Source organism: Coprococcus sp. HCN-4056 (assembly GCF_037892645.1).
GTDB classification, from domain to species: domain Bacteria; phylum Bacillota; class Clostridia; order Lachnospirales; family Lachnospiraceae; genus Coprococcus; species Coprococcus ammoniilyticus.
On the sequence record NZ_JBBKBL010000002.1, the window covers coordinates 519042 to 562738 of the forward strand.

The 43697-nt window shown below is 37.0% G+C and carries 69 protein-coding genes, 1 tRNA gene and 1 pseudogene (1 of these 71 only partly in view); 5 read left to right on the forward strand and 66 right to left on the reverse strand.

Annotated features, from left to right (window positions below; translation table 11 throughout):
* The 5 genes from WKT03_RS04845 to WKT03_RS04865 form a co-directional block, all read right to left on the reverse strand.
* Positions 1-96, reverse strand: partial view of a helix-turn-helix domain-containing protein gene (locus tag WKT03_RS04845; protein WP_340391002.1) — the beginning only. The gene continues 2907 nt to the left of window position 1, outside the view; only the first 96 of its 3003 coding nucleotides appear in the window; its start codon is at positions 94-96; its stop codon lies off the left edge, out of view.
* A gap of 1 nt (position 97) precedes the next feature.
* Positions 98-655: a hypothetical protein gene (locus WKT03_RS04850; protein ID WP_340391003.1), complete on the reverse strand. Its 558-nt coding sequence runs from the start codon at positions 653-655 to the stop codon at positions 98-100.
* Positions 627-917 carry a hypothetical protein gene (locus WKT03_RS04855; protein WP_340391004.1) on the reverse strand — a complete coding sequence of 97 codons (291 nt, stop codon included), beginning with the start codon at positions 915-917 and terminating at the stop codon, positions 627-629. Before WKT03_RS04855 ends, WKT03_RS04850 begins: the two co-directional genes overlap by 29 nt.
* Positions 918-1101: 184 nt before the next feature.
* Positions 1102-1344, reverse strand: coding sequence for a hypothetical protein (locus WKT03_RS04860; protein ID WP_340391005.1), 243 nt, complete (start codon positions 1342-1344; stop codon positions 1102-1104).
* A gap of 100 nt (positions 1345-1444) precedes the next feature.
* On the reverse strand, positions 1445-1702 hold the full coding sequence (locus WKT03_RS04865) for a hypothetical protein (RefSeq protein WP_340391006.1): 258 nt from the start codon (positions 1700-1702) through the stop codon (positions 1445-1447).
* Between the two features lie 177 nt (positions 1703-1879).
* Between WKT03_RS04865 and WKT03_RS04870 the strand changes: the two genes are divergently transcribed.
* Positions 1880-2290, forward strand: a complete 411-nt coding sequence (locus WKT03_RS04870; protein WP_340391007.1) for a hypothetical protein — start codon at positions 1880-1882, stop codon at positions 2288-2290.
* Between the two features lie 332 nt (positions 2291-2622).
* Here WKT03_RS04870 and WKT03_RS04875 read toward each other — a convergent pair whose 3' ends face one another.
* The 53 genes and pseudogenes from WKT03_RS04875 to WKT03_RS05135 all read right to left on the reverse strand — a co-directional run bounded on the left by WKT03_RS04875 (position 2623) and on the right by WKT03_RS05135 (position 29909).
* Positions 2623-3123, reverse strand: coding sequence for a hypothetical protein (locus WKT03_RS04875; protein ID WP_340391008.1), 501 nt, complete (start codon positions 3121-3123; stop codon positions 2623-2625).
* 40 nt (positions 3124-3163) lie between these two features.
* On the reverse strand, positions 3164-3481 hold the full coding sequence (locus WKT03_RS04880; RefSeq protein ID WP_340391009.1) for a hypothetical protein: 318 nt from the start codon (positions 3479-3481) through the stop codon (positions 3164-3166).
* 3 nt (positions 3482-3484) lie between these two features.
* Entirely contained in the window at positions 3485-3706 is a 222-nt protein-coding gene (locus WKT03_RS04885; RefSeq protein ID WP_340391010.1) for a hypothetical protein, read from the reverse strand.
* A gap of 1 nt (position 3707) precedes the next feature.
* A complete protein-coding gene (locus WKT03_RS04890; RefSeq protein WP_340391011.1) occupies positions 3708-4133 on the reverse strand; it encodes a hypothetical protein in 426 nt (141 codons plus the stop codon).
* Between the two features lie 266 nt (positions 4134-4399).
* Positions 4400-4798 (reverse strand): annotated as a pseudogene (locus WKT03_RS12635) (hypothetical protein); the annotation flags it as partial.
* A 781-nt stretch (positions 4799-5579) separates the two neighbouring features.
* A complete protein-coding gene (locus WKT03_RS04900) occupies positions 5580-5801 on the reverse strand; it encodes a hypothetical protein (protein ID WP_340391013.1) in 222 nt (73 codons plus the stop codon).
* Positions 5802-6435: 634 nt separating this feature from the next.
* A complete protein-coding gene (locus WKT03_RS04905; RefSeq protein ID WP_340391014.1) occupies positions 6436-6711 on the reverse strand; it encodes a hypothetical protein in 276 nt (91 codons plus the stop codon).
* A gap of 23 nt (positions 6712-6734) precedes the next feature.
* Positions 6735-6974 carry a hypothetical protein gene (locus WKT03_RS04910; RefSeq protein ID WP_340391015.1) on the reverse strand — a complete coding sequence of 80 codons (240 nt, stop codon included), beginning with the start codon at positions 6972-6974 and terminating at the stop codon, positions 6735-6737.
* A 133-nt stretch (positions 6975-7107) separates the two neighbouring features.
* Entirely contained in the window at positions 7108-7281 is a 174-nt protein-coding gene (locus WKT03_RS04915) for a hypothetical protein (protein ID WP_340391016.1), read from the reverse strand.
* Positions 7282-7317: 36 nt separating this feature from the next.
* Positions 7318-7476: a hypothetical protein gene (locus WKT03_RS04920; protein WP_340391017.1), complete on the reverse strand. Its 159-nt coding sequence runs from the start codon at positions 7474-7476 to the stop codon at positions 7318-7320.
* Positions 7463-8149 (reverse strand): hypothetical protein, encoded by a 687-nt coding sequence (locus WKT03_RS04925; protein ID WP_340391018.1) that lies wholly within the window; start codon positions 8147-8149, stop codon positions 7463-7465. Before WKT03_RS04925 ends, WKT03_RS04920 begins: the two co-directional genes overlap by 14 nt.
* Before the next feature lie 65 nt (positions 8150-8214).
* Positions 8215-8391, reverse strand: a complete 177-nt coding sequence (locus tag WKT03_RS04930) for a hypothetical protein (protein WP_340391019.1) — start codon at positions 8389-8391, stop codon at positions 8215-8217.
* A 68-nt stretch (positions 8392-8459) separates the two neighbouring features.
* Positions 8460-8771, reverse strand: coding sequence for a hypothetical protein (locus WKT03_RS04935; RefSeq protein WP_340391020.1), 312 nt, complete (start codon positions 8769-8771; stop codon positions 8460-8462).
* Entirely contained in the window at positions 8768-9052 is a 285-nt protein-coding gene (locus WKT03_RS04940) for a hypothetical protein (RefSeq protein ID WP_340391021.1), read from the reverse strand. Before WKT03_RS04940 ends, WKT03_RS04935 begins: the two co-directional genes overlap by 4 nt.
* A complete protein-coding gene (locus tag WKT03_RS04945) occupies positions 9049-9351 on the reverse strand; it encodes a hypothetical protein (protein WP_340391022.1) in 303 nt (100 codons plus the stop codon). Before WKT03_RS04945 ends, WKT03_RS04940 begins: the two co-directional genes overlap by 4 nt.
* Before the next feature lie 14 nt (positions 9352-9365).
* Entirely contained in the window at positions 9366-9692 is a 327-nt protein-coding gene (locus WKT03_RS04950; RefSeq protein WP_340391023.1) for a hypothetical protein, read from the reverse strand.
* A complete protein-coding gene (locus WKT03_RS04955; RefSeq protein WP_340391024.1) occupies positions 9689-9922 on the reverse strand; it encodes a hypothetical protein in 234 nt (77 codons plus the stop codon). The genes WKT03_RS04950 and WKT03_RS04955 overlap by 4 nt, the downstream gene beginning before the upstream one ends.
* Before the next feature lie 40 nt (positions 9923-9962).
* A complete protein-coding gene (locus WKT03_RS04960) occupies positions 9963-10244 on the reverse strand; it encodes a hypothetical protein (RefSeq protein ID WP_340391025.1) in 282 nt (93 codons plus the stop codon).
* 82 nt (positions 10245-10326) lie between these two features.
* Positions 10327-10539, reverse strand: coding sequence for a hypothetical protein (locus WKT03_RS04965; RefSeq protein WP_340391026.1), 213 nt, complete (start codon positions 10537-10539; stop codon positions 10327-10329).
* Between the two features lie 10 nt (positions 10540-10549).
* Entirely contained in the window at positions 10550-10780 is a 231-nt protein-coding gene (locus WKT03_RS04970; protein ID WP_340391027.1) for a hypothetical protein, read from the reverse strand.
* A gap of 9 nt (positions 10781-10789) precedes the next feature.
* Complete coding sequence (locus tag WKT03_RS04975; RefSeq protein WP_340391028.1) at positions 10790-10966, reverse strand: NrdR family transcriptional regulator; 177 nt, start codon at positions 10964-10966, stop codon at positions 10790-10792.
* A 218-nt stretch (positions 10967-11184) separates the two neighbouring features.
* Positions 11185-11433: a hypothetical protein gene (locus WKT03_RS04980; RefSeq protein WP_340391029.1), complete on the reverse strand. Its 249-nt coding sequence runs from the start codon at positions 11431-11433 to the stop codon at positions 11185-11187.
* 20 nt (positions 11434-11453) lie between these two features.
* The gene (locus tag WKT03_RS04985) at positions 11454-11777 is read right to left on the reverse strand and encodes a hypothetical protein (RefSeq protein WP_340391030.1); all 324 of its coding nucleotides are present in this window, start codon (positions 11775-11777) and stop codon (positions 11454-11456) included.
* Between the two features lie 15 nt (positions 11778-11792).
* On the reverse strand, positions 11793-13058 hold the full coding sequence (locus WKT03_RS04990; protein ID WP_340391031.1) for a hypothetical protein: 1266 nt from the start codon (positions 13056-13058) through the stop codon (positions 11793-11795).
* Positions 13055-13405, reverse strand: coding sequence for a hypothetical protein (locus WKT03_RS04995; RefSeq protein ID WP_340391032.1), 351 nt, complete (start codon positions 13403-13405; stop codon positions 13055-13057). Before WKT03_RS04995 ends, WKT03_RS04990 begins: the two co-directional genes overlap by 4 nt.
* Positions 13406-13611: 206 nt before the next feature.
* Complete coding sequence (locus WKT03_RS05000) at positions 13612-13929, reverse strand: hypothetical protein (RefSeq protein ID WP_340391033.1); 318 nt, start codon at positions 13927-13929, stop codon at positions 13612-13614.
* Positions 13913-14506 (reverse strand): hypothetical protein, encoded by a 594-nt coding sequence (locus tag WKT03_RS05005; protein ID WP_340391034.1) that lies wholly within the window; start codon positions 14504-14506, stop codon positions 13913-13915. Before WKT03_RS05005 ends, WKT03_RS05000 begins: the two co-directional genes overlap by 17 nt.
* 28 nt (positions 14507-14534) lie before the next feature.
* Positions 14535-15059, reverse strand: coding sequence for a hypothetical protein (locus WKT03_RS05010; RefSeq protein WP_340391035.1), 525 nt, complete (start codon positions 15057-15059; stop codon positions 14535-14537).
* A 92-nt stretch (positions 15060-15151) separates the two neighbouring features.
* Complete coding sequence (locus WKT03_RS05015; RefSeq protein ID WP_340391036.1) at positions 15152-19357, reverse strand: DUF5906 domain-containing protein; 4206 nt, start codon at positions 19355-19357, stop codon at positions 15152-15154.
* Positions 19358-19371: 14 nt separating this feature from the next.
* Positions 19372-19911, reverse strand: a complete 540-nt coding sequence (locus WKT03_RS05020; protein WP_340391037.1) for a hypothetical protein — start codon at positions 19909-19911, stop codon at positions 19372-19374.
* A 9-nt stretch (positions 19912-19920) separates the two neighbouring features.
* The gene (locus WKT03_RS05025; protein ID WP_340391038.1) at positions 19921-20586 is read right to left on the reverse strand and encodes a helix-turn-helix transcriptional regulator; all 666 of its coding nucleotides are present in this window, start codon (positions 20584-20586) and stop codon (positions 19921-19923) included.
* A 118-nt stretch (positions 20587-20704) separates the two neighbouring features.
* Positions 20705-21640 (reverse strand): DUF6353 family protein, encoded by a 936-nt coding sequence (locus tag WKT03_RS05030; protein WP_340391039.1) that lies wholly within the window; start codon positions 21638-21640, stop codon positions 20705-20707.
* A 12-nt stretch (positions 21641-21652) separates the two neighbouring features.
* Positions 21653-22012, reverse strand: coding sequence for a hypothetical protein (locus WKT03_RS05035; protein ID WP_340391040.1), 360 nt, complete (start codon positions 22010-22012; stop codon positions 21653-21655).
* Positions 22013-22021: 9 nt separating this feature from the next.
* The gene (locus WKT03_RS05040) at positions 22022-22651 is read right to left on the reverse strand and encodes a hypothetical protein (protein ID WP_340391041.1); all 630 of its coding nucleotides are present in this window, start codon (positions 22649-22651) and stop codon (positions 22022-22024) included.
* A 2-nt stretch (positions 22652-22653) separates the two neighbouring features.
* The gene (locus tag WKT03_RS05045; protein WP_340391042.1) at positions 22654-22857 is read right to left on the reverse strand and encodes a hypothetical protein; all 204 of its coding nucleotides are present in this window, start codon (positions 22855-22857) and stop codon (positions 22654-22656) included.
* Positions 22858-22861: 4 nt separating this feature from the next.
* Complete coding sequence (locus tag WKT03_RS05050; RefSeq protein ID WP_340391043.1) at positions 22862-23473, reverse strand: hypothetical protein; 612 nt, start codon at positions 23471-23473, stop codon at positions 22862-22864.
* Between the two features lie 75 nt (positions 23474-23548).
* Positions 23549-23845, reverse strand: coding sequence for a hypothetical protein (locus WKT03_RS05055; RefSeq protein WP_340391044.1), 297 nt, complete (start codon positions 23843-23845; stop codon positions 23549-23551).
* A gap of 67 nt (positions 23846-23912) precedes the next feature.
* Positions 23913-24692, reverse strand: coding sequence for a DUF6353 family protein (locus tag WKT03_RS05060; protein ID WP_340391045.1), 780 nt, complete (start codon positions 24690-24692; stop codon positions 23913-23915).
* Positions 24693-24730: 38 nt separating this feature from the next.
* A complete protein-coding gene (locus WKT03_RS05065) occupies positions 24731-24892 on the reverse strand; it encodes a hypothetical protein (protein WP_340391046.1) in 162 nt (53 codons plus the stop codon).
* Between the two features lie 47 nt (positions 24893-24939).
* Positions 24940-25695, reverse strand: coding sequence for a DUF6353 family protein (locus WKT03_RS05070; RefSeq protein WP_340391047.1), 756 nt, complete (start codon positions 25693-25695; stop codon positions 24940-24942).
* Positions 25696-25762: 67 nt separating this feature from the next.
* On the reverse strand, positions 25763-25930 hold the full coding sequence (locus WKT03_RS05075) for a hypothetical protein (protein ID WP_340391048.1): 168 nt from the start codon (positions 25928-25930) through the stop codon (positions 25763-25765).
* 71 nt (positions 25931-26001) lie between these two features.
* Positions 26002-26199, reverse strand: a complete 198-nt coding sequence (locus WKT03_RS05080; protein ID WP_340391049.1) for a hypothetical protein — start codon at positions 26197-26199, stop codon at positions 26002-26004.
* 81 nt (positions 26200-26280) lie between these two features.
* A complete protein-coding gene (locus WKT03_RS05085; protein ID WP_340391050.1) occupies positions 26281-26529 on the reverse strand; it encodes a hypothetical protein in 249 nt (82 codons plus the stop codon).
* Between the two features lie 57 nt (positions 26530-26586).
* Positions 26587-26949, reverse strand: coding sequence for a hypothetical protein (locus WKT03_RS05090; protein ID WP_340391051.1), 363 nt, complete (start codon positions 26947-26949; stop codon positions 26587-26589).
* On the reverse strand, positions 26946-27107 hold the full coding sequence (locus tag WKT03_RS05095; protein ID WP_340391052.1) for a hypothetical protein: 162 nt from the start codon (positions 27105-27107) through the stop codon (positions 26946-26948). The genes WKT03_RS05090 and WKT03_RS05095 overlap by 4 nt, the downstream gene beginning before the upstream one ends.
* A 78-nt stretch (positions 27108-27185) precedes the next feature.
* Positions 27186-27623, reverse strand: coding sequence for a hypothetical protein (locus WKT03_RS05100; RefSeq protein ID WP_340391053.1), 438 nt, complete (start codon positions 27621-27623; stop codon positions 27186-27188).
* 48 nt (positions 27624-27671) lie between these two features.
* Positions 27672-27887, reverse strand: a complete 216-nt coding sequence (locus WKT03_RS05105) for a hypothetical protein (protein ID WP_340391054.1) — start codon at positions 27885-27887, stop codon at positions 27672-27674.
* 66 nt (positions 27888-27953) lie between these two features.
* Positions 27954-28024, reverse strand: a tRNA-OTHER gene (locus WKT03_RS05110).
* Between the two features lie 313 nt (positions 28025-28337).
* A complete protein-coding gene (locus WKT03_RS05115) occupies positions 28338-28493 on the reverse strand; it encodes a hypothetical protein (protein ID WP_340391055.1) in 156 nt (51 codons plus the stop codon).
* A gap of 142 nt (positions 28494-28635) precedes the next feature.
* Positions 28636-28791 (reverse strand): hypothetical protein, encoded by a 156-nt coding sequence (locus WKT03_RS05120; RefSeq protein ID WP_340391056.1) that lies wholly within the window; start codon positions 28789-28791, stop codon positions 28636-28638.
* A 51-nt stretch (positions 28792-28842) separates the two neighbouring features.
* On the reverse strand, positions 28843-29256 hold the full coding sequence (locus tag WKT03_RS05125) for a hypothetical protein (protein WP_340391057.1): 414 nt from the start codon (positions 29254-29256) through the stop codon (positions 28843-28845).
* Positions 29253-29507, reverse strand: coding sequence for a hypothetical protein (locus tag WKT03_RS05130; protein ID WP_340391058.1), 255 nt, complete (start codon positions 29505-29507; stop codon positions 29253-29255). The genes WKT03_RS05125 and WKT03_RS05130 overlap by 4 nt, the downstream gene beginning before the upstream one ends.
* An 84-nt stretch (positions 29508-29591) precedes the next feature.
* Positions 29592-29909, reverse strand: coding sequence for a DUF6431 domain-containing protein (locus WKT03_RS05135; RefSeq protein WP_340391059.1), 318 nt, complete (start codon positions 29907-29909; stop codon positions 29592-29594).
* A 128-nt stretch (positions 29910-30037) separates the two neighbouring features.
* On the opposite strand from WKT03_RS05135, the gene WKT03_RS05140 reads away from it, so the two are divergent.
* Positions 30038-31273 carry a tyrosine-type recombinase/integrase gene (locus WKT03_RS05140; protein ID WP_340391060.1) on the forward strand — a complete coding sequence of 412 codons (1236 nt, stop codon included), beginning with the start codon at positions 30038-30040 and terminating at the stop codon, positions 31271-31273.
* 121 nt (positions 31274-31394) lie between these two features.
* On the opposite strand, the gene WKT03_RS05145 is transcribed toward WKT03_RS05140, so the two are convergent.
* Both WKT03_RS05145 and WKT03_RS05150 read right to left on the reverse strand, forming a co-directional pair.
* A complete protein-coding gene (locus tag WKT03_RS05145) occupies positions 31395-32405 on the reverse strand; it encodes a GGGtGRT protein (protein WP_008401547.1) in 1011 nt (336 codons plus the stop codon).
* Positions 32406-32425: 20 nt separating this feature from the next.
* A complete protein-coding gene (locus WKT03_RS05150; RefSeq protein WP_008401546.1) occupies positions 32426-33133 on the reverse strand; it encodes an iron-sulfur cluster assembly scaffold protein in 708 nt (235 codons plus the stop codon).
* 251 nt (positions 33134-33384) lie between these two features.
* Here WKT03_RS05150 and WKT03_RS05155 point away from each other — a divergent pair, with 251 nt between their 5' ends.
* Positions 33385-34257 (forward strand): PHP domain-containing protein, encoded by an 873-nt coding sequence (locus WKT03_RS05155; protein ID WP_340391061.1) that lies wholly within the window; start codon positions 33385-33387, stop codon positions 34255-34257.
* 87 nt (positions 34258-34344) lie between these two features.
* Here the strand turns inward: WKT03_RS05155 and yajC are convergent, their stop codons facing one another.
* Complete coding sequence (gene yajC / locus WKT03_RS05160; RefSeq protein WP_118483809.1) at positions 34345-34704, reverse strand: preprotein translocase subunit YajC; 360 nt, start codon at positions 34702-34704, stop codon at positions 34345-34347.
* Between the two features lie 12 nt (positions 34705-34716).
* A complete protein-coding gene (tgt, locus tag WKT03_RS05165; protein WP_008401543.1) occupies positions 34717-35850 on the reverse strand; it encodes a tRNA guanosine(34) transglycosylase Tgt in 1134 nt (377 codons plus the stop codon).
* A gap of 333 nt (positions 35851-36183) precedes the next feature.
* Here tgt and WKT03_RS05170 point away from each other — a divergent pair, with 333 nt between their 5' ends.
* Both WKT03_RS05170 and WKT03_RS05175 read left to right on the forward strand, forming a co-directional pair.
* On the forward strand, positions 36184-37545 hold the full coding sequence (locus WKT03_RS05170; protein ID WP_173789263.1) for an SLC13 family permease: 1362 nt from the start codon (positions 36184-36186) through the stop codon (positions 37543-37545).
* 33 nt (positions 37546-37578) lie between these two features.
* Positions 37579-38175 carry a cytidylate kinase-like family protein gene (locus WKT03_RS05175; RefSeq protein ID WP_008401539.1) on the forward strand — a complete coding sequence of 199 codons (597 nt, stop codon included), beginning with the start codon at positions 37579-37581 and terminating at the stop codon, positions 38173-38175.
* A gap of 59 nt (positions 38176-38234) precedes the next feature.
* Here the strand turns inward: WKT03_RS05175 and WKT03_RS05180 are convergent, their stop codons facing one another.
* The 4 genes from WKT03_RS05180 to proA are packed head-to-tail and all read right to left on the reverse strand — an operon-like array spanning position 38235 to position 43261.
* On the reverse strand, positions 38235-39470 hold the full coding sequence (locus WKT03_RS05180; RefSeq protein WP_117784992.1) for a phenylacetate--CoA ligase family protein: 1236 nt from the start codon (positions 39468-39470) through the stop codon (positions 38235-38237).
* A 37-nt stretch (positions 39471-39507) separates the two neighbouring features.
* Positions 39508-40080, reverse strand: coding sequence for an indolepyruvate oxidoreductase subunit beta (locus tag WKT03_RS05185; protein WP_117784993.1), 573 nt, complete (start codon positions 40078-40080; stop codon positions 39508-39510).
* Entirely contained in the window at positions 40080-41948 is a 1869-nt protein-coding gene (gene iorA, locus WKT03_RS05190; protein ID WP_117784994.1) for an indolepyruvate ferredoxin oxidoreductase subunit alpha, read from the reverse strand. Before iorA ends, WKT03_RS05185 begins: the two co-directional genes overlap by 1 nt.
* Positions 41949-41986: 38 nt before the next feature.
* Positions 41987-43261: a glutamate-5-semialdehyde dehydrogenase gene (gene proA / locus WKT03_RS05195; protein ID WP_340391062.1), complete on the reverse strand. Its 1275-nt coding sequence runs from the start codon at positions 43259-43261 to the stop codon at positions 41987-41989.
* Between the last annotated feature and the right edge of the window lie 436 nt (positions 43262-43697).

The following is a 43697-nucleotide window of genomic DNA, read 5'->3' on the forward strand; positions in this document are numbered from 1 at the left end:
TCCCCATGGATAACGACCTGAATGCCTCGGCGTTCCATAATGGGCAAGGAAATTTTCGTCAAGCAATAATGAGTCAAGATCTGAAAAAGTATTCATGTTATACCTCCCCGTTATTTAAAGACTGAAATAATTTATCAAGATGAATGATTTTGTCTATAACAGGTGCCACATCTTCTACTGTCGGACAAAATACTTCCACATTGTCATTCTGATAAATTCGAAGCTCGTACTTGATCTCCCCTGGTTTCACTTTGTATTCCAAACAAAAAAGAGCAGCATAAATTAATAGCTGATCCATATATGCCGGGATACGCCCAGTCTTTAAATCATGAATTCTTAATAATCCGTTTTTGAAACTTATAGCATCGGCAGTTCCAAAAAATCTTTCTGAATAAAATAAAACAACCTCTGTGTTCATCTGATATCCGATTGCATCATTAACATATGAATAAATCGTTTTCTTTGAACGAGGTTGTTTAATTCCAAGATCAATTGTTTCTTTTGCCCATGCATGAAGTTTAGTGCCCATCTCAGATGCTTTTTTATTTCGATATATTTCAATCGCTTTTTCATCATCATACCGTAGCCAATGGTATTGACTTGCTGAGAATGGAGCATGGAGTCCTTCAAGACTCGAATGTTGATTGAAGATCATTTAGCACGTCCTCCTTATTTTCTGGATAAATGAAAGCGGCATATGACATACGGTTCATCTTCTCAACATAATACCCTTGATTTGGTCGATGACTCGCCGTAGCATTTTTCTTTCCCTCAAGTGCTGCCCATTTATTTTTGTATAAAATAAGAAGGTCCGGAATTCCCTGTATTTCCGCTGGATCCATATGTACTACAATGCATCCCGGAAATCGGTGTTCCAATTCATTTATCAGCTTTGTCTTGAATTTGTTTTCTAACATCGCTAATAATACCCTCCTTTCAAAATGAAAAAGGAAATGCACGCCGATAAGAAAATAGCGTTTCTATCCTTTCTCTCTATAAAAGGGTATGCAAATGACGCGAGAAGAAAAATGAAGATAATTTGTATTTACCGCTAAAAATAAAGACCCAATGTATTTCTACACTGAGCCTTTATTGACAGATTTAATTTTTTGTTATATCTTTTTTCGCCAATTCACCAATACTGTTTAATGTATTCTCGACTCCCATTGCATAACCAGCATAAACGCCTTTTTCTATAGTTATGTTATTGATTGTTTGATTCATTGCTATTCCAACCATTCCTGCTATAGTTCCAAAAATAAGACCTTTAGTAAAGTCATCCATGTTAGAAATCTTTTCTTTACATTCCTCGTATTTGTTTTTAATTGTTTCTTTTACTTTCATAATAAAAACCTCCTTAAAATATAGTTTTTCTGTCATTAAAGCAGCTGTAGATTTTGCGAAGAAAAAAAGAGTCTTAGTAAAAGACCCTTTTTATTATTTATTATTCTTTTTTATTTGTTACTTGAAAACCTATCGGTTGTTTTTTCTCGGCAATTATGCCATTACTAATTAGAAACGCTGTGTATTTTTTTACATATGGGTCATCTTTATTCATTAGCTTTAATGCTTTTAACGCATATCGCTTACTCATTTCATCAATTTTCTTCAATATAAACATCAATAATTCTTTTGCTAATTGATAACCTAATGTAATTCCAAAACCAATCTTCACACATGTCCAAAATGTCACATTCACCATAATAATTACCTCCTGTTGTTCATATAACAATTTTTATGTCATAATACAGAATGCATTAATCGCGAATTGTGCAAACATTATCCGATAATTCAATTATTATCTCGCAATTACTATATATTATTCATAAATGCTTTCGTATAATTAATACATAATTTAAAAGAAAGGAGGTATGAAAACATGAGTACATTAACAAACAATGGTAATCAGTTATGCTATCTGCAAGTTGATAGACAGTCGGCGGCCGCAACAACACATGCCATAAAAGAATATTTTGGCAGCATGTGTAATTTGGTTGTTATGTCTATTGACGATTTTTATTCAATCACAAAACAACCTTCAAAAAATCAAAAAGGTAATTTTTTGAAGGGCTACGGATTAGGAACATTGGGAGTGCTTGGGGTAAGAACCGCTTGCTATATTATTGTTAATCGGTCTGACATCCAATCTTTTGCTAAAGATAAATACGCCAAATTTATCGAAGCAAAAAACAATAAGAAAAAAGCAAACGATGCCAAAAAGAGACTAAAGTCTAACGTTGATCTTACAGATCCAGACAACATCGATTGCCCGGATTCAGATCTTGACTAGAGGGCTTTAATCACCATATTTTCACCATCTGGCCAAAAGCCCAAAAATTTTCTCTATTTATTATAAAAATATATATTTTTTTTCACAATTAATAAGAGAAAAAAGTGGGTTTTTGGCCACAACACCCCGCAAACCCGCATAAAACCTAGGTTTTTCGCTGGCCAAAAACATTTTCAAAAGTGGGCAGAAACCCACTTTTTTTGGCCATTTGACCAAAATTCTCCAAAATCCACTTCAAAAATTTGCATAAAAAATGACCAGAACCCACAAAAAGTGGGCAACTGGCCAAAAATTTTTATAAAAGTGGGCAAAGATTTTTAGTCAAAATACAGCTAATTATTCTCAGTTTCGAGAGTTATTTCAACACTGTTATCTTTCTTTGAGAAAAACAATCTTACCTTATATGACTTGTCGTTGTTGTAGCCCATATATAATGATCCGCTATCGTCTTCCGAATCATAATCAACAGTGTCAAATCCCGCGTCTTTGCATTTCTGTTTATAGATGTCAAACTCTGATCTTTCGGCGTTTTTTACACTACCAGTAACCAAATCACCATAATTATTGAAACTGATTTCTTCCGCCGTAAATATATCATTTGGATTAGGAATCATTGTTGATAAATCTTTTGTTGATACTTCTTCTGAAACAGTACTATCTGATGATGAAATAGTTGATGTTGAGTTCTCTACCTCATCTACTTCTGCTTCCTCTACAAGAGTTGTTCCAGTCTTACCGGAACTGTCGTCACTTCCACCATTACTGCTATTATCAGAGCATCCAACAGCAAACACGGTGACTGCCAAACCCATAATCAATAAAGCCTTTCTCATATCCTTCTACCTCCTTCGATATGTACAAAATATAAATTGATTATAGTCTGTCTGCATCTGGACTGTCAACTGATTCTGACGCGCTACTGCAAGGAGTTACTGAAAAGCCATTAATGCCACCTACTCCGTATACAGTATTCAATGTATTCTTAGTATTTATCTCTTTAAGAGTGACACGATAATCATCAACACACTTTTTAATAACTGCATCGTGATTTTTTCCTCGCTCCTTCATTTCCTCGGCCAGATCACTAATCCCTTCTGCTAATATGCACACAGCACCAGCAATAATCCAAGCAGTAACATGACTGAATAAACAATAAACTCCCCAACAAAAAAATCCTAAAATCATATACATCTCTTATTCCTCCTTTAATATGTTAAGTCTTTTTTTAATAAATTCGTCTTTCTTTGCATCTTCCTCTTCACGAACAATTTCTACAATGTAGCCATTATCGCTGCTACCAGGTTCAATCTGAATGATTTTAGCACGTCTATCCACAAGACTCCGACCTGATAGATTATTAATATATCTACCGCTCCAAATTTCTATAACTGAATTGTCTAATAACTTTTTCATCATTTTATTCCTCCTTTTTCATACTATCTTTTACTGGCTGAACGTCACATTCCGTTGGTGCAGTTGGACATCCGTCAGGATATTTATCTCTAAGCCAGTTGTTAACCACCTCATTCATGCTTGATTCATCTGTCGTAGTATCCTGGTCGATTCCATTTATTAGCCGCCGTTTTCCTCTTTGATCTTTGGGTTCACATGTAATTATTGATTTATCCGATTTACCCCAAGGAAACGGCTCACCAAATAACATTTTCTCCATAGGAAATTCCGGTTGCTCAGACATCTTTTTCGCGATCTTTTCAAGACTTTCGGTGTAAGAAAGAACATGGGCATACATTGGTGATTCACCTCTTGCTTCAACTACGATTAATACATCTTTGCCATTTTTAATAGCTTCATAGTCACTTCGACTTATAAATAGCTTTTCCATAAATATCACTCCTCCTTTTCAAAACTATAATGTCTTGCAGCATCTTTTGCCATCTGAACAGCATAGTCTACTGCTGCGTCTGTCGTGGTATCTGAATCAATACCGTTTACCATCTCTTCTGAAGTTATAATATTTGTTGTACTGATAGAATTTATTGCATCAATCTGTGCCTCAGTTAGTTTAATACCATGATTCTTGAAAATATCTTCAGCCCATCTAATGTCGGATTTATTAACCTTATTTTCACATCCGCTAGAAGTGCTAACAATCAATTCAGAATACGGTAAACTCTCAATCCACTTACAGAACTCTCGCCATTCATCCAACTTATGGTCTTTACGAGATTTATAAATGTTTGCCAGCACCTCATAATTCAACATGACATTACGAGTCTGGTTATAACTGCTTGGAAGAAGCTGAATCATCTGCCACCAAATTTCTTTTTTGCTTGGACAACCTTTGATTTCAAAATCATCTGAATTATAGTTAATATATATATTTCTATAATCGTTTAACACCTTTATTGTTTCTTCTAAAATCTTATGTGTTCGGATGTCAAGATGTTCATGACTGAAATCATCGATTGTAAACTCTTTCTCAGCAATCTTGTGCATAGTACTGCAAGAGTTCGCAACAGTACCTACCTTGTAAGTATCAAATTCTTTCCCATTAATGGACTATCTTTTACTATTGTTTTTGTGTGTTAAAAAATAAAAAAGAGAAAAGACCCGGATTTTTACTCCGAAGTCCTTACTCTTCTAATAAATATAATATTTAAACCTTTCATTTCGTCTAAACGCCTTTTTTGCACGGATGTATTGAATTAACCCTTTTGCGTGAAATTCCATACGATATAATTTATCATCTTCCAGGAACTCCAAGCCTTCACTGATTTTCTTCCAATCTCTTCCGTATTTGGTCGTTTTAACTGTATAGTATTTCGACATAAACATCACTCCTTTCTCATTATAGGAGATGCTATTTTCGCTAACACAAATATAAAACAATAGGACACCATTTCGGTTTTCATGGGCTTCGTTTCCTAAAACCCAGCTACGTATCAATAGTAGCCCTACTCCCCCGCCCAGAAGGCATAGGGGATAGCCTCTACAGGTTCATTCTAAATAATGTAAAACTATTACTTTTTATCTGTTTCCATAAACTTTTCATCAATATCGGTAATACGTTCGATTGTTTTAAAAACGCATTTGCATTTACGACAAGCATAATAACGTTCTATCTCAGTACCTGATTCATTTATTTTTTGATGATGTGAATATGTATTACTATTGCATTTAGGACATCGCATAAAATACCCCCTTTTTCAAAACATATTAGTTTAAATTATTTAAAAAGTTTCCCACGGGATTCCAATGGGTGGTTCCCCGTTAGCCACGCTGAAATATAAAAGAGAAAAGACCCAGTATAAAACCAGGTCTACATTTCCTAAATAGTTTCAATAAATGCAACATCATTAACATTCAGTTCTAATAGTTGTGAGACTGTATATCTAGTCACGATATTGCATTGTATTAATGTTTTGGCATCTTCTTTCGGACTTGTTTGTTTTTTGTAAGGAACCAAAACATAAATATTTTTAATGTGTTCTAAATCACCAGATTTTAAAATCTCCATTACCTCTTCAAAACTTAGTTGATTAATTGTCATAAAATATCACCATCCTTTCTTTATTTCTCATAAAGGAGTATGTATTTTTCGCTAAATAAAAAAGAGAAAAGACTCAGATTACTCTAAGCCCATTCTCCTTAAATTAGCGGTCGAACATTGTTCCATCCCATACCCATAAATATAATCTATACCATATGAATACTGGTGTTAGTAATACTCTAAAAAATACTACTGCCACATCTATAATTCTATGATCTTTTCTATTCAGGGTCATGTTTTTATAATGTTTCATAACCATCACTCCTTTCTTCATTATAGGAGTTGTAAATTTTGCGTGACCCCTGCCGATAAGCAGGCAAAGTGTTTCATTGGCAGAAAGAACTACCAATATAAAGGCGCAGTGATTCTCACATACACCGGCATCATCCTCATGAACTTCCGATGATCCGTACCAGCATTGGATAAACGCTGCATCAGGGAGTGGTCATTTTCTCCTACTATATATCTCGGAGTGTTACCACACCACTGAGAACTAAATGAACAATGGCTTCCACATAAGTTGTCATAACAGCCTCTACCACTATCACTCTTCTCCCAGCTATTCATTGGATTTCTCATCCCTTCAATAATGAATTTCATCTGTTCTGGACTTGCCAGAACTACATTTTCTAATTTAATCATTTACGTCATCACCCTTCTCAAATAAAGTTTTCACTATGATAGATTCATTTTCATTAGCTGTTATAAGTAAACAGGGTTCGTCATAACCATCACGAAAATATTTTACACTCACCGTATTATCAACAGAAATATCATTTAGCATTCTGAGAATCTCATCGAAAACATATGCTTTTGCTTCGTCTCCGTTAGTATGTCCTTTTATTGATAAAACGCCAGTTGGATTACCCTCAACAGTTGTTTCTAATACTACAGTAGCACATTTACTCATTTAACATAGCCCCTTTCTTACATTCATCTACATCCTAAACAGAAATCCCACCAGTTAATAACCGGAGTCATTATTATGGTTTCAAAATCTACATTTGAATTATTAATCTCCGAGTCCAATACAGTATGTTCGTAAATAGGCTCAGTGCAACCAAGGTCTAATGTAGTATTATATATTCGTATTAGCCATCCTCCACCGTGTCTACCGGTACGTTGAAGTCTAAAACATAAATGATCATGCTCTTCAAAAAATTCTTTAAGCATTTATTCATACCTCCTTCTATGAATATCAAAATCGTCATCATCGCCTTTAGTTCCAATGCAATAGCAATAGCATTCTTTGTCTAACTTAAAATATAACTTGACAAAAGAACGCATCATCACAGCCACTATTTTTTTAATCATCTTTAACTCCCTCTAAATATTTTTTAATTTGCATACATCTGTTGGAATGTTCGCATGTTATAATATGATAACTTATGCCTTCAGATTCATTATTTACATGACTTATAACGTCCGCTGTAAAATCTGGACAATTATGACAGTATTCTTCAACATTTAATTTAATCACAATTAAGCATCTCCTTTTTATCTTCTATAACCTATATCACTCATTTTTCGTATCCTCCACTAAATGCCACCTACCATCTCTTCCATATCTAATTTTGGCGTTACTAGGAATGTTCAATAATTTACTTATTAAATTTTTTTGATAGTCGCTCAACTCAATTCCGTACGCTTTTTCAATCTGTTCAATTATTGGCATGTATTCTTTTCTCCTTTCGTTCGTAATACTCTTCTTTGGATATTTCTACCCAGTCGGGTTTTTCATTACCTTCTGGAGCTCTAAAGAATCTATTGATTTCGATTTTCTGCTGCTCACCATTCTCTGTTTTCAATGCATAGAACACGCCAACAGTATCAAAACCGCCATTCTTTTTATCCACCAAGAAATCCTCGCAATAAACCTTGGTAGGTTTACCGGGCATATAAGGCATTGTTATAGGGTACATTTCTTCAACGATTTTACTAACCAAACCTGACGAATATGTAACATCCGGATTATTAATATCAACACAATAGGACAAGTCATTGTCGTGATATTTCACAGTTCCGTCGTCATATGCATACTTAAACAATGACGGTGTTCGCTTACACTGATATATTTCCGGACCGTCTTCAATGCGCGGACACTTATTCCAAGTGTCATCCGTATCCTCAATTGGAGTTAACGGCTGCATATCAATCAAACGATTAAGTATAGCTTGCGTCATCTTAATGCTGAATCCTGAATGCTCATCATCACATAAGCTATTAAAAGCTTTTAGCGCACTTTCGTAGCAAGCGCAGCCATAATCGAATTCGCCCTCCTTACGATCTGGATTTTCATGTTTACATGCTAATTCAACTTCTTTTTTAGCCCATTCTTTCATACTCATATTATTTTCTCCTTTCAAAAATATAAAAGAGAAAAGACCCAGATTTTACTCTGAGTCTTAACTCTTTAAATTGTTTTATCACGATAACTCACATGCGATACTGGTCGTCTTGTTTTTTGTATCCGATCGTCCCTTTCACCAAAACCCTCAATTATGCCTCCAATAAGGTCAAAGGTGATAAAAGTCCAAATTGTCGTTAATACTGTCCATAACGCCAGTGCTCCTTTAATGAAATTTTTCATGATTAATTCACTCCTTTCTTCATTATATAAGAAGTAAATATCGCGAATTACTCAGTGTCTGCATATCCTTACCCATTATGTTCCTCCTTAGAAACCGGCTCTATAAAGACATTCAAATGTCCATCTCGAGTACTTATCTCATATACGCAAGAGTTTAAAACGCACTCTCCAATGTAATCAATGTACTTTTCATTTAGACCATTAGGTATTTTTAATTTTGGTGTCGGACATCCCCTTTCAAAAATATGTACATCAGAATTGACAATATACAACAAATCTCTAACTCTAATGGAACGTGGATCCGAAGTATGTGTAGGAATTTGTTCTCGTATTTCAATAATTTCTCTAAAATTTTTATTAGCATTTAGAGATGATGTCATTTTGTTTCCTCCTTCCAAGTGATACGTATTTCATCAGCTTGCAACCAACTATTATATTTATATGTACGTATCGTGTACCCTAAATTTTCATAATGGGTAATTAACAACTTACAAACATCATCGCTAATATGATCGCGCTCACAAGCCACTCCATATGAACCTTTTTTCGTAGCCTCCTTAATCTTTCGATTTATTTTTTTCACAGTACTTATGTATAACTTTTTTTGATATTTGGCTTCGCTCAATACAGTTTTTGATCTTGCTTCCTCTGCATTAATCATATTCCTTCCTCCCAACTTATTCTTATTGCCGTGTAACCATGATATACGCCCAGTGCCAATTGCTTCGTATGTAATGGGTCATAACCACACTCAACGTAATATCCTAAACTTCTAATTTCTTGAATCAATGCACAAATCGTATCATCGTCAAGAATATCATCAAATTCATCAAATGAATAAATACACGAATAACGTCCTTTATATATCGCTTCTTTAATTTTACCGTCAATTGATTTTAGGACATCTCTACTTTTTCCATTTAATATAGTTTTCTGTCTTGCTTCCTCTGCATTAATCATGTTCTTTCCTCCTTTTACTGATCTTTCAACTTTACCGTGTAAATCTTTCCATTTACTTCTATCACATCATACTTCTCAATAAATTCGTTATAGTTTACCGAATTGTCAAGGATGACATCGTATCGAATTGGCTGTGCACATGCAAACATAACTATAAATAACACAGACAATATACAAGCACCTAAAAATATGTATGGCACTATTTCATGACTTATAAATAACAAATCACTAACAAGCGACACCACAAACAATATAATAAGTATTAGAACGACAATGTTCTGATGCTCATAAACAGCCGGTAAGAATGCACCTTTTACATTTAATATTGTTACTCCACTCATAAATCTACCTCCGTGTAATATTTAGGATGTTTCCATAAAAGTTCCCAATCATCACAATCGGCATATACATGCTCATTGCTATAATCTACAACTATAATTCCAAAGAAGAATTTTATACATTTCTTTTGAAACCAATTAAAATGGTGATCTACACGAATGCTCACAGTGTAGTTCTTACCTATGTATAAAGTACTTCCGATTAATAATTTAGGTATATTAAACTCATCCATTCATTTACCTCCTCAAAATCCACATGAAACAGCGAATTATTTATTTGCTGTACAAACCAATCTGTTTCATCTTTTTAAGAAATAGTTTCATCTCATATCCCGTAAGACCAACACATGTATTTCCAATCTTTTTCTGATCTGTTAGTTCAGCATCATAAGACTGTAGCAGGTGTCTACCAGAAGCCTTTTTAAGAATATCTACCGACTGAATAAATCCATATTTAGCATCTTTTCTTTTATACTCTACGCCATACTCATCTTCTTTTATTTTAATAAATCCAATCTTTGCTAATTTATCATCTACTGTTTTAAATAATTTCATTTTTTTTTTATTTCTCCTTTATTTATTCTCCATCAAATACAATAATTTCGTTTGATATTTTAGGTATATTAAGCCCTTACATTCATCTACCTCCTAACTTCTTTGCAATCATATCTCTTACTACCGCATCTAGCACAAAATATGGATCGCTTTCCTTATTCCGCGCGACCTCATATTCAAGCTGCTTACGATATCGATCACAATTTTTATCATCTACTATTAAAAAATCACGAAGTATATTTAATTTATACTCGATCGTTTCTTTAACGGTTAACCCTTGAACCACATAAGCCATTTGTATCCTCCTATGCTCTTTTATTTCTTATTTCTCTTGGAACAATATAATGATCGGCTTCATACCCCCGCTGATCAAAATATTGTGTAGATGGCATGGAAAAGCGAATTTCATAAACGCCACAATCTGTTTCAAACTCATGAACTGCATGTATCATCACTTGTCCATTATCGTTTGTTATTTTTGATCGATATAACATTCGCTGCCATTTAACATCCTCCTGCAATAGCCTATTAATCATGCTTGCCTCCTATCTGTGATACATCTGCCACTCCTCTACAAATTCAGCTGTCGTGTCAACAATTTTTTCTACACTGAAAAAACTGTGACCATTAACACATAACCGTCGTCTCATAATCTCATTATCATCCGGATTCTGAACCGTATCCGACACTACCATTTTTCCTCCACATTTTGGGCATTTCATTCTTTCGCCTCCCATCTAACTGGTTTATGAGAATCGTCATTGTATGGATGATTCAAACAATCATCGCATGGATCTTCAGTTTCTTTTTCATCTTTGTACGCACACTTCTCACAATAAACATTGAAGTATACTTCCTTTGTGCTAGTTTCCATTCTGGTCACTCCTTTCGTAAAAAATAAGAGAAGTCCCTGATATAATCAAAGACCTCTCTTGGATTGTTAATAAAAATATTTTCTTAATATATAACGCTTATAGCGTTCTACTACTTTACATACTATGATCTCCTTGTCGTACCCAAAGACTATTTTGTCTGTTATACCGTAAACTGTATACATGAAAATATCATCATCATTTTTCAAATAGATAATTAAATTGTCATCTTGTATAGTTACTCGTATTCCAGCATTAATACGTTCCTTGAGCATTCCATGAATCGCAATACAATATAAATATTCGTAATCTGCCATAAACTTCACTCTCCTTTTCACTATAGAGAGTGTTTTCTACGCGCTTCCATAACCTCAAAATAATACCGGTTAGCGATTAGCATCGTATTACCCAATACCATCCATAATCCAAGCGGTATGGTAAATACTGCAAATGTACAATCATCGATCATTATACTGGCAATTATTGAAAATACCACAACGAAAAATCCTATAATTCGCTGCTTAAGAAAATATAATTCTTTTTTTCGTTTTTCAACAGTATTTTTTAATTCGTAATCCGGTTTTGCAACGCCAACAGAATATCCATAATGACATCCATCAGTGTATCCTTTATTATATATAGCTTTTTCATAATCACTCATAAAAATAGACTCCTCTTATGCAACTTTTTGAGTATTATTTACCCATCTAGTTTCATTGAATTTTTTCTTAGCTGCTAAAGCCCGGCTTATTGCAATATCAATTCCTGATCGACTTTTTAGGTGATAATAATATAAATCTGTAAATGGTGTATTTAATCGATCTATACGACCACTTGCCTGCTCCATTACCTTATAAGAATAGTTTTGTGAATAGAATATAATTGTATCTGTTGTTATACAGTTCCATCCCTCACAACCCGCAGTATACTGCACCAAATATACCCAACTATCAGAAGTTGGTACTTCTTGATGAGCATGACCATTCCACTCTGCAACTTCGAAATTATCCTTGTTACACATTGGTAGTAATAGTTCTTTTAGTAATTCCAACTCATAATCAAAATTATAGAAAACTATTGATTTAGGATGCTTTTCTATCAGTTCAAGAAATGAAATCTGTCTGGAATCAGATTGATTCACCATTCTTCGTAAGGAATAACATAGTTCGGATGCATTTTTTATTGGTTCGTTTGTCCACGGATTCCATCTAAGTTTTGTTATCTGACGATATGCAATATGATCATAATCAACATAAATATCTTCATGGTGTGCTACTGTCTTACGCTCAAAATCCATGTCAACCAGAATATTATTTCTTAATCTGATGAGTCTTCCGGTATTCAAGTATCGATCTATCTTAGGAAATTTACTAAACCGAGAATATACAACATGCTCGTCTATAAATTCTGTTTTATTTCGATAGAATCCGTTAGCAATAAATACCGGAATATAATCAGACCAAGTGTCCCCCGGAGTTGCCGATAAAAGAATCCATTTATTACTCTTGGCAATCTTTAGGAACGCCTTTACCCAAGCCCCGGAACCAACTACTCGCTGCTCATCAAATATAAAGAATGCATCTTTTACATCTGAATATTTTTGTATATTATTCCAGCTATCGATCACGACTTTATTACCCCATCGGGATTTATTCCGCTTTTCATTTGTAGATAATAAAAAAGGAATGAGTTCCTCTTCCCATTCCAAATTATCTCGTTTTTTTGCAGTTGTTATAATATAAAGATCAGGCGGTCGTTTGGTCATTGCTTTATATCCATGCTCATCTATGGAACCGCCATAGAGTTGAAAATAGTAATACAATGACGTGCGACTTTTACCAGATCCTACACCCCCACACAAAATACATCCATTATGCATTTTAGGTATAGCCTCTTTTTGGTGGGGGTATAGAAATTCTTTTTTATTACTTACTGTATTCATGAATCAAGGCCAAACAAAATTTTCTGTCCGCAATATATACAATGAGCAACCCGCTGACCAACATATACATCATGATTTAACAGGCTTTTGCAGCTCGGACAAAATGGATATGTCCCGCCTTTGATAACCCCATCCATAACTTTGAAATATTCTGCTGGCTTTTCATTAAGATGGTCTAAAGCTATATCAAGACGCTTTTTGCTAATTTTACTTATTGTCTTATCACATTCGCCAAATAACGAACCAGTTATTGATTCAAATATAAAATTCTCGGCATCTTCTTTAAATTGCAAAGTAACATTCTCGACCATTTCTAAAGGCGAGTCGCTTGAGTTATTCTCCATCATTTTGTATCTCCTTTCTAACCTGATCCAATTTTTTCTTTATTTTCCTATCACCGATTGGCACCTCATATCCCTGAAGATATGCGATAATCATCGACGCCCGTTTATGACTTTGAGTAATGCAGACAGGAGCGCTATTATGCAATACAATATACTTATATGTAGAATTATATTGCTTCACCTTTATTATCCGAAACTGTATCAGCATCTTATACACGCTCCAGTTCCTCAATTGTTGTGGCTGTATCTGTGACTCGTAAACCTGTTATAATAACATTTATGAATTTATTTTCACTAACGAAATCCATAAACAATCTGTTCAAATCTGCAAAGTCAGGTGTCGATTCATTCATAAAACGAACGTCAAATTCGGTTTCGTCTGTTTCATTTTCTGAATGCGAAAATTCTACAGCTACTGAACACCACGCTACAGATTCATTTGTTTTATTGTCACATTCATATACAAATGTTCCGCCATTCATAAGGTATTCAACTGGTGTAGCCGATGGTTTAATTGTCTTTTTCATTTTCGTTGTCCTCCTCTGGCGGTGTCATAAACGCACCAAGAAACATTGATACTAAATCTATTGACGTAGGTTCTTCTAATGAATCTTTATTGGCATTTGGCAACCACTTCTTGAATGTTTCATAATATCTTCCTGTATTCTTACCGATCATTTTTTTACAGATAGCCATAGCCAGACCTTTCTCTGGGTCGAAAGCTTCTCCGTTCTGAGCCTTAACCACTGTTTTTGTACCATCGTTCCAAAATACGATAGTTGCTGGATCGTTAAAAATAACGTTCTCCACTCCCGATCCCCATGGATAACGACCCGAATGCTTCTGAACACCATGTAAAGAATCAAAGAATGTTTTAGTTGCTATAACATCATTTTTACAATATTCAACAGCTTCCATCGTTAATTTTTCTGGTACGGGCTTATCCCATGGCAATCCAAGCTCCTGGTGATGAATTCCCATTTCAATTTCAAGCTTCTTAAGACTTTTTTTGTTTCCGGCAGAAGCGAAATCATTAGATAATACGGCCTCTCCTCCTATAGAGTAACCCACTATTTTACCGTCATATATAATTGGACTAAACATATATAAATTCCTCCTTTAAAATATAATCTTAGTTAAACGGCAGTTCTTCTTCATTGCTGTTTGCCTGCATGTATTCCTCATACTCTTCTGTGAATCGATCGATTGCCTGTGTCACTTTCATACCTGCTAAATAAGCCGTTCTGTAAGCTTTTCCATTTACAATTGAATCATATGGACGAATATCAAGATCAACTGACTGGATACGAATATTATCGAGCATCTTAACCTTATCCTCAGTAATTCTAATCATCGCTTTACCAGACTTAAGGTAAATATTAGGACCATTGTCGTTAAACTTTACTTTAACCATCATATTCATTCTTGGTGGTTCACCCTCTTCGTTCGATGGTTTGATCTTTACATTCCATCCGGCACCATCTGCATTCTTATCATTGATAAGCATTTCGGCAATCTCTTCTGTTGGAATCACAAGAGCAAAGTTTCTGTCACCCTCTCGGTTATATGTGCTGGCGGCACCTGCAAAGTTTCTGAATATAATTCTTGCGTCCTCGATTTTCAACATTCCATTTCTTGGGTTAATTGCTAATTCCATAATTTTGTTCTCCTTTTTCTTATAAATATTTTTGCAAAAATAAAAGAGCCTAAGTTCTAACACTTAAGCCCTTTCATAATATTGTCTGTTGCTTACGCGAATGGCATTTCCTCCGGAGCATTTTCCGGCACTGATATAAAATCCACGCCACCGGAAACAAACATATCGAAGTTTCCATACTTGGATATAGTATCAACAGCGTCATCCACTAATTTGTTATAAAATGTTCTATCAATACTATCTTCAAGTTCAAGAGTCTTCACCATCTCAGATTCCATCCACCGATATCCTTTTGACCCAGTTGCTGCATAGTTTTTGCCTTCGTTTACACGATATAAAACTCCACCATTTATGCCAGGTTTGACCGGAGTGAATTGACCAACACGACCCACATAGTGTAAAGCATGCCCTTTCTCAATCTCTTCCTTAAGTTTCATGGATTCTGGTTCGAATAATGTATCTGAGATTCTGCCTTTTTTGTAATCAGTCTCCAGTTTATCCATCTGCTTCTCATAAGCCGAAACGTCTGGAAGATCCTCGTTCATATCCAAATATAAATCTCCTTTGGATACCGAGAATGTCTCGCACATATCTTTAAATTCCAGCGGCTCATGAGTAAACAGTGTCTTAAATACATAAGGCACTGCAAACTGAGTTCCTGTAGCAGTCCATTCTCCAGGGTGTTTTCGATTATCTCCTGGAACATACCCATACTGCTTCATACACGTCTCTTCATCCGCATATTTTGCAATATATACAGCATCATTTACAAGGCACATACGTTCATATGTAGCCTCATGTTCAAATGTATATCCGTACATCTGACCAAAGTCCATAACAAACTGAATGATTTCTGGTGTTGCATTTGGAATTTTTATTGAATCTGTCTTTATATGAGCAACTTTGAATCCTCGTTTAAGAACTTCATTTTTTAGATCGACCATAAATAAAGCTCCACGTTTTGCAACGATATTATCTTTATTTCTTGGATCTCTAAATGGATTATCAAACTTGGCTGAAGTAAGTCCATATACGGAATTAATAGCTGTCTTCAAAGCATTAGCAAGATCGCCTGCTTCCATCTCGCCATTAATTACTTTCTGAATATACGGAGTGAGTTTACCATCAAGCATATTATTAACTTCATTCCACGCTTCATGTTTAATGCTTACACGTCCTTCTACAATATCTCTATACGCAGTCGTGTACCTCACACCAAATAAGCACTCTGCGATAGTACTATGTGGATGCATCGATGAAATATCCAGAAGAGCACACATATAATAGATTCCGGGAACTCCCTCAGCTAATCCGCCCTCACCGACTTCAACACCTCGATAGGTTGATTTTCCGAATTCAAATTTATATCCCGGAAAATATGGTAACTTTGAGTTGGTCTCGAATGGAAGATCTATGTCTTCATCTGCTGGTGAGTTAAACGGTTGACTCATCATTACCGGGCATGCTTCCTTTAAGAAGTTTTCAACATCCTTATCAAGATCATATACCGGCTTAGACAAATCTCGATAATTGAATTCATTCTGAGGTTTCTTATTCTTACCAAATATAATTCTCGTTGTAAGACTATTGGTAGAATCGTTCACTGTCATACCGGCCAGATCAGCCAAAATTTGCCTTGCAGTCCAGTCTGCAACCAGATAATCAAAAGCTGCTTCTGTTGCAATAACATCATTATCACAATATTCTGCAACTTTTACCCACAAATTTTCTGGTACAGGCTTATCCCATGGCAATCCAAGCTCCTGATGATGACTTCCAGCTTTAATTAAAGCTATCTCATCGTCAGAAAATCCTTTATGTCTAAGATCATCTGGAGTAAGATTACTCATCTCAATTTCAAGCTTCTTAAGACTTTTTTTGTTTCCGGCAGAAGCGAAATCATAAATATCAGTGTATGATAAGTTGTACGCCTCTCCAAAAAATGCATTTTTATCTTTTTCTACAATTATTTTCTGAGATAATTTAAACAATTCTTCGTTCGAATAACCCATCATTCTTGCGTATAGCATATGATTATCATATTTTCGGCAGTTAAAGCCTATCAGTTTGTATCCAATCAATTCCTCAATCTGGCTTGATGTTGGGTTTATCATCCGAATTACAGGATTTTCCTTACCTCTTAGTTTCCAATTGACTATGAATAAGTTTGGAAATACCTCACAATCATAAAATATCAATTTATCCGATTTACTATCAATACTTTCTGATGGTTCATCAGACTTAAAATGCATCTTATCAATGAGCTTCAAGCAATAATCTGCCTGATTTGTACTATTAGCCGCAAATGCCACAATATCATTGTATAGATCACTTACATCATACTTAAGTCCGCTTGTATAAGCATCTTCAAGTATTTTATATATGAAATCCATACTAGGCTTAGTTCCCGGATGAATTTCCTTCATCATATTGCGATGAATCATCGTTCTAAGCCCTTTTTCACTCTTAATAACCTCCTTATTAAGCAATTTCGTGTCTCCTTTCAGCGGTAGACCCGAGCTTATATTTGCCATAGGCAGGTTATTACATAAAGTAACTTTTCGCCTAAGCGAACTGTCACCCGTGAATACCTTTATTTCTATATTTTCATCGTAAATACGACTTAATTTACTTACATCTCCTCCTGTATAAATGTAATGTAAATGTATGCCAGCACCACTTTTACTTAACTCCGCATATGTTGCAGGCCATTTACTCGCTGCTTCGAGATTCTTTTCGAATGATTTATTTCCATCAGATCCTTTAATATCAAAATCAATTACGATATGATTTTCCGGAACCTTTGTGAAATGAAGCTTTGCAGTATCGATATCTTTCAGAGTCGTCTTACACATGCTCCATTTACATTGTGGAATACCTGCATCGGATGCGTATTGCGCCGGATATTCACTCAAAGCATCATCAAGCAAACTATGTTGGCGTTTGAATTCAATCCATGTTTCTAACTGAGCACCGATTTCTTCAGATGGGTTACTTTTTTCAAAAATATCAGTCCGAAATCCTTCGTAGTAACTCCTCACACGAGATCCATCCTCAAGTGCCACCCGGTCACTGTAATTCCAAAAATAATTTTTCAATTCCTCTTTGAAACTTCGTCTTGATTGCGGATACGGAACCCTAGCCTCGTCACAGTATGTCTGATACATTTCCCAAGCAACTTTTAATGTAACTCCATTATTTTTCTTGAAAACATGATAAGAATCCATTACAAAGTTGTAGAAATCGTTAGATGCACCCAACATATTCACCGGAATATAATTATCGTATCTGTCTGGATCGGCCAAATAGACATCCCGACAATGGCATGCGATACCACCAAGCTCAAACTTCACCGCATTTGTTGTGGTCTTATATTCGGTTGGGCTCAGTTTATTGCCGGATGGTGACACATCAATCAATCTTCGAATAAGACCAGACTTACCATCAGTAATCTTTACAGGCTTATTTGTACCCATAAATAAAAAGCACTTAAACCTGTTGGAATAAGTGCTTTTGAATTTCTCATTAACAGTCATTAGCTCATGAGATACCAAACTGTTGATTCTGGTATTATCTTCAATTTTTGATAGATCGCCATCATGCTGTATAGCAACCAATGGATTTGTTTTAAACGCTTCCAGAGCAAATGAATTTGTAGCAGAACCCAATGCTTTTGCATCAAATACTGAATAATATCCTTCGAACAATTGCATGATGATATCCAACACTGTCGATTTACCTGTTCCGGCGGCACCATATAACACCATGAATTTCTGTATATGAACAGAATCACCTGTTATAATTGCACCAATAGCCCATTCTATCTTCTGTCGTTCTTCTTCGGAATATAAAGTAGACATCAACTTATCATACGCTGAAATATCACAAGGCTCTAATGGATATGATAATCGTTTGCTAGCATAATCTTTTTTGTTGGTCTCAGTATTCGAAAATATCAATTTCTCATCCAACATATGAAATGAATCGCGCAATTGCTTCTGACAATACTTATGCCATCGATCAATCATTCCGGTCTCAGCATCCCACATATATAAGACTTTTACTGAATCAGAATAATTTGCTTTATTTTCCTCTGCAAATTTTCGCAACTCATTATCGATTAATCTAGTAGCATCTTGTTCATCTGTCGACCACAATTGTCTGGTATCATCCCATATGGCGTAGAAATCTCCACCTCGAATCATTAGATCATCGCTTTTCTTTATGATGAATTTTGGATATATCTCTACAATCCCTCGCTTAGGAGATCGTGTAGCTATCATCAAAAAATCAAGCATATTCTATATCTCCTTTAGCGTATATTGTCGAGATACCAACAAAGCTGAACCCATATTTCTACATTTCGAAGATCTTCTGGGCAATTTAAAATTGTAAATAATCCGCCTTTTCCGTTTGGTTCATATTTTCTATAAATAAAACGGTTTAAGATGTCAGATACTTTCTGTCGATTATATCTGGAGTCAGACATTGACCCCAGTCCAAGGCTTGCCACCATGGACCAGAACCAATATCCTCGTCGATCACCAATTTCAGGATTGTCCATAATATTCTCTTCACAACGAGTTGCCAATCCGATCATCATTTCCAAAATGCTACACGGCAACGCCATAAATTCCGGAAGAATATCGTCATAGCCTCGTTCTAAAGTAAAACGTCTTCTTAATGAAATACCGTCACCAGCTCTATTTTCATCTCTTTGCATTATTGGTATGAACTGCCTTGAATGTAACTCCATCAAAAGTTTACGGTATGATCTTTTGTTCTCATAATCTTCGCAAACGATATCAAGCAACCATTCAAAGTATTCATTTCTGATATCATTATCTATCATGATACCTCCTTACTGCTGATTGTAGAACTGGTTGGTCTGGCAAATTTCATAATCGGTTTCTTTCTGATCATTACGAACGCATACGAAGCCCTCTTCTTCATCACCAATATGATCCTGCCAATCATTACCGAGAACCTCATCAACGTTTTCCAAGATCTCATCATATTCATTTGTCAGAATAGAATCGCTGTAGAAGTCCAGATAAACCTTGTCGTATTCTGGTCGCTGTCCAAATTCTTCTCTGCTTATAACATATGGACGATCTTTGGTTGCGTACTCTTCGTCTTCATCCTCTTCTGCATCGGATAATTTCTCATTACTGGAATTAAGCAACGCTCTGACTGTAGCCTCCCCGATTCCAAGTTTCTGTCCGATTTCAAAATTATTTAGCCCATCAGATTTTAGCAATTCGATATTCTCGACGAGCATTGTATGCAGTTCTTTTGACTGTTCCGGTGTAGGATATCCTGTATAACCAAGATCATCACATAAAACTTCATAGTTCTTTTTATCAGTTTCTTTTTCAGCTTCAGCATCTACTTTTTTTTTTAAAGCATCTTTCACTGACTGAATTTCTTCATCCGCCAACTCCTTGTAGTATTTTCTGACACCAAGAAAAGTTATTACTGAGCCCACTGCCATTCCTAACATAAATATAGCTGTTCTATTTTTCATTTATAAACTCCTTTCATAATAAAAAAGATCCCCAGTTCTCAGCATATTTCTGTAACTGCGGATAATCATAAATATCTTGTTCCAAATTTCCAGACCCGTAACTATCGAGCCCACAATTTCAAATCATATCCAGAATTGGGCCGTCCACATTGAAATCCAGTAATAGTCCCTTCTCAATGCCATCAAGGAACCTACAATTTGCGATGTTATTGAGGTCATAGATACCAAAGTCAATAAAATTGTCTCCAACTGGATTCTTTTCATCGTAAACCCAACCAACTATCTGTCCCTCTTTTGTTGGCTGAAATCCCAGTGCAGTATAGGCTTCGTTCAAAAATACATGCCCATGAGCTTTTAAACGATCGTTCATCATATTCTGAATACTCCTCAAGTGCATTAAAGTGTACTGCGGATCGTCATCGTCATATCCCGGATTTCCTGAATAAAATATCCGAGCATAGTCAGTGAGCTTATTAGGGTCAACAACTTTTTCTGTATCTTTTACTTTAACTTCTTTGCCTTTTGAATTGACTGCTGTTTTTTCGACTTCGACTGCTTTGATATCATATCGAAGTTCTCTATCTACCTGCTCACCAAAACGATCAACAACTCTTCCGCGATAGTCTTTAAATGATCGATCAATCAACGTATATGCCGATGCCAAAGCAGCATTTCGTTTTCGAATAATGTTATGAGAAGCAAGAATACTTGTAATAGATATAGTGCCTAAGGCAATTGGCAGCGCATATGCCTTAGCAATCTGCACACCCGTCTGTACAAATACGATATACTTATCTTTCTTCATATCATCTTCTGAATAATCAATATCAGAATCATTCTGTGCTTTCTCAAATTCATCCTTGATTATAGTCATTCTTTCTTTGGAATCAGCAATAATGCTTTCCGCCTTTGTTGTAGCCTTGCATGCCGCTACCGTTCCAACAACGCCTGCGGTAATACCCATTATAAGTAATAATTCCGGACTGTGTTTTTTACATTTGAATCCAAATTTATGTACAGCTCTTGATGCTGTTTTAATAATATCTTTTTTCATGTTTTTATCTCCTTAATAATACATATCCATATCTTTTAATGCTTTAATCTGTGTTTCTGATAAACCAACAATGCCTGCCGATTCTCCTGAATCAGTATATTTGAAATATTCACCTTTCTGCGGGTACATATATCTGAACATTGCGTAGTTTGCAACGTCTGCCAAATATTCCAAATTACCGGTTTCCTTGAATTTTGCAAGACATTTTTCAAGACTTCCTATGGCGTCTACGTTACCGGTAGCAAAATTTGCACCGGCACGTCCATATTTATAGTAGCTTTGAACTATTAAATTCTTTCGAATTTTATCAAATGCAGTACTGTAGTCATGCTTTAAAATAGTCTCGCCAGTACCTAAGTCGTTAATATTCATACTGTCCTCCTAATTAAGTAATCTAGCCTTTGGTAGATTTAATATATATCCACCATTTACTCGAACGACTTCCGCGGTTCTAAGATCTGTCCAACCATATTCCATAGCTGTGTAATCACACGACATTTCCACAAGGTCATACATGTCAAACACTCGAACCTGATGATATTCTTCCAAAATATCACACATAGCCTCAAGTAAAGCGTCTGCATCCCCTCTGGTTTCGAGAATAATCTCATCATATGAAAAAATTGATGGTTTAGATTTTTCTTCCGATCTCTTCTCAGATCTATGAGACGCGGAACCGCTGCCATATGATTTGTAAGAAATGTAGCTGGATGCTTTTTTCTGATGTCGACTTTCACCATAAAGTGCCATGTCCAAACCATTTGTAATTATGTTCCATATAGCATCCTTAATATATGGACGTATTACATCGTTAATGGCATACGATTTAATGTCTCTAGCGTCTTCATTCAGAAATTTCTTACAAAACCGTCCGATAGGCCCACTTTTTTTAGTTTTAGCTGTACCAGATATTACTTTTTTATGCTCTCTTTTTGTAACATCCGGTTCTGCTTTTTTTTTCTCTAATTCCGCTTTATATTTATGAGAATTAGGTGTGTACTGTTCATTCATCTTTACGCTCCAATCTCGACAAGCTCAACATTCCCTGGTAAACTGATCCGGGTTGCAGCTGTTCGGTTATTTTTCTTTTTAAACTGATACACAAGGTTACTCTTTGCCTTTTTCTCTGAAACAGCCATCGTCTCACCTCGCCATTTATTAGCAATACACCGATCAAATTCCATAACCGGTCCATTGTATGAGTATTTATTCATCATAGGCTTAATCCTCCAATAAACTTTTAATGCCCTCCAGCAAATCTTCTTTGTCGTTTTTTGCGCGCTCGTTCTTTTCTACAGCTTTTTTCAAGTATTCTTCTGCCTTTAAAATTGCGTCTTTATTCGTAAATAACGTATTAATTGCATTGTATTTCTTGAGTGCTTCATCGCGTTCCGCATTTGCCTCTTTTATTTTTTCAAGACAATCTTTTCGTATCTCAGTGACCGTGTTAGTGCATTCCATATTTGCCATAGCAATGTCAGACTCAGCTTTATTTTTGATCTCGTTCGCTTGAGCAAGAACGTCCTGATTGGCTTTGGCTATTCTCTCGGCATGAAACTTCGCAAATTCTGTAGAATCCATATTTTTCAGCCGTTCAGCATATATCCGATCCTTTTCTACAGCAGCTTCTAATGCTGATTTTTTAAGATCATTTTCTTCCTTAACATGCTCTTTATTGATTTCATACATTTCAGCGTCATGTGTAAGTTTTGTTTCTTTCTTTTCAATGTGGCATCCCACCCAATAAGTGCCGACACCACACGAAAACAACGAAGCACCGATAACCATAAATGCTTTTCCAATTTCTTTAATGGTTTCTGTGTTTATCTTCATAACTAATCCTCCTAACAAAACAAAAAGAGAAATGCCTTGTGTAAGACATCTCTCTTGCTGTTACATAAATATAAATTACTTCTCTGATTCTTTTTCAGGTTCAATCACTTCAGAATCAACAAAGTCTGCATCGTCAGTTGCATCAACTTCTTCAGCTTTCTTTGAATTCTTCTTTTTCTTAATCCATTTAACAAGTTTCGCTGTTCCAACGCCTACTGCTGCTACGGCTATGCCGATAGCAAATCCTAAGGCTGTTGATCCACCTTCCTCGTCATCTTCATAAGAATCAACTTCATTCTCCGTTACTGTAGAAACATCCGTTACTTTCTCTTCATTTACCTCTGTTAATTCTACATTGTTGTTTTCTTCCATAATAATATCCTCCTTGAGATTATTTATTTTTATATGTTTTCATTATAGAAATTGTTTTTTACGCGATTTACCTGCCAAATCTATCAAAGTCGTAGCTTGGTCCGACATTGTAATCGATCACAATACAAGATCGCCCATCGTCAGATATCTGGGACGAGAAACTTAATCCAAGTAAACCATCTCTGCTAATATCCCAACCGAGAGTGTCGCCAATCTGTTTAGATTCTGCGATTCCAAGTTGGTCGTACCATTCATTTAACGACGCATAATTGTAGTTGGTGAGCAGACAATTGAAGTTATTTTTTGCATCTTCAATTTTCTGCATTGTTGACATAAAATACTGATTTGATATAGAATCAAGACAAAGCTGATCGGAGTTATTCGTAACGATCACGTTGCTTTTTTCTACAGGATGCTTAGCTATACGGTCTTTGCTGATAGCATCCTGTATTTCTTTTGTCTTTTCTTCGCCGACAACTTCGACTACTTTATCCTTATACTCTCTAAGTGCCGTTTCCGATATGGAATATGCAGTTGCAAGTGCTGCATTACGTTTTGCACTTACCGTACTTGCACCAATAATACATGCAGCTGACATAATTGTAGTAACTGCCGCAGGAAGATACGGCTTCCATGCTGTTTTTACAACTTCAACAGGTGTTAATTTGTCACCTTTTTCTTTCTCAGCTTCTTCAATCAATCGCAATGCCTTTGGGGTTGCCTTTACCGCCGAAATAGTTGCAGCAAATCCTCCTGCTACCCCAATACCGGTCAGTATTGCAGGGGCTTTTTTTACAAATACCTTCTTTGCACCTTTTGCAAATGTTGTTATGAAGTTTTTCTTCATTTTCTTATTCCTCCTTGTGAAAAATAAAAAGAAGAGCCCTAAGACTCCTCTTCATCATCTTGATTAATGCTTCTTGCATTCAATTTTTCATCGATTTTTGCATCCAATGTCCGCTCGTCAACCCAATCTTTCGTGAGTGTTACTAATAAGCCTACACCTGATGCTACTATTCCGATGATCTTTAATACTTTTGAATTCATAGCATTTGTCCTCCTTTCTCATTATAGCCTTTGTGTTTTTTGCGAATTTACTGCCATCCGCAAAGCCAATCTTCGTCAGGTTCAAAAATACAATTTATTGCATACATTGGTTCCCCGTTATGAGTACGTTTCATTTTTGTATGCTCAAAATCAAGCCAGTATGCTCCAGAATCAATAGACCATCCTGCATTATCCCCGTCAGGAATCTCTTTTAATCCGAGAAAATCCAGATATTCATTGATCGATATAAAACCACCCAAAACATAATTCCGGTTAAGATGGTATTCTGCATCCATTACAGTACGTTCGTATGCTCGGAATGTCTGATGGGATATTGGTTCATAAAAAAGTATCTTTTTATCCGGCTGATCAAAATCAATCGCATGATAGGTGCAATGCTCCCTTGCTACGGCATCTCTAACTTCTTTGTCTGCATCACTACCGTAAATATCAATAAGTTTTGATCGATATTCGTTAAATGATTCTGTTACTAACGAACATGCCGCAGATAATGAAGTCTGTCGTTTCTCGTTGACCACGCAAGATACCACAATAGATGCTATGGTTAATGATCCTGTAATAATTGTAGGTATATAAGCTGGTGTAGCAGTTTTAGCCATCTGAAGCTTAGTCATCGGTTTGTCATTTTTTTCATTTGCATCATCGATCAATCGTAAAGCTTTAGGTGTATCATGTATTGCACTGATACCAGTTGCCACAACACCTATAATACTAATCGATGCGATAATTGTTGATGAGTGTTTCTTTGCAAATGCTCCTATGGTTGGTATAATTCCTTTCATGGTTCCTCCTTAATTTTTATTAATAAAAAATAAAAGACGAATCCATAATGAATCCGCCTTTTTGCTTTTATTTTCTTCTTTTAATAAGCCATCTGCCAAGCAATATTAAGAACCCTATACATACAATCACATCTCCAAATATCAGTATAAATGCACTACCTCCAACTGAGACAGCTACAATTACAACTGCTGTAAGGATCAGTATTGTCAGTAATATAATTGTTAATAATATCATTTCATCACGCTCCTTTGCTTTTTCTTCATTAAATGAATTGCATTTCACGCGATAAAACAAAAAGAAGAGCCCTAAGGCTCCTCCTCTGAAGTATCAATGTTTTTGTTCTTATGCTCTGATATTTTGTCTTTAATTATTGAATATATAGGCTGTGAAAATATAATTACAAAACATAACATTGTATAGATAATACATCCAAACCAATGCTTTTTGTAAAATTCGTTACCCGCTTTCCGCAGTTCAATATAATCCTTTATAAATTTTTTCATACTAATACCTCCTTAAAAATATAAACATTAATTTCTCATAAAGTGGTATGTATTTCACGCGATAAAACAAAAAGAAGAGCCCTAAGGCTCCTCCTCATACTGTTTATTAATAGTTTCTACAGTTCCTTCAGCCATTTCCGCTATAAATTTCGTTCGCAATTTATGCTTACCATCATTATTACTACAAAGGTCAATTACTTCAACTGGGCTATATTCGTCGTTATACTTTGCCATTACGCCAAGCATATAACCTTTCCCCATGTCATAGAATAATTGACATGCTCCATAAATAATTGCTCCAATAATACAATTTTTTGCCACTTTTTTCATAGTAAATAGCCTCCTTTGCTTTTTCTTCATTAAATGAATTGCATTTCACGCGATAATTCAAATGTTAGATCGGTCAAAGCATGTCTCCCAACGCTCTTTAGGTATAGGTTTCATTTTTAATGCCCACATTATTTGACGAATAGTTACAGTCGGATATAAACCGCCTGATACCTCACCTGATTTACTGTCAAAAAACTCTTTAAATCCAGGATGTAAATATAATACATCTGTAAGCCATGGATCTATTTCAGTCCACCATGTTTTCTTCGTAACCGGATCATATCTTTGCTGTATCACAGCTAAACCTGCACGACCAATCTTATATAAAGTACATTGCGAATATACCGGATGGTCACATCTGTATGTTTCGCCATACATGGATGTATATTTTCGAGGCTTTTCGAAATGATATCGCATCATGAATGCCTCCGAGATTTCTTATTACTCGGTGATTTTATGCCAAGTAATTCCTTTATTGTTGACGAAAGCAGCAACTGGTTGTCAGCCATCTGTATGTATAATCTCGCAAGATCATTAATTCTCTTCTCTAATTCTTCAATTTTATTATTTTCATCCATTTTTATTTTCTCCTTTCAAAAAATAAAGACCCAATGTATTTCTACACTGAGTCTTCACTCGATCATGTTTTCATGTTTTTACTTCTTAGGTAATAACTTATTTACAAATCCTTTGCCAAGAAGAGTCGTAGGCATATATCCTTCACTCTCATACTTAAATGTGTAATGTGTACCCCAGATTACGGTTACCACTGGCACGCCAATTTCCAGTATCTTTATACCGCGATCAATCCATTTATCCCATTTTCTACTTTTAGTCTCTGCCTGCTGCTTATCGATTTCTGCTTCTGCCCGCATTCTTTCGATTCTAAGTTCTTCATCATGCCGACTTTTTTCCATCTCAAGCTGCATCTGCTTTACCTCAAGCTCTTTGAGTTTAATGGTTTTCTCGGTAAGTACTGCAATATTGTCTACCGCTTTTCCGTACGCATCAGTATTAATCTCCACATTCTGTATAGCGCTAATGCCGCTACTAATCTCTTCATCAAATGTTTTAATTAATTTGTCTTTCTCCATGTTTACCTCCTAAAAATATAATTTTTACATGTTCCATTAAACGGTATGTTAATCCTGCGAATTGCTTCGCTCTAATATGATTCGCTTTTTATCAAGCAGATTGGCGTTTTGTGGAATTCGAACTGTGATCGTATACTCTCCCGGTTCTTCGATTTCATCCACCGGAACAAGCATAAATTTACCATATGTGGTTTTATAATGATGAACCGCACAGGTAGTCGTACTACCAATTATTGCTCCAATCATTAAACCGATCCAAAGCATATATTTATCCTCCTTTCGCTATTGTATAAATATAAATGTTTTTGCCGTCACCTGAGTACGGAAAAATAAAAGAGAACCGGATTCGAACCGATATCCCTGAATATACATCCAGTGTTTTACCATTAAACTATTCTCTCATAATACAAATTGTAAATTGCGCGAAAAAATAAGAGAGCCCTTAGTTAGGACTCTCCCTCGTCTGTGAAATTTGCATACACAAATAATATAAATATGATTCCAGGCATCAATATCGTCTGTGCCCATAAACCCCACGATAATGTTTCACCATTACATGAATGAATGTTAATAAACAACACCAAAACACTTAAAATCCATAAAATTATTTTTGTTTTTCGCATAATAACTCACTCCTTTCAATACAGGAGCTGTAAGATACGCGAAAAAACGAAAGGGCCTGTAATCAAAATTACAAGTCCTCCCGATAACCCTTTATGCTTCAATATCTTTCTGAGTATCATCAATCAAATTATTAAGCTTAACCAATGCACTTTTCTCATCGCCATTGTTCAAAAGCTCTCTGATTTCTTTCAGATCTCTCAATAATTTTCTACTGAATGCAATAAATTCTTTCATGTTATCTTCCATGTTACTTGCCTCCTTTTCTGACAAGCCCTTTCTATTAAGATAAGGACGATAGTATAACATATTATAAATCATCCTTTCATAATAGTCACTGCAAAATTAGCGAAAAAATAAGAAAGAGTCCGTGATTAGGACTCCTTCCCATTTACTTACTATAAACTTCTTTTTCAAGTTTATCTACTTTGATAATTGCGAGTGCTAAAGCATCTGTCATAACATCAATCAACTCTTTCTGAATATTAACCTCAGCCTCGAGTCGTTTAATTTTATCCTTCAGTTTAGCATCTTTCTTTTTACTCATAATAACATCCTCCTTAAAAATATAAGTTTATTGTTTTCATTACAGGAGCTGTTATTTTCGCGACTTATCAAGTAGATAAAAGAACTTCCTATACCGGTTGTAGTATGTATCTTTAGAACACGGAATTTCTAACCTAGCTTTAAGCGTTTCATAGGATAGCCCTTCTGTTATTCCTTTGAAAATATAAATACCCAAGTCGGGATCTGCTTCATATACGGCATCTTTAATCATATCCATACGAACTGAATAATACATTCTTTTTTCTGCAACATCGAAGGTTGGATCTCCATATCCGGTTGGCTTTGTAAGGAGTTTCCCAGGTGCCGAAGAAAACCCATTCAAGGATGTATACTCTTGATTCCATATCGGATATTGTAGGCAAAAATGCTTCAATTCATAATACCGGTGTTTTTCCAACCAATACTCATTCTTTTTTGATAGTTCAGGTCTTATTACTGTACTCATATCTTCCGTTCTCCTTTCCAGACATAGCCCGTATCTTCCCATAGTTTCTTTGGTGAAATATAAAAATTGATACGCCCGTATCTTGAATCCATTTCTTCCAATTTTGTCACCATAGCACCATTTCTAGTGGCTCGTCCAATAGGTAGCCATCCACATACAATACCGGTTCGTACCCAATTAGCATCTTTGCCATATACTTTAGCTGCTACAGCTACTGGAACCGAACCTTCTGCAAATATAACTTCGCTCATTCGCTATCACCTCCTAGCAATAACCATTCTAGGATAATGACTACTATTTTGTTAAACGGACTTGAGTGGTAAATTTTGGAAATATCAGTCTAATTTACCCTTATCGTGTTCTTTTTTCCACTCTTTGATGGTTGTTTCACTTGGATAATCTTCAAAACCAAGCGTTTCGTTTGTGATGGTACCGTCAAGTACACCGCGTATAATTTCAGCATCGTATTGCTTAAACGGAAAGATTTCTTCCGGAATTAATCGATGAATTTTAAAACATTTCTTACACTTAAATCTTTTCATTTTTATGCGTTTCACGTTTCCATTTTCAATTTTGACCATTCTATTCACTTGATCGTAGTACTTTAGCTCCCCTCCACAATAAGGACATTCTAATTTATACCCCTGTATCATATACACCCCGAAATTCTATCCTAGATTAGAAAATATAAACCCCACAAAAGAAAAATGTAGGAGTTGACAAACTTCTACACCGTAGTATATGATACATTAAAATTTTTATTCAGAAAGGAGAAACTAACATGTTAATAAAATGTCCAGAATGCGAACTACAAGTTAGCGATAAAGCAGTTGTATGTCCTCACTGTGGTTTTGTGATTAACCATAAGCAGCTTCGAAAAGTTAACGTGGCCTCTAAAAGGCGTCGCTTACCAAATGGATTTGGTCAGATAACGGAATTGAAGAACAAAAACCTACGCAATCCATTTCGTGCATATGTTACTGTTGGAAAAGATTCTCAAGGTAGATGCATTCAACGTCCATTAAAACCTCAAACCTATTTTCCTACATATAACGAGGCTTATGCTGCGCTTATCGAATACAACAAAAATCCATATGATCTTGATCGTGATTTAACAGTCAAGCAACTATATGAAAAATGGATCGACACATACTTTAAAACATTAAAAAGTAAATCAGGAACCCGAACCATTACGTCAGCTTGGCGATATTGTTCTACAATTTACGATATGCGGGCTAAAGACGTTCGAGCCAGGCATATTAAGGGATGTATGGATAACGGCACCGTAACTGATAAAAATGGTGTTAAGCATGCCTCAGCTAATACGAAAGAAAAAATAAAGTCCATGTTTAATTTGATGTTTGATTATGCTCTTGAATTTGAGTTAGTGGATAAGAATTATGCCAGAACATTCAAGTTATCCGATGAGGTCGTAAATGAAGCCGAAGAGGCAAAGAAACCTCACATCGATTTTACTGATGAAGAAATTCAAACATTATGGAATCACGTTGATGATTTGCAGTATGTAGATATTGTGTTATTCCAATGCTATTCCGGTTGGAGACCTCAAGAAATTGGGTTGCTTGAATTAAAAAATGTTGATTTAGAAAATGGATTTATTACTGGCGGAATGAAGACACCGGCGGGGATTGACCGCTTAGTTCCTATTCATCCAAAAATAAAAGCCATTGTAGAAAGAAACTATACTCTTGCTCAAGAAATAGGCAGCGACTATTTATTTAATTGCACGGATACTCATACACATCGCAGTTCATATAAAATGACCTACGATAAGTATAGGCATAGATTTGATGATATATGCCAAGCTCTTGAGCTAAATCCAGAGCATCGAGCTCATGATCCAAGAGTACAATTTATAACCATGGCTAAGCGTTATGGTGTAGACGAATATGCTGTCAAATACATGGTAGGTCATCAGATCAAAGATGTAACTGAAGCAATCTACACAAAACGCAAGCCAGAATGGTTACAAACTGAAATAAGAAAAATAAAATAGCCTGTTTATGATGTAGGAGTACGGTGTAGGAGTAATGTAGGAGTAATGTAGGAATGACCCACTTTTTACTCCATTTTACCACTACACCACACTCTGAAATTTGGCTTATTTCCTAGTTTTTTTAGAACTTACCAGCCTTTGCTGCTTCCTCTACAGAAACAGCTACAGCAACTGTCATACCAACCATAGGGTTGTTACCAGCACCGATCAGACCCATCATTTCTACATGAGCAGGTACGGATGATGAACCAGCGAACTGAGCGTCACTGTGCATACGTCCAAGTGTATCTGTCATACCGTAGGAAGCAGGACCTGCTGCCATGTTATCTGGGTGAAGTGTACGACCTGTACCACCACCTGAAGCAACTGAGAAGTACTTCTTTCCTAACTCGTTACATTCCTTCTTGTAAGTACCAGCTACCGGATGCTGGAAACGAGTTGGGTTTGTTGAGTTACCGGTGATAGATACATCAACACCCTCTTTGTGCATGATAGCAACACCTTCTGGTACAGAGTTTGCACCATAGCAGTTAACCTTTGCACGAAGTCCTTCTGAGTAAGACTTTCTGAATACTTCTTTAACTGTGTTTGTATATGGATCATACTCAGTCTCAACAAATGTGAAACCGTTAATTCTTGAAATAATCTGAGCAGCATCCTTACCAAGACCGTTTAAGATAACACGAAGTGGCTCTTTACGAACTTTGTTAGCTTTCTCTGCGATACCGATCGCACCTTCTGCTGCTGCGAATGACTCATGTCCTGCTAAGAAACAGAAGCACTTTGTCTCTTCTTCCAGTAACATCTTACCAAGGTTACCATGTCCAAGACCAACCTTACGTGTATCAGCAACTGAACCTGGAATACAGAATGACTGAAGGCCTTCACCGATTGCTGCTGCAGCTTCTGAAGCCTTTCTGCAGTTCTTCTTGATTGCGATTGCTGCACCTACTGTGTATGCCCAGCATGCATTCTCAAAACAAATAGGCTGAATGCTCTTTACCTGATTGTATACGTCTAAACCAGCATCCTTTGTGATCTTCTCTGCCTCTTCGATTGAGGAGATACCGTAGCTGTTTAATACTTCATTAATCTGTTTGATTCTTCTTTCATATGATTCAAATAATGCCATTATATCGTTACCTCCTTCTATTATTTCTCAATCTCTTTGTCTGTACGTGGGTCGATGAGTTTAACTGCATCTGCAACACGTCCATACTGTCCACATGACTTCTCATAAGCTGTGTTAGGGTCATCACCCTTCTTAATGAAATCAGTCATCTTACCAAGGTTAACGAATTTATATCCAATGATCATACCTTCTTCATCAAGAGCGATAGCATTTACATATCCTTCAGCCATCTCAAGGTATCTAGGACCCTTCTTTAATGTACCGTACATAGTACCAACCTGTGAACGAAGTCCCTTACCAAGATCTTCAAGACCAGCACCGATAGCAAGTCCATCCTCTGAGAATGCACTCTGTGAACGACCGTATACGATCTGTAAGAATAACTCTCTCATAGCTGTGTTGATAGCATCACAAACAAGGTCTGTGTTAAGAGCTTCCATAACTGTAAGTCCCGGAAGGATCTCTGCTGCCATAGCTGCTGAATGAGTCATACCTGAACATCCAACTGTCTCAACTAATGCTTCCTGAATAATTCCTTCCTTAACATTTAATGTCAGCTTGCAGGCACCCTGCTGTGGTGCACACCAGCCAATACCATGTGTAAAGCCTGAAATATCCTTTACTTCTTTTGCCTGTACCCATTTTGCTTCTTCTGGAATTGGAGCACATCCATGATGTACGCCCTGTCCAACTGGGCACATGTTTTCAACTTCCTGTGAATAAATCATTGTGAATCTCCTTTCGAAATATGAAAATCTGCTTAAAGCGGTTATGAATATCTATTCTTTTTTCGTAACCATCAGACATATTTTCTCATAAACCGTCAATTAAGTCTATACCAATTAATAAAAAATATCAATAAGTTTGTCTAAAAATTTGCCATGTTTTTAGATTCATATTATAATTATTTTGGTTTGCTTTTATCTTTTTAGATTTCGGTAAACCAATCCTACATTGTATAAAGAAAAGAGGAATACATATGCGTTTTATAGATCTACATGTCCATACAACTGCTTCGGATGGTTCTTTTACTCCATCTGAAGTGTGCCAGATGGCTCTTGATAAGGGACTTGCCGCTCTGGCGATCACCGACCACGATACGGTTGATGGAGTCCCGGAAGCAATCCGGTTCATGGAAAATCATCAGCCGGCCCCGGATACACAGGATCCTCTTCCTATGGAATTGATTCCCGGTATCGAACTTTCGTGCAACTATGGTTCACGTGAGATCCATATTCTGGGCTTCTATATGGACTATACCAATCCCGGACTTCTTGCTGAATTGAACGCTTTAAAAGATGCACGTTTTAATCGAAATGTGGAAATGTGCAAGCTGTTTCAGCGTGACGGCATCGATATGACCATTGAAAAACTTCAAGAGGGAAATCCGGATACAGTCATTACCCGTGCACATTTTGCAAGAGTTCTGATTGAGGACGGCATTGTCAAGAACAAGGATCAGGCATTTAAAAAATACCTTGGCGAAAAATGCAGATACTATCTTCCGAAACCGGAGGTCACATGTGAACGTGCTCTCTCGATCATCAACCAATATGGCAAATGTGCAGTTCTCGCACATCCATTACTCTATAAGCTTGGTTATAACCAGATTGAGGAATTACTGGACTATCTGAAACCACTTGGGTTAAAGGGCTTAGAAGCTTATCATTCTTCTAATAATTCCTATGAGAGCGGAAAGCTCCGGGCGATTGCAGACAGACATGACTTGTTTGTCTCCGGCGGTACGGATTTCCACGGTGTGATCAAACCGGACATCTCTCTCGGAACCGGTCGCGGCGGTATGCGGATCACCACAGGAATTCTGGACAATATTAAAGCGCATCTTTTTTGAAGAACAGAAAAAAATCTCCATATTCAGATTTTCTACTGAACATGGAGATTTTTCTGTTCTGACATCTTCTTATTAAAAAGATATTCTTTATTTCTTTTCCTTATCTTCTTCCACTACTGCTGCATTCTTCTTTTCAAGCTCAGCAACTGCATTCTTATGCATTGGAATACGACAGTTCTTGTTATTACCAAACTCAACAATGATAGTTGTGTCATCTACAATATCAAGGATTGTGCCATAGAAACCACTGGTTGTCATAATATTGTCACCCGGTTCCATCTGGTTATGCATTTCCTCTGTCTTAGCCTTCTGCTTCTTCTGTGGACGGATCATCATGAAGTAGATAATTGCAGCAAAGATCAGGATATATACAACGATAAACATTGTGCTGCCTGAACCTGAACCCGATGCTGTACTACTGCTTAAAACCATTCCTAATGTGTTCATAATATTCTCCTTCTAAACTTCATTTGATGTTAAACTCTCTATCATAGACTTTTTATACGATGCATATGAGCCTTCTTCGATAGCCTGTCTAATCTCTTTCATCATATTATTATAAAAATACAAATTATGCAAGACGCAAAATCTCATACCAAGCATTTCATTTGCCTTTAACAGATGTCTGATATAACCTCTGCTGTAATGCTGACATGCCGGACATCCGCAGCCTTCTTCAATCGGTCTGTCATCTGTCTCATATTTTGCATTCTTCAGATTCAGTTTTCCATGTTTTGTGTATACATGTGCATGTCGTCCGTTTCTGGATGGATATACACAGTCAAAGAAATCCACACCACGGTCAACTGCTTCGAGTATATTGATCGGCGTTCCGACACCCATCAGATAAACCGGCTTATTCTCAGGAAGATATGGCACGGTTACATCCAGAATATGATACATTTCCTCCGCTGTCTCTCCAACAGCCAATCCACCAATAGCATACCCCGGCAGATCCAGCTCTGCAATTCTTTTTGCATGGTCAATACGAATATCCTCATATACTGCGCCCTGATTGATTCCGAATAGCATCTGTTCCTTATTGATCGTATCCGGCAGGCTGTTTAAACGTGTCATCTCTGCCTTACAGCGCTCCAGCCAACGATAGGTTCTGGCAACCGAATTCTCCACATAAGAACGTTCCGCCTTTGCAGGTGCACACTCGTCAAACGCCATTGCGATCGTAGATGCAAGATTAGACTGGATCTGCATACTTTCCTCCGGTCCCATGAATATCTTGCGTCCATCTACATGCGAGTTAAATGTAACGCCTTCTTCCTTAATCTTTCGAAGTCCTGCAAGCGAGAACACCTGAAATCCGCCGGAATCCGTAAGAATTGGACGATCCCAATACATAAACTTATGTAAACCGCCCATTTTCTTCACAACCTCATCACCCGGTCTTACATGTAAATGATAGGTGTTTGATAATTCAATCTGACAGCCGATTTCTTTCAGATCTGTCGTAGCAACTGCACCTTTGATCGCAGCAGCAGTTCCCACATTCATGAATACAGGAGTTTCCACTGTACCATGAACAGTCGTAAAGGTAGCTCTTTTTGCTCTGCCATCTTTACAAATAATTTTATACATAATTACTCATTCTCCTTTAATATTCTTTCTCTATAATGCCCCAGTCTGAACGGAAATGCAACAGTTTCTTCTTATTAATTTTGTTCCTATCCATAATACGGTTGAAAATTGTAACATTTGTACCAAATATAATGACTATTTATTATTTACTCACTCTATTTTTAGTCATATTTACTTGTTTTTTATCAATTTTCATCGTCCTTTACCGAACCTTTACCGAAAAATATTGACTTTTTGTGCAATCTTCCTATAATGATAAACGGAAAAAAAATATTATAAATAAGAAGAGATACTACCATATGATTTTCAGGTATCTCTCAAGAAGGAGGAAACATGTTAGCATCCATCTTAGCAGTAACCATCTTCCTGGCTATGTTTGTGCTGATCGTTCTTGATAAGATCGAACATTATCTTATAACGCTGGGCTGTGGATTACTCACCATCATCTTTGTCCTTGGTATCTGTCTGCACAGTGGACAGGCTATCATGGAAGTGTTAAACGTTAAAAGCATTTTTACAACCAGCTTCTGGCATACAGTTGGACAAGCATCTGAAGATTCCAACGGTATCAGCTGGGCGACCATTATTTTTATCGCCGGTATGATGGTCATGGTTGAAGGTATGAAACGTGCAGGTTTCTTTACATGGCTCTGCATGCTGATTGCAAAGCTTGTACGATACAGAATTGTTCCAATTCTAATCACCTTTATGATCCTGTCAGCATTTCTTTCTATGTTCATTGCAAGTATCACGGTTATTCTGTTCCTTGCAGCTGTAACAGTAGAACTCTCACAATTATTAAAATTCAATCCGGTTCCAATGATCTTGGCAGAAGTCTTCTGCTCCAACCTCGGTGGAACTGCTACCGTCTGTGGTGATCCACCAAACATCATCATCGGTACCTCACTTGGATTTTCATTCTTTGATTTCCTGACAAATACAGGTGTATTTGTTCTTATTTCACTGGTAATTATGATTGTCTATTTTTATCTTGCTTTTCGTAAGGAATTAAAGCAAAATGAAGGTGGGGTTGATACCTCAACAATACCAAGTCCTTCAGAAGCAATTACAGACAAATCCGGATTTATCTTCAGCTGTGTTATTTTCCTGCTTTCTGTTGTTCTGCTTCTTACACAGACACAGACAGGGCTGACAGTTGCTGCGATTGGTGTTATAATAGCTATAATCACACTGATCTGTTCCGGCAGACATGGACTGGAACTTTTAAAGAAGATTGATTACAAGACACTCTTATTCTTTATTGGTTTATTTGTTGTCGTTGGTGGTTTGGAGCAGACCGGTATTCTGGAAGTCATTGCAAAATTCATCAAAAACGTCAGCGGTGGAAATATGTATATCATGGTTGCTATTATCATCTGGCTCTCAGCTATCTGCAGTGCCTTTATCGATAATGTTCCATTTGCTGCTACTATGGTTCCTGTTATCAAAGAACTTGCAGCAGGTAATGGTGGGGTTCTTGCCGTCCTTGCCTATTCATTAGCCATTGGTACAGATATTGGTGGAAATGCAACACCTATCGGTGCTTCCGCAAATGTTGTTGGTACTTCAGTAGCTGCTAAAGCAGGTCATCCAGTCGGATGGGGCGAATATTGTAAGAAGATGGCTCCTGCTACTATTCTTGTTATGATCATTTGTACACTCGGTGTATTTATTCGATATAACAGCGTCTTCTAAAAAACTTACATATTTTTAGGGAGGTTATAAAATATGGACAAACAGGTTATTATCACAATCGGTCGTGAATATGGAAGTGGCGGACATGTAATTGCTCAGGACATTGCAAAACGTTTTAATGTCCCATATTACAATCGTAATCTAATTGAAGAAGTTGCAAAACAGAATAATTTTGATACAGATAATATTAAAGACTATGATGAGTCACCTAGAAAATATCTGTTCTCTCGTACCGTTCAGGGATACAGCAATTCTCCGGAAGAGATTCTTGCCGGTCTTCAGTTCGATTTTATAAAAGAAAAGGCAGCATCCGGAGAATCCTTTGTAATTGTTGGCAGATGTGCCGACTATGTATTAAAGGATATGGATTGTGTAGCTTCATTCTTTATTGTTGCTGATAACGAAGCAAAGTTACAGCGTACTATGGAAACCAAGCAGTTATCCCAACGTGATGCTGAAGCTACGATCAAACGTCATGACCGTAACAGAAAAACATATTACAAGGATCACACTGATATGGAATGGGGCAACAGTAAGAACTATGATATGACGATCAATTCAACCGTCCTGGGCTTCAAAAAGACCGCCGATATCATTGAAGATTTTGTAAAAACAAAATTTGATCTGTAATTCCTAATTTACTGACAAAAACAAAGCCGGGTATGAAATATCATATCCGGCTTTCTGCTTTATTCATATCTCTCGTCAATTACACGTTTTGTTTTCTTTTCACTTCTTGGAAGCACCCCAATCTCTACAACCTTAACAAGTGGGGTAAATCCAATCCGACTCTTTACTCTCTCTGCAATACGCTTAGATAACTCTACGAAATCTACGCTTCCATCCGTCTCTACATAGATTCTCATTGTATCTTTTCCATCCAGATGGGAGATGCGAATCTGATATTCACTTGATAATTCAGGGAATTCCTTCAATACTTCTTCAATCTGGCTTGGGAATACATTTACACCCTTGATTTTCATCATATCATCCGTTCTTCCCATAATCACACCTAACCTTGGATGCTTGCATCCACATGGGCACTCTCCCGGAATAATTCTTGAAAGATCATGTGTACGATAACGAATCAGAGGTGCACCCTCTTTTACAAGCGTTGTTATAACAATCTCACCCATTTCGCCATCCGGAACCGGCTCTAAGGTTACAGGATCAAGAATCTCGATATAGATATAATCATCCCAGTAATGCATACCGTTGTCATATTTACAGCTGATTCCGATACCCGGTCCATAGATCTCTGTCAAACCATAGATGTCATATAATTCAATTCCCAGTTCCTCTGAGATACGTTTTCTCATCTTTTCGCCCCAGCGTTCAGAACCGATCACACCCTTCTTCAGGCAAATCTTATCTTTGATACCACGTTTCTCGATCTCCTCTGCAAGAAGAAGTGCATAGGAAGACGTCGAACAAAGGACAGTAGATTTCATGTCCTGCATCATCTGAAGCTGTTTATCCGTATTTCCCGGTCCCATAGGTATGACCATAGCACCCAACTTCTCTGCTCCATTCTGGAAGCCGATTCCTGCCGTCCAGAGTCCATATCCCGGTGTGATCTGAATACGATCCATATTCGTGATACCTGCAAGCTCATAACAACGCTTGAACATGATTGCCCAGTCATCTACATCCTTTGCTGTGTATGGAATAATAACCGGAAGTCCTGTTGTTCCTGATGATGAATGGATACGAACGATCTCACTTTCCGGTGCTGTCATTAAACCAAGTGGATATGCATCTCTCAGGTCTTTTTTTTCTGAAAATGGAAGCTTCTTAAAATCCTCTGGTGTCGAAATTCTTGTGATTCCTGCTTCCTCCAGCTTCTTTCCATAAAAACTTTCAGCCTTAATCAATGCTTCGATCTGTTTATTGACCTGACTGATCTGTAACTCTGAAATCTCCATTATTTATCCTCCAAACTTTCTATTTTATAAAATATTTTTATTGTATATAATCAAGTGCTCTGAAATTCAGCTCATGTAATTTTTCCGGCAATCTTTTTATCAAAGCCTGTTTGATATCTTCTTTTTCAAGTCCAAGCATACCGGTCGAGATTGCGGCTCCCAGCATCAAGACATTTAACACCTTTGCAGACCCAAGAGTTTCACATGCCTGATCTGTATCGATCACCAAAACCTGATCTACCTGTGTCTTCAGATATTCGATCATAGCTGCTCCGTTATAACCGGTCTTCGCCAGCGATGCTGTAACCGGCATAACCGCACGATTGCTGACAACTACTGCTCCGTTTTTTTTCAGATAAGGAAGCATCCGCACCGTTTCTCCCGGTTCAAATCCCAGGATCATATCTGCTGTTCCTTTTGCTATCATTGGTGAATACAGATTTTCACCCATTCTTACGTGGCTGAATACGCTTCCTCCGCGCTGTGCCATACCGATCGTTTCCGCACTCATAACCGGGATTCCTTTCTCCATAGCTGCGGCTGCGATCAGCTTGGATGCAAGCACCGTTCCCTGTCCACCGACACCACACAGAATAATATTCTTATTCATTATGCCTGCCCCCTTTCTTCTTGTCCGTCCCCGATTGCATGTACCGGGCAGAGTTGACTGCACAAAGTACACCCTGTACAGAGACTTTCATCGATACAAACCTTGCCTTCAAATGTGTAAAGTGCCGGACAACCGATCTCTCTGATACATTTCTGGCAACCTATACATGCATCTGTATCTATATGCATACATCTGGACGACTTCGTAATGGCTATACATGGAGATTTGAAAATAATTGCCTTCACACCCGGTTCTGCTGCAACACGCGCAACTGTCTGTACCGCTGCTTCATGCTCAAATGGATTGATCGTCTCTACTGTCTTAAGACCAATTCCCTTTAAGATACCAACAATATCAATCTTATTTACAATATCTCCCATCATCGTATGTCCGGTTCCAGGATGTGGCTGGTGTCCTGTCATAGCCGTCGTGGAATTATCAAGAACGATCAATGTCATATCTGCCTGATTATAAACCGCATTTACGACACCGGGAATTGCTGACGCGAAGAATGTAGAATCTCCAACAAATGCAAAACATGTCGTATCCGGTTCTGTATGATAAACACCCTGCGCAATTCCAAGCCCTGCACCCATACACAGACAAGTGTCAACCATATCAAGCGGCATGGCATTTCCAAGTGTATAACATCCGATATCTCCACAAAAGATTGTCTTCTTTCCCTTCATAGCGCATTTTACATCATAAAAGGAAGCACGATGAGGACAACCTGCACATAATACAGGTGGACGTACCGGAAGCTCCGGCATCTCTGCCAACTCTTCCGACTGATTGTTCTTTTCACCTGCGGTAAGCGCCTTGTACCGGTCTGCTGCAATACCCTGATCCAATAAGAACTGTGTGATACTGTCCTTTACACTGTCAATCGTGTTCTCACCTGAGGCTGCTACATGACCGGTCAGCTTACCATAGATCTTTACCGGGAGATGATATTTGCCCGCTATATAGGTAAGCGCACGTTCGATCACCGGATCTAATTCTTCCACACATAAAACTGCATCTAACTGTTCCAGATATTCAACTGCTTTTCGTTCCGGGAACGGAAACGGGGTCGCTACTTTAAATATCGCTATTTTTTCTGCATCGTCTCCCAGGGCTTCCATTGTATATGTATAATTGATTCCACCGGTTGCAATACCAAATCTTGTCTCTATCTTCCTGCTCACAACATTTCTGCCATATTCAGAAAAGGCATCCCCCAGCTCGACATTTCGCTTTTCAATATTACGATGTGCCTGAAAGGACAGCTTCGGGAAAATAACCCACCGTTTGGAATCTTTCACAAATCCCTCCGATTCATTCTTTTTGTATTCTGCTGCATCCTTTACTTCAATCGTTGCATATCCATGACACACTCTTGTTGTCGGTCTTAAAAATACCGGTGTTTTATATTTTTCCGAGTACTCAAAGGCCTCCTGTACCATTTCATAAGCTTCCTGTGCCGATGTAGGATCAAAGCATGGAACCTTTGAAAATGCTGCAAATGTTCGCGTATCCTGTTCTGTCTGTGATGAGATTGGACCCGGATCATCGGCAACCAGAATCACCATACCGCCTTTTACTCCCACATACTCCAGACTCATCAACGGATCAGATGCCACATTTAATCCGACCTGCTTCATTGTTACCATAACTCTCGCTCCTGAATAAGCAGCACCGGCTGCTACCTCCATGGCAACCTTCTCGTTAACCGACCATTCTACATAACAGTCATTTGTTCTGTTCTTTGCAACCGTCTCAAGTACCTCTGTCGATGGCGTTCCCGGATATCCGGAAATCAAATTTACCCCGGCAGCAATTGCCCCAAGCGCAATTGCTTCATTTCCCATTCGAAATTCCTTATGCATCTTTCTAACTCCTGTAATAATCTTGTGAATGATTTTTATTATAAATCTTTAAAATGAAATTCTTTCTTTCCTGTTGCATAATCATCTACAATCTGTCCACATCCAAACAGCTTGTATTTATAAGTAACAAGCCCTTCCAGACCAACCGGACCTCTTGCGTGGATCTTTCCTGTACTGATTCCAACCTCTGCACCAAAACCATAACGGAAACCATCCGCAAACCTAGTTGAACAATTCTGATAAACTCCGGCAGAATCTACCATCTGCATAAATAATTCTGCAGTTTCCGCATTTTCGGTAATGATACTGTCTGTATGATGGGAACCGTATTTATTGATATGTGCGATCGCATCATTTACCGTATCTACAATCTTAACAGAAACAATCAGATCCAGATATTCTTTGAACTCCTGTTCACCGATTGTCTCTCCGCCAATCAGATCTGTTACTTCCTTTGTTCCACGAAGCGTAATTCCATTTTCCTTTAATGCTTTTGCAAGAACCGGAAGAAATTTTCCTGCTATATCTCTATGGATCAACAAAGTTTCCACTGCATTACATGCTGCTGTATACTGGGTCTTTGCATCGATAATAATTGGAATCGCTTTATTTGGATCATAATCTCTATCTACATAAATATGACAGATTCCATCTGCATGTCCCATAACAGGAATCTTTGTATGATTCATAATATACTGAACGAAACTGTTCGATCCTCTCGGTATCAGAAGGTCAACCGTCTCATGACACGACAGAAGTTCATCAATCTCACTGTGCTGCTCTGCCTGAAGCATACAATCTGCCGGCAACCCTGCATCTATTATACTATCATGTATAATCTGAAACAGGATACGATTGGTATATGTTGTCTCCCTACCACCCTTTAGTATCGCACAATTTCCACTCTTAATACAAAGAGATGATATCTGAACAAGTGCGTCCGGTCTTGCTTCAAAAATAACTCCGATAACACCAATCGGACAGCTGACACGATTCAGAACTAATCCCTCATCCAACTGGCGTTTTAATGTCACCTTTCCTAATGGATCAGGCAGAGCAACTAACTGCTCAATTCCTTTTATAACATCTCTTAGTTTTCCCTCATCAAACTTCAAGCGTTTCTTCACTGCCTGTGCAATATGATCTTCTTCTGCCGCTGCCAGATCTCGTTTATTCTCTTCAAAAATCTTTGCCGCATTTGCCCTTAAATTCTCTGCAACCAGTAGAAGTGCTTTATTTCTCTGTTCTACCGAAGAAGCTGCCAGATAAGGTGCTGCCGCTTTCATTTTTATTGTTTCTTCTTTTATTCCCATACCTTTTTCAATAGCTGCCTGCTATTATCGTTCCTTTCTATTACAATACATCTGTAATTATTGTTCTTGTTTATCTGATATAATATATCAGATATATACCCTTTTTCGCACTGTTTATGTATGATTCACCATATCTATTTTATAGATTTATGTATGTAATTGCAATAAAAATACACAATCTTTTACCATTATATTAGTTTTTAAATACCATAACAGCCTTCAATATCCGGCTATCTAAGAATAACATGCCGTTGCTTTTTAATTTTTATATTTTACAATCTTTTATGAGGTACAGAATGATTATTTCATATTTCAAATTAATATTTATACACAAAAAAAGAAAGCGTTTTTTGACGCTTTCTTTTTTTAACTATTTCATGTACCTTCAGAATTTCATACAGAAAGTCTTGCGACTTCATTCTCTCCAATCTCTTTC

Coding starts and splice junctions, on each gene's coding strand:
- WKT03_RS04850 (WP_340391003.1), bottom strand. CDS start 655: ATGATCTTCAATCAACATTCGAGTCTTGAAGGACTCCATGCTCCATTC.
- WKT03_RS04855 (WP_340391004.1), bottom strand. CDS start 917: ATGTTAGAAAACAAATTCAAGACAAAGCTGATAAATGAATTGGAACAC.
- WKT03_RS04860 (WP_340391005.1), bottom strand. CDS start 1,344: ATGAAAGTAAAAGAAACAATTAAAAACAAATACGAGGAATGTAAAGAA.
- WKT03_RS04865 (WP_340391006.1), bottom strand. CDS start 1,702: ATGGTGAATGTGACATTTTGGACATGTGTGAAGATTGGTTTTGGAATT.
- WKT03_RS04870 (WP_340391007.1), top strand. CDS start 1,880: ATGAGTACATTAACAAACAATGGTAATCAGTTATGCTATCTGCAAGTT.
- WKT03_RS04875 (WP_340391008.1), bottom strand. CDS start 3,123: ATGAGAAAGGCTTTATTGATTATGGGTTTGGCAGTCACCGTGTTTGCT.
- WKT03_RS04880 (WP_340391009.1), bottom strand. CDS start 3,481: ATGTATATGATTTTAGGATTTTTTTGTTGGGGAGTTTATTGTTTATTC.
- WKT03_RS04885 (WP_340391010.1), bottom strand. CDS start 3,706: ATGATGAAAAAGTTATTAGACAATTCAGTTATAGAAATTTGGAGCGGT.
- WKT03_RS04890 (WP_340391011.1), bottom strand. CDS start 4,133: ATGGAAAAGCTATTTATAAGTCGAAGTGACTATGAAGCTATTAAAAAT.
- WKT03_RS04900 (WP_340391013.1), bottom strand. CDS start 5,801: ATGACAATTAATCAACTAAGTTTTGAAGAGGTAATGGAGATTTTAAAA.
- WKT03_RS04905 (WP_340391014.1), bottom strand. CDS start 6,711: ATGAGTAAATGTGCTACTGTAGTATTAGAAACAACTGTTGAGGGTAAT.
- WKT03_RS04910 (WP_340391015.1), bottom strand. CDS start 6,974: ATGCTTAAAGAATTTTTTGAAGAGCATGATCATTTATGTTTTAGACTT.
- WKT03_RS04920 (WP_340391017.1), bottom strand. CDS start 7,476: ATGCCAATAATTGAACAGATTGAAAAAGCGTACGGAATTGAGTTGAGC.
- WKT03_RS04925 (WP_340391018.1), bottom strand. CDS start 8,149: ATGAGTATGAAAGAATGGGCTAAAAAAGAAGTTGAATTAGCATGTAAA.
- WKT03_RS04930 (WP_340391019.1), bottom strand. CDS start 8,391: ATGAAAAATTTCATTAAAGGAGCACTGGCGTTATGGACAGTATTAACG.
- WKT03_RS04935 (WP_340391020.1), bottom strand. CDS start 8,771: ATGACATCATCTCTAAATGCTAATAAAAATTTTAGAGAAATTATTGAA.
- WKT03_RS04940 (WP_340391021.1), bottom strand. CDS start 9,052: ATGATTAATGCAGAGGAAGCAAGATCAAAAACTGTATTGAGCGAAGCC.
- WKT03_RS04945 (WP_340391022.1), bottom strand. CDS start 9,351: ATGATTAATGCAGAGGAAGCAAGACAGAAAACTATATTAAATGGAAAA.
- WKT03_RS04950 (WP_340391023.1), bottom strand. CDS start 9,692: ATGAGTGGAGTAACAATATTAAATGTAAAAGGTGCATTCTTACCGGCT.
- WKT03_RS04955 (WP_340391024.1), bottom strand. CDS start 9,922: ATGGATGAGTTTAATATACCTAAATTATTAATCGGAAGTACTTTATAC.
- WKT03_RS04960 (WP_340391025.1), bottom strand. CDS start 10,244: ATGAAATTATTTAAAACAGTAGATGATAAATTAGCAAAGATTGGATTT.
- WKT03_RS04965 (WP_340391026.1), bottom strand. CDS start 10,539: ATGGCTTATGTGGTTCAAGGGTTAACCGTTAAAGAAACGATCGAGTAT.
- WKT03_RS04970 (WP_340391027.1), bottom strand. CDS start 10,780: ATGATTAATAGGCTATTGCAGGAGGATGTTAAATGGCAGCGAATGTTA.
- WKT03_RS04975 (WP_340391028.1), bottom strand. CDS start 10,966: ATGAAATGCCCAAAATGTGGAGGAAAAATGGTAGTGTCGGATACGGTT.
- WKT03_RS04980 (WP_340391029.1), bottom strand. CDS start 11,433: ATGGCAGATTACGAATATTTATATTGTATTGCGATTCATGGAATGCTC.
- WKT03_RS04985 (WP_340391030.1), bottom strand. CDS start 11,777: ATGAGTGATTATGAAAAAGCTATATATAATAAAGGATACACTGATGGA.
- WKT03_RS04990 (WP_340391031.1), bottom strand. CDS start 13,058: ATGAATACAGTAAGTAATAAAAAAGAATTTCTATACCCCCACCAAAAA.
- WKT03_RS04995 (WP_340391032.1), bottom strand. CDS start 13,405: ATGATGGAGAATAACTCAAGCGACTCGCCTTTAGAAATGGTCGAGAAT.
- WKT03_RS05000 (WP_340391033.1), bottom strand. CDS start 13,929: ATGAAAAAGACAATTAAACCATCGGCTACACCAGTTGAATACCTTATG.
- WKT03_RS05005 (WP_340391034.1), bottom strand. CDS start 14,506: ATGTTTAGTCCAATTATATATGACGGTAAAATAGTGGGTTACTCTATA.
- WKT03_RS05010 (WP_340391035.1), bottom strand. CDS start 15,059: ATGGAATTAGCAATTAACCCAAGAAATGGAATGTTGAAAATCGAGGAC.
- WKT03_RS05015 (WP_340391036.1), bottom strand. CDS start 19,357: ATGCTTGATTTTTTGATGATAGCTACACGATCTCCTAAGCGAGGGATT.
- WKT03_RS05020 (WP_340391037.1), bottom strand. CDS start 19,911: ATGATAGATAATGATATCAGAAATGAATACTTTGAATGGTTGCTTGAT.
- WKT03_RS05025 (WP_340391038.1), bottom strand. CDS start 20,586: ATGAAAAATAGAACAGCTATATTTATGTTAGGAATGGCAGTGGGCTCA.
- WKT03_RS05030 (WP_340391039.1), bottom strand. CDS start 21,640: ATGAAAAAAGATATTATTAAAACAGCATCAAGAGCTGTACATAAATTT.
- WKT03_RS05035 (WP_340391040.1), bottom strand. CDS start 22,012: ATGAATATTAACGACTTAGGTACTGGCGAGACTATTTTAAAGCATGAC.
- WKT03_RS05040 (WP_340391041.1), bottom strand. CDS start 22,651: ATGAATGAACAGTACACACCTAATTCTCATAAATATAAAGCGGAATTA.
- WKT03_RS05045 (WP_340391042.1), bottom strand. CDS start 22,857: ATGATGAATAAATACTCATACAATGGACCGGTTATGGAATTTGATCGG.
- WKT03_RS05050 (WP_340391043.1), bottom strand. CDS start 23,473: ATGAAGATAAACACAGAAACCATTAAAGAAATTGGAAAAGCATTTATG.
- WKT03_RS05055 (WP_340391044.1), bottom strand. CDS start 23,845: ATGGAAGAAAACAACAATGTAGAATTAACAGAGGTAAATGAAGAGAAA.
- WKT03_RS05060 (WP_340391045.1), bottom strand. CDS start 24,692: ATGAAGAAAAACTTCATAACAACATTTGCAAAAGGTGCAAAGAAGGTA.
- WKT03_RS05065 (WP_340391046.1), bottom strand. CDS start 24,892: ATGAATTCAAAAGTATTAAAGATCATCGGAATAGTAGCATCAGGTGTA.
- WKT03_RS05070 (WP_340391047.1), bottom strand. CDS start 25,695: ATGAAAGGAATTATACCAACCATAGGAGCATTTGCAAAGAAACACTCA.
- WKT03_RS05075 (WP_340391048.1), bottom strand. CDS start 25,930: ATGATATTATTAACAATTATATTACTGACAATACTGATCCTTACAGCA.
- WKT03_RS05080 (WP_340391049.1), bottom strand. CDS start 26,199: ATGAAAAAATTTATAAAGGATTATATTGAACTGCGGAAAGCGGGTAAC.
- WKT03_RS05085 (WP_340391050.1), bottom strand. CDS start 26,529: ATGAAAAAAGTGGCAAAAAATTGTATTATTGGAGCAATTATTTATGGA.
- WKT03_RS05090 (WP_340391051.1), bottom strand. CDS start 26,949: ATGATGCGATATCATTTCGAAAAGCCTCGAAAATATACATCCATGTAT.
- WKT03_RS05095 (WP_340391052.1), bottom strand. CDS start 27,107: ATGGATGAAAATAATAAAATTGAAGAATTAGAGAAGAGAATTAATGAT.
- WKT03_RS05100 (WP_340391053.1), bottom strand. CDS start 27,623: ATGGAGAAAGACAAATTAATTAAAACATTTGATGAAGAGATTAGTAGC.
- WKT03_RS05105 (WP_340391054.1), bottom strand. CDS start 27,887: ATGCTTTGGATCGGTTTAATGATTGGAGCAATAATTGGTAGTACGACT.
- WKT03_RS05115 (WP_340391055.1), bottom strand. CDS start 28,493: ATGGAAGATAACATGAAAGAATTTATTGCATTCAGTAGAAAATTATTG.
- WKT03_RS05120 (WP_340391056.1), bottom strand. CDS start 28,791: ATGAGTAAAAAGAAAGATGCTAAACTGAAGGATAAAATTAAACGACTC.
- WKT03_RS05125 (WP_340391057.1), bottom strand. CDS start 29,256: ATGAGTACAGTAATAAGACCTGAACTATCAAAAAAGAATGAGTATTGG.
- WKT03_RS05130 (WP_340391058.1), bottom strand. CDS start 29,507: ATGAGCGAAGTTATATTTGCAGAAGGTTCGGTTCCAGTAGCTGTAGCA.
- WKT03_RS05135 (WP_340391059.1), bottom strand. CDS start 29,909: ATGATACAGGGGTATAAATTAGAATGTCCTTATTGTGGAGGGGAGCTA.
- WKT03_RS05140 (WP_340391060.1), top strand. CDS start 30,038: ATGTTAATAAAATGTCCAGAATGCGAACTACAAGTTAGCGATAAAGCA.
- WKT03_RS05145 (WP_008401547.1), bottom strand. CDS start 32,405: ATGGCATTATTTGAATCATATGAAAGAAGAATCAAACAGATTAATGAA.
- WKT03_RS05150 (WP_008401546.1), bottom strand. CDS start 33,133: ATGATTTATTCACAGGAAGTTGAAAACATGTGCCCAGTTGGACAGGGC.
- WKT03_RS05155 (WP_340391061.1), top strand. CDS start 33,385: ATGCGTTTTATAGATCTACATGTCCATACAACTGCTTCGGATGGTTCT.
- yajC (WP_118483809.1), bottom strand. CDS start 34,704: ATGAACACATTAGGAATGGTTTTAAGCAGTAGTACAGCATCGGGTTCA.
- tgt (WP_008401543.1), bottom strand. CDS start 35,850: ATGTATAAAATTATTTGTAAAGATGGCAGAGCAAAAAGAGCTACCTTT.
- WKT03_RS05170 (WP_173789263.1), top strand. CDS start 36,184: ATGTTAGCATCCATCTTAGCAGTAACCATCTTCCTGGCTATGTTTGTG.
- WKT03_RS05175 (WP_008401539.1), top strand. CDS start 37,579: ATGGACAAACAGGTTATTATCACAATCGGTCGTGAATATGGAAGTGGC.
- WKT03_RS05180 (WP_117784992.1), bottom strand. CDS start 39,470: ATGGAGATTTCAGAGTTACAGATCAGTCAGGTCAATAAACAGATCGAA.
- WKT03_RS05185 (WP_117784993.1), bottom strand. CDS start 40,080: ATGAATAAGAATATTATTCTGTGTGGTGTCGGTGGACAGGGAACGGTG.
- iorA (WP_117784994.1), bottom strand. CDS start 41,948: ATGCATAAGGAATTTCGAATGGGAAATGAAGCAATTGCGCTTGGGGCA.
- proA (WP_340391062.1), bottom strand. CDS start 43,261: ATGGGAATAAAAGAAGAAACAATAAAAATGAAAGCGGCAGCACCTTAT.